We start from the raw sequence: 57,671 nt of genomic DNA, 5'->3' as shown, positions 1-57,671 counted from the left end.
CCAACAAAAGCCCAGGTTCGGGCAAAATACTTTGGTCGCATTCTCGCAGCGTACCGTGTTCACCCGCTTAGGGGCTGCGGTGCGGCGAGTTTTATCATGATCGATTTATCGCGCGGGCGTTTCGGCGGGCTCTGCAAATTCGTGTTTCTCGACCGATCGGTCATCCTTGGCCGGAAATCATCGAGCGGGACGGTGCGGTTCGTCGACAAGTTTGCGAGTGTAATCGAGGAAGCCCTTCAACCGGACACTTTTGAAAATGACGGATCGCGTTCAGCTAGGGAAACTGGTGCTTACTTCATGTGAAATGTTTGTGCCTCGCAAACCGGAGGCCGGTAGCGGGCTGCGGAATTTCTTGACCAAGCGGGCGTTGATCGCGGCGCTGGCGGTCAATGGGTGGGCGGGTGCAGCTTCGGCCGCCGGGCCATCGGTCGCCAAAGCTTTGTCGCTCAAACCGATCCAGAAAGACGCGGTCTATGAGACCGTCGACGAGGCCAGTTTCGATCGGTGTCAGGTCGTGACGATCGACGAACCCGGTCAATCCGGCTGGGAGGTCGTCGGGCCCGAAGGGACACTTCTCCGCCGTTTTGTCGATACTAATGGTGACCAAAGTATCGATCTGTGGTCATACTTTAATTTCGGTATCGAGTCTTATCGTGACATCGATAGCGATGGGAATCGGAAAGCTGACCAGTACCGCTGGCTGGGCAATGCGGGGACGCGTTGGGGGCTCGATGAAGACGAAGACGGTAAGATTGACCGTTGGAAACGGATCTCCGCCGAGGAGGTAACTGCCGAGGTTGTCGCGGCGCTTCGTGACCAAGACTCGCCCCGCTTCAATGCGTTGCTGGTGACGTCCGAAGAGCTCGATTCTTTGGGGTTAGGCACCGAAAAGAAGGAGCAAATTGAGGCGAAGGTTCGCATGGCAACGCGCGAATTTACCTCGATCGCGAAGGATCAGAAGGTGCTTTCAGGCTCGGCGACTTGGTTGCAATTTGCCGCCCCCGCGCCGGGTTTGGTCCCGGCCGGAACGGGTGGTTCGACCGAGGATGTGTTGGTCTACGAGAACGTTGTTGCCATGTTTGAAAGTGACGGCAGCAGCGGTCAGCTGATGGTCGGGACGCTCGTGAAGGTGGGCGATCTTTGGCGCATGGTGGCGTTGCCTGCCGTCGGATCGGGCGACGGGGCACTCGCTCAGAGTAGCCCTCTTTTCTTCTCGCCCTCGGCCGATAGTAGTGCGATGGCCGGTGGTTTGGGAAGCGAGGAAATGCAGGCGCTCGTCGGAAGTTTGGAGTCCATTGACCAGAAACTTGCATCCGCCGAAGGTGGCGAAGCCGCCAAATTGCATGCCGCACGGGCTCAACTGGTCGAACGCCTAATCGCTCAATCGGTCACGCCGGAAGACAAAGAATCATGGGCGCGTCAATTGGTCGATACGCTGCGTGTGGCTGTTCAAAGCGGCCAGTACCCCGCCGGAATGAAGCAGCTCGGCGCGATCGGTAATCAATTCGCGCGGCAGAGTCCTGCGCTGGCTGCTTACGCCGATTATGAAGCCTTGCAGACCGAATGGATCGTCCGGCAGCGAGATGCCAAAGACGAGGACCAGCCCAAAGTTCAAGAATGGTACCACGAGTCGCTTGCGACATTTGTCGATGATCATCCACGCAGCGTCGAAGCGGCGAAAGCACTGTTGCAGCTTGCACTCGGTAAGGAGTTTGACAGCGACAAAGACGCTGCCGTGGCTTATTACAAAAAAGTGCGCGATAACTATGAAGGTACCGATGAAGCCGAGAAAGCCGCCGGTGCGGTCAATCGCTTGGAATCGGTCGGTCGAAAGATTGAATTGACCGGCAGTACAATCGAAGGCAAGCCCTTCAAGCTCTCTTCCCTTCGCGGTCGCCCGGTCGTGATCCACTACTGGGCCACCTGGTGTGGTCCCTGCAAGCAGGACATGAAGTTGCTTAGCCGCTTGCAAGCGAGATATCGCCAAGCCGGATTGACATTGGTGGGGATCAACGTCGACGCACAACGTAGCGAAGCGATCGCGTTCCTGAACGAAAACCGATTGCCTTGGGTGCAATTGTTCGAAGAGGGGGGCCTGGAGTACAGCCGGTTGTCGAAAGCGTTCGGCGTTCAGACTTTGCCGACGATGATGCTGATCGACAAAACCGGTGCGGTGGTCAGTAACAACATCGGCGCCAACGAGCTTGATGAAGCGATCGACAAGTTGGTCAAGTGAATTGCGTCCCGCAATTAAGCAGGTAAACACGAGTCGTTGGGTGTAAACATCTGGATAACACCCGCCCGCTCGCGGGGGTGTTGGGAAAGCAAACGGCCGGGGAGGGTGGCCTCTCCGGGCTTGAAGGCCCGACTCTCCCCGCGGGAAGAGTGTAATGACCTAAGCCGAATCATTCGTGTTCAACTGCTTAGCCGCCGGGGGCAATGCCTCTGCGGCTTCTTCGGTCCCGAGCTTCAAGTCTGAATCGAGGCAAACGCAGCGGGCGTTTTACTCGCGATCTTCGTAGGGGCGGGGGCGGAGCTGATGGAACAGCGCGCGCTTCTGGTCGGGAAGTGAGTAATCAAATCCGCAGCTTTGCAAAAAGCGTTCGGACGAGCTAATCGCCATGACTTCCATGATCCCCAAATCACGCGCTCGCTGGACGCACATCTGCACCAGCTTTTTCCCCACGCCGGCATTCTGGTAGTCCGGGTGGACGGCTAGGCATTGCAGTTCGGCAAGCTTGGGGCTGTAGACTTCGACCGCGCAAAAGCCATAGCAGCGTTCCGGTGGTGAGTTTTCGTTGAAGTCCGCCGGTGGCATCATCGCAACAAAACCGTGTCGTGAAAGCTCGACAATCTCTGCCTTGGTGCGTGAGAGAAGCAGATGCTGCATCACAAAAGGCCGCAGTAAGGCGTGGATCGCGGGAACATCATCGGGCAATGCCTGGCGAAATTCCAATTCGTCAATGCGGTCGGTCAATCGTAGATCCCTGGCAGAAAACGGGAGTTCGGGGCGTTCGTTGTTGCGATTTTTGGCGATGCAACTTGGGCAACGTTAGTGAATTTGAACTGGGTTGGTCGCTTGTTTGATCGTTTTTCGCATCAGGCGTGCTGGGGCGTCTTTGCCGGTAAAAAGCTTGTATTGGTAGGCCGCTTGACGGACGAACATGTCAACACCTGTGATCACGCGGCACTGGGCTGTCTTGGCGTACTTGATTAGCAGCGTGTTCTCGGGATTGTAGACGGTGTCGAAGACCACCATGTACTGGTTAAGCGCCGACGCATTAAACGGCGATGTGTCAACGTTGGGGTGCATCCCGACGGGCGTCCCGTTGACTAGCAATTGGACTTTTTGGTTGTGGCGATCTTCCCAGGGCACGACACGGCAGCCGATTTCTGAAGCCAAGTGCTGGGCGCGTTCTTCGGTGCGCGAGGTGACGACGACGTCGGCTTGGCGTTGCTTCAGTCCCCAGCAAATCGCTCGCGAAACTCCGCCGGCACCTAGGACCATCGCGGTCACTCCTTGCAGCGCATTTTCCTTGGGCGCGTCTTTGCGTTCGAGCATTTCGATGATGCAGTCCATCGCGGCGCGGTAGTCCGTGTTGTATCCCAGGCGTTCCCCGTCGTGGAACACCATCGTGTTGATCGCGCCGATCCCGTTCGCACTCGCTTCGGCCTGTGTGCAGTAATCGAGGGAGCGTTCTTTGTGGGGGATTGTGATGCTAATGCCTTTCAGGCCGATCGCATCGATCGAATCCATGAAGTTGTGCAAGTCATCGTGCGGGACCCGCAACGGAAGGTAACGCGCATTGAGTTTTTGATCGAAGAAGGCGCTGTTGTGAATCAGCGGGCTGTAGCTATGTCCGACCGGGTCGGCGATCACGCCAAAGAGTTCTGTTTCCTGGTCGATGGTTTTGACGTCGTACAAACGTGTCATGTCCTTCCAATTGAGCTGCCCTGGGGCCATCTTCTTGTCCACGCTGTAGGTGGCGTAGGTGAAGGGCGATCCAAAACGGCTGGCGAGAATCCGGGTCAGCATGCCGATTTCGCCCATGCAAATCCCGATCGTCGGGACCTTGGCGTTCTTAACGAGGTTCAGCATCCGGACGTTGTCACGAAACGTGTTGGCCATGGTCGCGATTTTGACAATGTCCGCGTCCTCCTCAGCCATCGCCGCGTGCAGGTCTTCGAGATTTTCCGGGGTGCCTTCGAAATCGTGGTAGCTGATGATTCGTTTGGTCGTCCCGTAACGCGGGATCTGAGACGCGATATCGGTCTCGATATCGACGTATTCGGCGCCGGCAACGATTGCAGATCGCAACAGCATCAAGCGTTCTTGTTCGCTTTTCGTCCAGCGACCACCGTCGACCCTGCGGCGGGCGGTGATGACAATTGGACCGGGCCGATTGTCCATCAGTCGACCCAGATTGACGGCACGGCCGATGTAGTCGACACGCAATTCGACCAACTCGGCCCCTTGCTCGACCAACTGTTGGTGTTCGCCAATCATCCGAGCATGGCGGCTACGGCCGAGGCTTACGCAAATCATATGTATTCAATTCGAAAGTTGTCGCGATAATAAAAAGGCCGGATCGTTGGCGGGCATTTATCCGAATGCTGCGTCAAACTCCGGTCAATGTCGTAGTCTAGGTCGATAACCACCCGGGCGGGCGAACATGGCATCGTGGCCGCTACCACGAAGGAGCCGCTTCCACGAAGGAGACTCTGTGCAGACGGATTTATGCGGCGAGGGCGATGCCAAGTCTCTCTGGGTGACCTGTCGACGTATAATAAATCGCTGATTCTGCGACGAGCAGGGGGGGGCGATATTTCCACCAAAACAGATCGGAGTTCACGATGACCGACTATGGTTTGACCGCAAGGGTTCACCAGATTTGCCGCTTTGCCATTTCCCTGGTAACTCTGGTTTGGGTCGGCATCGGGCTGGCCGGTCCTGAATCGTTAGTCGCTCAGGACTGGCCGTTTCCACGCGGTGATGTCCAGTCATCCGGATCGGTCGCGACAGAGCTACCGGATTCGCTCACTGTCGTGTGGGAGTTCAAGGCAGATGAGGCCATCGAGGTGACTCCCGTTGTCAGCGGCGATCGCGTCGTCGTCGGGGACGTGATGGGCACCCTGTATGCCTTGTCACGCTCGGATGGCAAGCAAGTTTGGCGGCACGATTTCGATACCGGCTTTCTCGCCTCTCCGATCATCGCCGGTGACAAAGTGATCGCCGGTGATATCGATGGCAGTGTTTACGCACTCGCCCTCGATGACGGCAAGCAGCTATGGAAACAATCGACCGATGGCGAGATCAGTGGCTCGGCGACGGTGTTTGGCAACCAGGTCCTGGTCGCCAGCCAAGATGGGAAATTGTACTGCTATGACTTGGAAACCGGTAAGCCTGTGTGGACTTATCAAGCCGACGACCAGATTCGCTGTTCACCCACCATTGCCGGTGAAATGACGCTGTTGGGCGGGTGTGATGCGAAGCTACACGGCGTTGACTTGAAAACGGGGCAAGCCGCCGGGGACCAATGGCCAATCGATGGTCCGACCGGCAGCACTCCGGCCGTTCGCGACGCATTTGCGATTGTTCCGATCATGGATGGCGTTGTCTTTGGATTCGACTGGAAGCAGAAAAAAATGCTTTGGCGATACGAAGATTTCGATCAAGGTCAGGAGTACCGCAGTAGCGCCGCGATTAATGACAAAGTGGCCATCGTGTCCAGCCAACGCAAGAACATCGATGCACTGGATCTGAAAACCGGCAAGCGATTGTGGCGTTACACCTTGCGTCGTCGCGCCGATGCGTCGCCGGTGATCGCCGGCGATGACGTTTGGGTCCCGGCTTCGGATGGACGCTTGGTTCGCCTGTCGGTTGACGATGGTTCCGAAAAGTGGGTTTACGAAATTCGTGGCAGTTTCGTTTCCGGTGTCGCAATCGCGGGCAAGCAGCTGTTCGTCGCCGATGACGAAGGCGTCGTCCGGTGCTTCCAATAAGTAACGATTTTTGAACGCTTTGCCGATTCGTGGGGGCGATGAAGCGGAACTCGCCGGCGCATTCGCGGTGCGGCGTATCCGACCTTCGTCTTTACTTCATAATCAGCCGCATGGCGTTAGCCACGGTTGTGTGTATGTCTGCGATCAGCCGCATGGCGTTAGCCACGGTTTTGTCGCAATAAACATAACCAACACCCACTCGCCGATGCGATCCGTGTGGTTCGTAGCTGACCGAATACAGCAACACCGAATACAGCAACGTTGTGCACTACTTTCCGTAGACGTCGTTCGGATCGACGAGGCGTTCTTCAACGATCGTCAGTGTTTGCTTGTCGTCATCGACTTTGCGGAAAAAACAGGTTCGGTAGCCCTCGTGGCAGGCAGCGCCGATCTGGTTGACCTTTAGGAGAATGCAATCCTGATCGCAGTCGACGCGAACTTGCGAGACTTTTTGTCGGTGGCCGCTCGTATCGCCTTTTCGCCACAGTGATTTTCGGCTGCGGCTGTAGTAGACGGCGTAGCCTTCGTCCAGAGTCGCTTGCAACGCTTCTTCGTTCATCCATGCCATCATCAAGACTTCGCCATTTGCCTCGTCTTGCGCGATCGCTGGCAGCAGTCCGTCGACGCCTCTTGAAAAGTCGGCCACGATGTTGGAATTCAAAGCGTCTGGCTCCGTCAAGTCATTGATGTGTCAAGGTGTAACGATCATGGGAGATGCCCCATTCGTTTTCGCTCGAGCAGCTTCGTGGTGCTTCCTGAAGTTCGTCGCGACTTCCGGGGGCTCGGCCTCCGGATTATAGGAAGATTCGTTTTCGGCGGAACGACCCGCGAGAATGAAGAAGTTCTTTCAGACGCGAGCGACGCGGTTACTGAATTTGCTTCGTCGGCGACGTCGATAAGTAGTTTAGTCGCGGCAAGAAGTCTCGTTCCACGGATATCCAACGGAATGCCAGTCAGGATCTCGATCGTACTGCCGATTCGCAATTGCGAGGCCGAGATCGCGGCGCGGATCGACGCGTTGGTCGCCAGCCTTCCGCGTTTAGTTGACTCGTTTGTCGAGATCAGCCCGTCGGAAATCATCATCGTTGACGACGGAAGTCGCGACGGAAGCGCCGAGATTTGTCAGCAGTTGGCCGATCAGTCCGACGTGATTCGATTTTTGCGTCACGATCGACCGCGAGGTCTGGAAGCTGCCGGGCAAACCGGTTTGGAGCGGGCATCGGGCGACGTGGTGCTGATTCAAGAGCGGGATGCCCAGGTCAATTTCGCCGATGTGATTCATCTATTGCGGCTATGCGAAGACACCTCGATCGTCGCCGCGCGGGCGGAAAGCGTTCAAGAACCGGTCACGGCGTCGTTGGTTCGTCGGGTGCGGTTGTGGGGCATTGCCTACGACAAGCAGTTGGGCTCTGCGAAAGAAACAACACCTTCGTGTGGCCTGCAAATGGTGCGGCGTTCTAATTTGCAGCGACTCTCTGGCCCGGACGGAAAGCGTTACCGTCTGGAGGGAAGGTCACACCGTGTTACCTCGCTGCAGCGGGAACACGCCGCCGGCACCCCACGATCGGTCACACCAGCAAAATAGTCTTTCGCGTCATACGCCTGCTCTCAACATCGAAAAGAGACCTGACACGGTTGGCCCTGCCGCTGTTTTCGGCTACCCATGGCTAACTTTGGCGCAGCGTTCAGGATCGCACTGATGTGCGGATTGAATTTTTGCTGTTTTTGTCTCGCAGTTTGAAGTTGGCGTTTCGACGTGGCGTCCTGCCTTCGTAAAATCCTGCTCGACGTGGCCGTCCCTGGGTTGGGTGTGATGACTTTGGTCAGGGATGGTCCATGTCGTTTTACTCAAAACGCCCGCGTGGTGCTGCGTCAGTACAGGTGTTTCGTGACTCCATGATGCAATGTGATACATTGCCGCTCAGTGATGTCATTCAAGGCGAATTGTTCGAAGAGGCCTTCGATAGATTCGATGTCGACTTTGGAGCCGATGACGACGCCGTCTACACACCCGCCCTTGTTCTCTGGGCTTTGGTTTCACAGGCACTCTTTACCAAGACACAACGCAGCCTCACCGCTGCGGTAACACGTATCGCTTCTTGGTGGGCGTGCCAAGGGCGAGTCGTTGGCGACACCAGCACCGGAGCCTACTCACGTGCTCGACACAAGCTGCCGGTCGGATCGATCGCTTGGCTGACTCAAACGATTGCTCAGCGATGCGAGTGCTCCGAGGATCTAGTTGATGCGATTGATGAAGACATGGCCGAAGAGACGTTGACCCCTGATGTTGTCGGGCGGGTGCGGAAGAAGTCAATTGCTGGTCGCGTGATCTTGGTTGATGGGTTTACTGTCGACGCTGCGGATACACCTGCCAACCAACAAGAGTACCCACAAAATCCCTCGCAGAAAGAGGGACTTGGATTTCCGATGCTTCGCTGCGTTTCGCTCATTAGTATGGCGACCGGACTCTTGATCGACTTGGCGATAGGCCCCTATGCCGGCAAGCAGTCGGGCGAAACTGCGTTGCTAAGACAGCTTTTCCCCAATCTCCACCGTGGCGACATCATCGTCGCAGACAGTTTCTATTGCTCCTATTGGCTGCTCGCCTATTGCCAGATCAACGGAATCGAAGTGGCCATGAAGAATCACCACAAGCGAGAAGACTGCCCGGTCGCAGCAAAGAAGATAAGTAAGCATCAACGAACAACGACTTGGCTTCGTCCGACTCGCCCGTCATGGATGAGCGAGGAAGACTATGATTCAATACCGGATCAACTGGAAGTGCGATTGGTGGACGTTAAAGTGAATCGTCCTGGCTTCCGCACCGAAGGCTTCACCGTGGCGACAACAATGCTCGATCACAAAAGTTGTCCGGCCGAGTGGATCGCTTCACTCTACCGGAGCCGATGGATTGTGGAGCTGGACATTGAGTCCATCAAATGTTCGCTTGAGATGGAACACCTTCGCGCCAAGACGCCCGAGATGGTTCGCCGTGAGCTCTGGTCATGCTTACTAGCCTACAATTTAATTCGCATGAAGATGCTGCAGTCTGGTGCGGCTTCCAACCGAGACGTGCGTTCAATGAGCTTTACCCGCTGCATGACACTGTTGGCAACGAACTGGCTGCTGTGTGGTGCACGTGGAACAAATGAAGCCTTGGTCGAGCTCGGTCAAAGTCAGCCATTGGATGAAGTCATTGGGCACCGTCCCGATCTCGTTGAACCACGTGTCAATAAAAGGCGACCGAAGGTATTGAAACTGATGTCAAAACCCAGATCAGAATACGACCGGCAACTTGCCAATGCTGCGTAGGAAACCCGATTGGGCGGTCATCACCAAAACCGTCGCAACCCTACGCTGTAAAGCGGCAGTGCCATTCAGTCCTGACACCTTTTTTCAGAAGGTGCGGTCGATCGAGAAGTAGGCGATTTCGGTGAGGCAGCGACGTGAGTCGCATTCCGGGAGATTGCCAAGGCCCGCGAGCGCGCGATCGCGGAATTGGGCCGCGGTGTCGGCGGTGTAGCGGCGCGCGTCTGATCGGTCGAGGTACGGCCGGATGCGATCGAGTCGCTCGTCCGGGTTGCCGCTGAGGATCTCGATGATCGTTGCCTTGTCCTTCGCCGTCTCGAGCAACCGAATGATCGGTAGGGTCAACTTGCCTTGTTGCAAATCGGTGCCGAGCGTCTTGCCGACCGAATCGTCATCGCCCCAGAGATCAAGGTAATCGTCGGCGATTTGAAACGCGATTCCAAGGTTGTCGCCGTAAGCGGCGATGGCGTCAATCGTCGCCTCGTCGCAGCCCGCTTCGGCGGCAGCCAGCGAGCAGGCGACGCGACAAAGTTCGGCGGTCTTGCCACGGATCATCGCGAAGTACGTCGGCTCGTCGAGTTCTAGCCAGTCGCGGTGTAAGACCTGACGCAACTCACCTTCGCACACCAGCCGCGCCGCTTCGCCGACCCACTGGCAGGTACGAGTGTTGTCCAGCGTCGCCGACAGGCGGAAACTTTGGGCAAACAAATAGTCGCCCAGCAAGATGCTGGTGTGGTTGTTCCATTTCGCATTGACCGTTTCGACGTGCCGCCGGGTCGACGCATCGTCGAGCACGTCGTCGTGGACCAGCGTTGCGGTGTGCACCATCTCAAGAACGGTGGCGATGACGACGTTATTGTGGGCGGCGCCACCGAGGGCGTCGGCGATTAACAAGTGAATCGCGGGGCGGAGTCGTTTGCCGCCAAGATTCACACCATGACGGAGCAAAGCGGCGACGTCTTCGTACGGGCTTTGCAGTTCTTTGCGCAGCAAACGTTCCACCGATTCGAGCGGTTCGACGATGGGGCCGTACAAACGCCCCAGCAGACTCGCGACAGGTTGATTGGATGTCCGCCCGTTGTGCGATGGCCCGACGCCTTGGGACCTGCTAGCTGACGAGGTTTCCCGTTCGCTACCCCCTCTTTCGACCCTGGGGGAGGGCGACCGTTTGTCAAACGTGTTGGAAGCGTCCATAGCTCTCGGCGTAAATGCAAGGATTGTTCTGCAACGTCATACCTTCTATGCGGTAGCAACCGCAATCCGGGGGAACGCACAACGGGCAGCGTTCACGTTGTGGCGAGTCGCTCAGTGTGTCGGACTAGGTGCCATTGCGGGTCGATAAGGACGCTGGCGTATTATCGGACGCCCAACTAAACAACGAATTCAAAAATTCGCAGCTAATGCTTCGCCGACCTTTGAAATTAGGATTAGCCGCATGGCGTTAGCCACGGTTTCGGTGCAATAAACTGTTTCGGTGCAATAACTGGGGCGAACGCCCATCGTCTGATGAGCCGAACCCGAACATTTGGTCAAGACGAGCACTCGCATGATGAATTTCAAACCGCTGGCATTGCGGACGTAAGGTTACCGGGAAAACGCTCCGCTGGCTCCACCGGATTTTTCGACCAGATGAACCTGCCCGATTTCGATCTCGCGCTCGACGCTTTTCAGCATGTCGTAAACGGTGAGCGCCGCGACACTCGCACCGGTCAGGGCTTCCATTTCGATTCCGGTTTTCCCGGTGGTGGTACACGTCACCCGACAACGCAGCGTCTGGTTCGTCGACGCAGTTTCTTGCCAACTGAAATCGACGTCAACCGATTCGATCGGGATCGTGTGGCAAAGCGGGATCAAATGCGAGGTGTACTTGGTGGCGTTGATCGCGGCCAAGCGTGCGACGGTCAAGACATCGCCTTTCTTTCCGTTGCCGCTGCGAACGACATCGGCGGCGTGGGCGGACAGTTTGACGCAGGCCTGTGCGGTTGCTTTGCGGGCGGTGACGGGTTTGGCAGACACGTCGACCATCCGTGCGTTGCCTTGTGGGTCAAAGTGGTTTGATGCCACGATCGCGTTGGGGTTTGGGGGCGATCGTGATCGCTCAGATCCGACCGACGGCGCAATAAAAAAACGTCACACATTTGCGGGAAATGCGTGACGTTTTTTTTACGGTCGGTGGCAGGCGAATCAAGAGGCGTTTAGGCGCGATCTCAATTCTTAGACCAAGTCTTTCTTTGCGCCGACAAGTGTTCGTAGTCGTTCGGCCAACAGGTGGGCGTCGAACGGTTTCTTGAACGTTTCGTTGATGCTGCTTCGGTCGAAGCTCATCGGTTGTCCGTCGTCGGGCAACAGGGCAATCAAGATTACATCGGTGAAATCTGCGTTCTTCCGTAGGTTTTGGCAGATTTGGACGGCTTCGATTTTGCCGATCGAAAAGTCCACGATGATGCAATCGGGGGTGAAACTTTCGGCTTGAATGCCGGCTTCGAAACCGCTGGCTGCGACAGCAACCTTGAACGCTTTCTCTGGCGGCAATTCTCGCTTGAGGTTTTCAATTAGAACTTGATCCTGGGCGACGATCAGGCACTTGGCCATCGCTTCGTCTTCCAGATCACCCAAAGGCATACCGTGTTCCTTGAGGAACTTGATCAGGTATTCGCGAGGAATACGTCGATCTTGTGATCCTGGGATTCGGTAGCCTTTCAAGCGCCCCGAATCGAACCATTTGGAAACGGTTCGGGGTGCGACTTTGCAAATCTTGGCGACCTGTCCAGTCGTAAAGACCTTCATATCAGGCTCTCCATAACGCCTCGTTGATTATTCCCTCGAACAATGGTGCGTCGGTACCCAATGTTCTCATGGCCTCGTTCAATCGGTTGCCCGAACCGCCCGCGAAGGTTCCGTTTCTCGACGCGGTCCTGAACGCGACGAGACTCATTTGACTTCGTTGACATGTGGTTCAAGTTTTCAACCGAAAGCTGGGTCTGGCCACCCGGCTCACATCCTGTGACGCTTGCCGAACGGGATCACTTGCTAGGTTTCAAACGGTCACGGTCGAACGACGATTCGACCGGTGGGTAGGGAAGAAACGTGGCGTCAGGCGACCAACGCCCAACGTTCCGGCGGTTGAAGTGAACGAGTGTGACAATGGGTGAGTCGTCACATCGCTCCTTCGGCAGGAACGTTCGGCTATAGTCGCCACGCGCCCTCGAAATATCACGAGCGATTGCCCGCGTCAGTTCGATTGCTGGCCCAGAATCCCCCCTGGGTTTGGATCGCGATTCGACTGCCACCGGTCCTCGTTACTCCCCGCACCCGAAAGTGATGAAGAGTGAGAGAACCCAGTCAAAATTTCTTGATCCGAGACTTAGTGTCGAGCAAAACCACCCCAATTCTTTAGGGCGTTTGGAAGGGAACAAGCATGACGACCACTGTGACAGTCCTTGACCGGACCAACCCGGACGGAACGAATCAACCGGACATCGCTAAACTCCCGTGTTTCCGACAGTTTTGACGCGGTTGCGAAATCACATCACACGACGAAAACCAGGAAACCACAGAAAAAAAAACTTTTCATAAAGTCGGTTTTGTCGGTCGATCGGCCTAGACAGAGGCGTCAACGGCGACGTTTTCAAGCACCTCTGTCGGTTCTTGAGGGATCTTTCCGACTTGAATCGAACTCGCAAGCCGCTACGGGGAATCCGTCGTCGTCCGATTCCGACGCGTTCTCGTTTGCGAGCCGGCACCCCCTGCCTCTGGCCTTCCTCTGACGCTCTGCCAGAACTGTGGCTAACGCCATTCGGCTGATCCTTTCGCGTCCGGCTGACAAACTTGTCAGCACGGCCTGTAGAACGAACCCCCGCAGTGATCCGCAGTGGTTCGGGAACCGGTGGTTCGGTATTCTGCACCAACCACCGATCCGGTCCCGGCGACCGTCTTGTCCGTTTCCACTGTTTGAATTGCCGCGGAATGAACCACGAAGCACGCCAGTTTTTCGAGAAGGCTATCCAGACCCCCAGTCCATCCGGCTATGAAGAGCGTCTTCAACAGTTGGTCAACGAATACATCTCGCCACACGCCGATCAGGTCTCGATCGATGTCCACGGCAATCTGATCGCCAAGGCCGGAAACGCCGAAGGGCCGCGGTTGATGTATGCCGGTCACTGCGACCAAATCGGGATGTTGGTTTCACACATCGATGAAAATGGGTTTGTGTATGCCCAAACGATCGGCGGTTGGGATCCACAGCAACTGATCGGCCAAGCGATGACGATTTGGACCGACGACGGTCCGGTGGCGGCACTGATTAGTCGCAAGCCGATTCATTTGCTAAATGACCAGGAACGTAAAAAGGTCGTCGGGTTGGATGAGATGTGGCTGGACATCGGTGCCGACGGCGAAGCCCAGGCTCGTGACGCGGTCCGAATTGGCGATCCCGTGACGCTGCAGTTGCAGATGCGGCCGCTGATGAATTCGATCGTCTGTGGCCCCGGGATGGATAACAAGACCGGCATGTGGACGGTGATCGAAGCGTTGCGCCGCGCAAATGAGTTCGCCGGTGGTGATTTGGGCTGTCATCTGCACAGCGTTTCGACGGTCCAGGAAGAGATCGGACTGCGCGGTGCCAAGACGGCGGCCGGCGGCATCAATCCCGATGTCGCGATCGCCGTCGATGTGACGCACGCTTCGGATTGTCCGACGATCGATAAGAACAAGCAGGGCAATATCCGGCTCGGCGGCGGCCCGGTCATCTTTCGCGGACCCAACATCAATCCGGCGGTCGCACGACGCTTGGTTGACTTAGCCGAACAACATGACATCCCCTATCAGATGGCAGCGATCGGGCGGGCGACTCCGAATGACGCCAACGTGTTGCAACTTCATGGTGCCGGCGTGGCGACGGGATTGGTCGCGATCCCGAACCGCTACATGCATTCGGCCGTCGAAGCGATCTCGTTGACCGACATCGACCACGTCGCGAATTTGCTCGCTCGCTTTGCCGAAGCCCTCTCGCCCGAAGACGACTTCACCCCGTCGGTGCTGCAGAAGGACTGAGATGGCTCGAAAACGTCGCGCCGGAGAAACTCCGCGCCCAACATCTAAGGTCACTGGCTCGCAAGCCGCTCGGACCGACGTCACCACGGCCCCAAGAAAGGCTGCGGCCAGCCGTCCCCCGGCGACCGTGGACAATCCGACACGTCCTCGCGACCCGCAATACTTGGGCAGCTTGGCCGGCGAAGTGGCTTTGCGAAAGTTCGCGACCGCGGAGCGTGATCGGATGCGGCGGCAGATTTACGATCAGGTCTTGATGACCAGCCGTTCGTTGGACGGACCAAACTTCACCAAGGTCTCCGTCGGGGATCTCTCGCGGATGATCCGCTTGTACGATGACTTGTTTTTTGGTGGCAAAGTCCTCAAGGCTGCCGAAGCGGAAGGGTTGTCGTTTCAACTTTCGTCGCGAATGACCAGCGTGGGCGGAAAACTTGTCACGCAGTATCCGAGCGGTAGCGTCGACGGACCACGAAAGTTTGAACTGGTGCTTTCGAGCACCTTGTTGTTTCAAACGTTTGAAGATGTTTCACGGCCGATCGAAGTCGCCGGGTGCTTGTGCCGCAATCGCTTGGAAGCGATGCAGCGGGTCGCCGAGCACGAATTCGTACATTTGACCGAGATGTTGATTTGGAATGACGGCAACTGTAATGAAGCCCGTTTCCAGTCGATCGCCGGTCGCTACTTCGGGCACACCGATTACCAACACAACTTGATTACGCAGCGAGAACGGGCGGCGGTCAAGTTCAACATTCGCGTTGGAGACAACGTCGCGTTCGCCCACGATGGGCACAACCTTCGCGGACGCGTCAATCGAATCACGCGGCGGGCAACCGTACTGGTGCCCAACCCCAAAGGCCAGCGGTTTAGCGATGGGCACCGGTACGTGAAGTATTACGTCCCGCTGGAAGCGCTTAAGAAATGCTGAGCCGGTCGGAACCCGCAAAGAACGCGTCGAGTGCATCGCGATCAGGCTGACCGCTTTCGCCGAGACCGCTCTCGTCCATCATCAGGCAATCGATCGCGTCGACGCTCGATTCTGCGACCAGTGTCGTTGGCAACATGGTCGGCGTGAATTCTGTCGAAACCGTCGTCGAACTCGAAAGCGGCTGGCCGGGTTCGCCGCCGAAGTGACGCCCGCCTGTCGCATCGCGATTGACACTTGGCGATAACAAACGGTTTGACGAAGCGAGCCTCGCGTCGCTGCTTGATCGCGGCATCCAAGTCGCGCGCACCGTGGTCGAACTCGTCGACGCACGGACCTGCGAATCGGTCGACGCGTTGACGCTCGTTCCGGCCGCAGCCATCGCAACTGCGCTGAGCGTGCTGAGCTTGCCGAGTGAATCACTGCCGTTCACTTGGCCGATCGTTCTGCTGGCCAGTAGCTCACGCAATTCACTCGATGTCAAATCAGGATCGGCAGATAGAATTAGCGCCGCGACGCCGGCAACATGGGGCGTCGCCATGCTCGTACCACTCAGCGTTGCGTAGCGGCCGTCAAGGTAGGTGCTGTAGATACCGACACCGGGAGCATCAATTTGGACGGCGCCGCTGGAGTCAACTCCGTTGCTAAACGAAGCGATCTGACCGGAGGAATCAAATGCCCCGACGGAGAGAACGCTTGTCGATTCGCGACTGTATTGGGCAGGGTAGCTCGGGACGGCAGATGACTCGTTACCTGCCGCCGCAACAACCAAGCTACCGAGCGAGGTTGCGTATTCAATCGCCGCGGCAATGCGGGAACTGGTCCCACCGCCGAGACTAAGATTGATGATTTGCGCGCCGATGTCGGCGGCATAGCGGATGCCCGCGGCGACGCCGGAGTCTGACCCGCGTCCCGAATCGTCCAGCACGCGAATCGGAAGGACGTTTGCCTCGGGGGCAACGCCGGTGGCGCCAACAGAGTTATTGGCGGCGGCGATCGTTCCGGCAACATGTGTTCCGTGTCCGTTGCCATCGTTTGCGTCCGCATCGCCGTCGACAAAGTCATAGCCGGAGACATCGTCGACGTAGCCGTTCTGGTCGTCGTCGATCCCATTGCCGGGAATCTCGCCGGCGTTGACGTAAATGCTGCGTTGCAAGTCGGGGTGATCAAGGTCAACCCCGGTGTCGATGACCGCCACGGTGACGCCCTGGCCGGTGTAGCCGGCGGCCCAGGCTTCGGGCGCACCAATGGCATTTAAGTTCCAATCCAGACTGGAACCGAAATCGTCGACTTCCGGCAGAAGCGATGGTGTCGTTTCCGCAGGCGTCTCGGTTGCGGGGGAATCGCTCGACGGTGATTCGTTGATCGGGACAAGTGATTCGACATCGAGCGAGAGTCGGTACGAAATCGGAGAAAACGTTCGAGCGGAAACGGCAAGGTAGTACTCGCCACTGCGTAGCTTTCCGCGGATCAGTTCTTCGCCGAAACCGCGATTGGTCGATGAAGCAAGGATGTTGCCCTGGCGATTGATCAGATACAGATCGGCGTTGCCACCGAGTTGATCGACAGCGAAGCTGACCTGCGAGTCTTCGGTGATTTCAAAGTGAACGATGTCCAGTCGGTCGAGCCAGCTTAGACTCCCCTGGCGCTGAACAGATCCCTCGATCACGCCCAAATTTGCTGCGCTAGCAAGCGTTCCCCCGGCAGCATCGGAAGCTGCATATTCGGTTGCACCCAACAAGACACTTTGGAGTGTCGGTGCTGGGGTGGTTTGCGAAGACGTTGGGACGACTTCGACATCGCAAAGGTCACCGGCTAACATCTGACGGCGTTCAAGAGACTGGAACCTAACTCGACGACGAGGTCGTGTTGAGTTGATATCAGGACGCCGTGAGATACGAGTCGTGAGACACTGTCGAAAAATCATGGTCAGTCACCAACCTTAACGAGGGCACCACCGAAGAGCAGAGACGAGACAGTCCGGCGATCGTGTCAGATCACGGTCACCGAGTCACGACCAATCTGGTGCACCCCGAGCCCTTGGCAAGCCCTGCAATACGTGAAACCCTCGACAAAAACCGATCGGTAATGCCGAAAAACTTTTCTCCAAAGTCACCGAATCAAATGGGGTGAAGCATTGGGGACGACAGAACTCTAGCGAGCGGCGCGGAGAATGACCGAGTAGCCGTCGTTGTTGTTGCCTAAGTCACCGAGCTGGTCGTTGATCCGGAATAGCAGCCAACAGTGCTGATCGATTTTCAAATCAGTTTCTGGATCAACGGCAACGATTTTTAGTGGATCGAGAAACGGTTCATCGCCCGTCAAGTTGGGAAGCACGCACACAAGTAACTGGCCCAGCGGGCGTCCGTTGGCATAATGAATCGTCACGCCTGCCGGTTCGCTGATCCATGGTTTGGGAATCTGGTTCACGCTGCATCGGCCGCTCGCTTGAATCGATAGCTTGGTTCCCGGAGCGAAGCGGACGCCGGTCGATTGCCAGCCTTTGTCGGCGGCAACGTTCAAACGCAATTCGGAATCACGAAACAAAGGATCTTTGATGGAGAGGTCTACTCGTTCACGCGACCAGTCAAAACCGTAGTCCGCCGTTTCGGTAAGGATCCGCCAGCGTGCTTGTAAGATCGGCCACTGCGACGCCACGGATTTGCGAAACGATTCGGTGAAACTTTCCGAGACATCTAGACCGTCACGCGCCGCCTTTAACCAGATCGGACGATACTCGGGGTAATGTGTCAGCAATGATCCGGCCAGCCAGCACCAGCCGTATGATTCCACATCACCGTCCAAACGATTCGGTAGACGTAGCAAAGACGACAAGTTGGGGATCTTGGCTTCATCGCGAGCTTGGGACAAAAGTTTGAAGCGACCCCAGTAGGGGACTTCATTCTTGTCCGCCGGAATCGTCCCGATTTGAATTTCGTCGCCTTGACCGCGGTGGACGCTCAGTAGTTCTGCGACACCTTCGGAGAACCAGCTCGGTCCCGTCCCGCCGAATTGATCGATCGCGAGCGCATGGACGCCTTCGTGCAGCAGCAGGTGACGGGTATAGTATTGACTCGGTTGCAGTCGCACCCAGATCACACCCGGCATCGCATAGCCGTATTGAAAGTCCAACGACTGTGGCAAGTCACCGGAGGCTCGAAACCGATCGGGCTGCTCCATCACAAACGCTCGGACGTGCCAGGAATCTAGCTTGCCATCGGGAAGGTCGAGCATGCGTTCCCATTGACTGACCGACGCATCAAACGATTCGACCAGATCGGTCAACGATTCGGTCGTTCCCGTGTCGCTTTGCAGTGTGATGTGCCGGCCGCGAAACGTTTTGAAGTCTGCCGCGGCACGGTCACGCATCAAGCAACCGAAAACGGCGACCGTTACAATCAGCCGGATCATCACCGAATCAATACCAAGTTTTCGATAGACGCATGCACCATTCATCCCACCATTGTAGGCCACAGGTTGACCGACGGCGATTCATTCGCACCGCGGCCCTGCTTTCTTCTGCCGGTTGTCTCTCGGGGTGCGTGTCACGGTCCGAATCAGACGTGGTTCTGTATTGTGCGCTCGACGAAGTTTTTGCTCGGCCGATTATCGCGGCCTTTGAACGGAGCACGGACAACGAAATCGGCGTCGTCGGCAAGTTCGATGTCGAATCGACGAAGACGGTCGGACTGGTCAACCAAATCATCGCCGAACAACAAACGCCGGTGTGCGATGTGTTCTGGAACAACGAGATCATGCACACCGTTCGGCTCCAGAAACTCGGGTTGCTGAAACCTCGGACATGGAAGGTTGCCAGCGGCTGGCCGAGCGACATGATTTCCAGCGATGGAACTTGGTGCGGTTTCGCTGCCAGGGCGCGTGTCCTGTTGGTGAACGCTGAAAAATTGACGGACAAGTCGCAGTACCCCACCAGCGTTCGAGAATTAGCTGATCCGAAGTGGAGACAGAACTGTGCGATGGCAAGACCGCTGTTCGGAACGACGGCAACTCACTTCGCCGTTCTTCGCGAGAAAGACGGTCACGATGAAACCATCGAATTTCTAAGTCAGATTCGCGACAACGCCGTCGTGCTGTCGGGCAACAAACAAGTGGCCGAGGCCGTCGCATCGGGCCAGGTCGCTTGGGGCCTGACCGATACCGATGACGCGATTGTCGAAAAAGATCGCTTACGCAAGGTCGAGATTGTATTTCCGGATCAGCAAGCCGATGAACCGGGGACATTGCGGATTCCCAACACGCTGGCGATTTTAAAGGACGCCCCCCACCCCGTCGCCTCGGAAATGTTCGCCGATTACATCGTCAGTGCTTCGATCGAAGACCGTTTGGCGATGGGCGATAGCAGCCAACTGCCGATCAGCCGCGACAGCGAGTTCACTCCACGCGTGATGCCGAAAAACCCGGTGCGATGGATGGAAGTTGACTTCGAAGCCGCCGCCGAAGATTGGGACGAATGGGCGAAAGAGTTGCTGGCGATCTTTAGCGAATAGCGACGCTATTGATGGAGCGTCATTTGGACGACGTTGGTGACGATCTTGGCCGCGTCTTCGGTTTTGTAGCCGGGGCACTGGACGCTGTTCTGGCTTTCGAGGGCACATGATAAATCGAGTGGTGAAAACACCACCGAGACAAACCCGTCGACTTCCGCGAACTCCAACAGCGGCGGTCCGGATTGCTTTCGCAATTGCGACGTGTTGCCGGTTTGACCGGGCCGACGGATCGTGACCGAACGGATGTCGTAGCCCAGGTACTGCCGTGTCAGCATCGGATGATCGGCCGGCATCGATCGAAGTGGTCGATCGCCAAGTACGCGGTTGAATTCGGTCCGAAACGATTGGGAGAAGGCGTCGTCACCACAGATTGCGGTTCCCAGGACAACACCACCACGCTCGATGAATTGCCGCAGCGCGTTCTGCTGGTCCGCCGTCAACGTAAATTCACGACGGCCATGCACCCACAACAAGTCGACGTTGGCAAGGTCCAACGGTTCGAAACTGACTTCGGAATCGGGTACCGACAGATCGACTTGCGCTTGGTTGCGAATGATCGTCGCGACATTGGGCAACGCGCGCCGGGCATCCGCGCCGCCGGCTCCAATCGCAAGGCTGGCGATCCGCGTCGAGCCGCGCGCGGCTTCCGATAGCGGTTCGGGCTGTAGGACGATTTGGGCGTCAAGTTTGTCTTTTAGCTCTCGGCCGGTCGCATACGCGATCACGTTTTGCCCGATGCGGACGGAGTGATCGATCTGGCGGCGGAGCGAGTTTTGTGGATCACCGCGGGTGAATAGCTTGTCGGACAATTCCCAGCGACACGTCAAACTTTGGGGGACAAAGAAGACGGCGGTTCGGCAGCACGCTTGAACTCCATAGATCCAAAAATTCGTCGGCATGGCACCGATGTCGACTTGTCGTTCGGCGCTGAACACCGGATGCGATGTCGGCAGGCGTTCCAGCGGCGCATCGGGATACCAACTTGCGCACAGATTCGCGACGCTGTTTTGAAAGTTGGCCGAATTACCACATCCAAAGTCGCCGCTGGCATCGAACAAGATCGTACCGCCTTGATCGACATAGTCTTTCAGTAACGCCCGCTGTGAATCCGTTAGGTTCAGCGACTCGTTGCCGCTGATCACCAGCACCGGTGTTTGTAGCAGGTCGACGACGTTGGCGTCTTTCAGTCGGACCGTCTGCCAGGTCAGGTCGCGCCCCCACGATCGTTCGACGTGGCGAATCAATTGCCGCAGTGAATCGGGATGAGGTTGCCACTGTGGGCGATCATCCGCGAGGTGCTCCAACTGGCCGACGACCACTTGCCGTTTTCCTTTAGAAAGAAACAGCAAGGCAAACGAGGTCGCGACCGAGGCTGGTTCCCAGTCACCGCCGGACCAAAAACCTTGAAAGCCATCTTGGATCGACAGCAATTTCTCGGCGCCTTCGCGATACCAGTCGTGACCGCCAAAGAAACGTCGTCCCGACAAGCGTCCGGTACGTTCGATCGCATACAGGTAATAGAAATAGGTTGACGCATGACCGTTCGGATTGTCTTCGACAATAAACCGGCGGGCCAACCAATCGAGTCCGGCTTGGATTGGATCTGCTTCGTCGCTTTCGCCACCGCAGCACTGAATGCGTCCGTCTTCGATCGACGAACTGTTGTCACCCAGTCTTCCTTGGGCGATGATCAACGACGCGACGCCGGCGCACGTCATACTGCCCGTCGATCCGCCACCGCTGTAGCTCCAACCGCCATCGGGATTCTGTAATCCTTTCCAGTAATCGATCGCCCGGCGAAAGACCTCCGGGTCGACCTGGACGCCATGGTCTTGTGCGGCGCCGAGGGCGAGCAACGCAAATTGCGAATTGGACGGGTCGCCTCGCGAGACACGTTTTCCGCCGTAGCCCCAAGCACCGTTGGGCATTTGTTCGCCGCTTAACTTGGAAACGTTGTCGCGGATCCGTGGCATATCGGCGGCCGATCCGTATTGGCAATATGCGAGGGTTTGCAACGCGACCGAATAGGTTTGCGTGGCTTCGGTAGCCCGCAAATACTTCATCGCATTGCGGATCGCCGCGTCTTCGCGTGAGACACCGGCGTTAAGTAAAGCGAGCGTGCACAGTGCGCTCAAGCCGCATGAATTGCCGGGGTATTCGACCCATCCACCGCCGTCGGTCTGCGTCCCTCGTAAGTACGCGATCCCGCGGTCGATCGAGCGGCTGACGGTCGCCGCATCAATCGCCGCCTTTGAAGGTTTAGGTAAGATGCACCAGACAATGAGGATTGCGAAGGTGGCGAGCTTAGCAATTCGAAGCATCTTGATCCTAAAATGATTCGTCCTGAAGTGGTCGAGCGATGGACTGTTCTAATCTTATCTTGACGTCCGGTGGAGTGTCACCAAGCCGGGCGTTAAATTGCCTGTGCCGAATCGCGGCACCGTTGAGTTGAAGCCCAAGCGTCAACGATCATCACTTTAACTTTCCAAGGGTTCGCCGCAAATCGTGAACGCGTCAACGCCACCTCCTCCGCCGCCAGGGAAATCAGGAAAACCTTCGTCTGGGGGTTCGGGTCGAAACCTTGGTGACGTCTTGCGTGAATTTGCCGATCACCAGACGACGATTCGTTCCGAGTTGGCCAAGGTCATCGTCGGCCAGCATGAAACGATCGAGCAACTGCTGGCGTCGATTTACACCAAAGGGCATTGCTTGCTCGAAGGCGTCCCCGGTTTGGCAAAGACGTTGATTGTGAGCACGTTGGCGAGCATCCTGGATGTTTCGTTCAAGCGGATTCAGTTCACACCCGACTTGATGCCGTCGGACATCACCGGCACCCAGGTGCTTGAAGAAGACGAAAGCGGAAAACGGCAATTTCGTTTTGTCGAAGGCCCGATCTTCACCAACATTTTGTTGGCCGACGAAATCAACCGGACCCCTCCGAAGACACAGGCCGCGCTGCTTGAAGCGATGCAGGAGAAACAGGTCACCGTCGGACGGGAAACGTACCAGTTGCCCAAGCCGTTCTTTACCATCGCGACACAAAACCCGATCGAACAAGAAGGCACCTACCCGTTGCCCGAGGCGCAGCTTGACCGGTTCATGTTCAACATCAAGCTGGACTATCCTTCGGCTGCCGAAGAAGAACAAATCCTGACAGCAACCACGCGTGGTGAAACACCGTCGGTGAACAAGGTGCTTTCGGCACGGGCGATTCTCAATGTGCAGCAATTGGTCACGAGCGTGGCCGTCAATCCGTTTGTAATCAAGTATGTGACATCGCTGGTGCGGGCGACACGTCCTTCGGACACTTCGGCGCCCAAGTATGTTCGCGAATTGGTCGACTTTGGTGCCGGACCTCGCGCCGGCCAAAACTTGATCGCCGGTGCAAAAGCGATCGCGGCGATGGATGGACGATTTAGCGTTGATATCGGTGACGTGCGGCGGATCGCGCTGCCCGTGCTACGGCATCGGCTTGGCACTAACTTCCAAGCGACGGCCGAGGGGATGGATAGCGATTCGGTGGTTCGCCGATTGATCGATGACATTCAGCCACCGCAACCGGAAAAGCTGACGAAATGAGTTTGCCCCAATGAGTTCGCCACTATCGCCGGAAGCGTTGCAGCAAATCAAACGTTTGGATTTGCGTGCCCGGATGGTGGTCCGAGGATTTTTGCAAGGGTTGCACAGCAGTCCCTTTCAAGGGTTTTCGGTTCAGTTTAGCGAGCACCGACGTTACAACCGTGGCGATGATCCAAAACTGATCGATTGGTTGGTCTATGCCAAGACCGACAAGTACTTTATCAAACGGTTCGAGTCGGAAACCAACCTGGTTGGATACCTGGTCATCGATCTGTCCTCGTCGATGGGGTTCACCGAAAGTCAATCGATGACAAAGTTCGAGTATGTGACCTGTTTGGCGGCAGCCCTGACGTACCTGATGCTGATGCAACAAGACCCGGTCGGACTGATCACGTTTGACGAAAAGCTACACGCGTCGCTCCCCGCACGATCAAGACGCGGTCACCTTGGCGACGTCATCGCACAGCTTTCGAATTTACAGCCTCAGGGGACGACCGACGTTCCGGCATCGCTTTCGCAGGTCGCCGCGATGTTGAAGCAACACTCATTGGTGATGCTGTTCAGCGATCTTTGGCCGGCCGACGACGATTCGGTGGATTGGAAGGTGCAAATCGACCAAACGATTTCTGCACTCGCAAGATTGCGACACGCGGGGCACGATGTGATCGTTTTTCACGTCTTGGACGCCGCCGAGGTCGAGTTTCCGTACGACGGTCCGGTTCAGTTTACCGATTCGGAATCTGGGCAGACGGTCAGCGTGGACGCCACCGGATTTCGCGCCGACTACTTGGCTGCCCTGCAAGAGTTCAGGGATGCTTACCGCGAAGGGTGTAATAAGCTGCAGATCGATTATGTCCCACTGGACACCAGCATGCCTTTCGACACCGCGTTGACTGAATACTTAACACAGCGGCAGGGGCGATTTTAGATGCCGGCGTTGGATGGGTTTGATGGACGACGTGAGTGGTGAAGCGTCGACGGTTGGCGAGACCCTCACCGGGCCGGAGGCCCGACTCTCCCTGCAGGGAGAGTGAAGGTGTTGCGATGCGGTGTTTGTGAGCCGATCTCGCTTGCGTTGGGCTGGTGACTGGAAAGCTGGGGCCTGCGGATCGCGTTGTCGGCTTACTCGTTGGTATCGATTGCTGATGACCAGTACTCGAGGAACTGTGCCGCGATTGGCCCGACGGGTTCGGCGCCGGCGCGATGCTGCTCGATCGTGCGACCGAAATAATGCGCAATCCAACCTTCGGTGATTTTTTCGCTTCGTTTGATGAACGTATCGAATTCATCCAGTGAACACTTCAGCGGAAACGTTTCTTCGATTACAAGTGGTTTCCCGATGTCGTAGACCGCCAATGCCTCGATCGCTTTGTCGACTTCCCCGGTTTGCGGATAGAAATGAACGCTGACGAAATCAAATTGATCGGCGATCGGGGCGGAATAAAACAGCGGCTTGGCGTTGGGCCAAACATGAGCCCAGGGGATCACACCGATCGTGATCATGGATTCGGAGTCGTGCTTCTTAATCGCAGTGACCATTCGGTTGACCCACTCGGCCGCGATATCTTGGCGTGACGAGGCGTCTCCTCGATGGCTGATCCGCTGGACAAAGTATTGGCCGCCCAACTCACCCAACAGCCACGGATGTTCGCCGTCTTTGGGCGGGCCCAAGACAGGCTCGTTGATCAGGTCATAACAGAACACTGCCGGATGCCCCGAACAAGTTTTGGCGATCGCCTCCCAGAAGTTGGCCTGCGTCTCCCACCGCTGTCGTTCGTTTGACTCGGCAAACCAATCCGGCACTTGATCGAGGTGATAGCAGCCTAACCCAGTCAAATCCAGGTAAAGACCGGTTCGGTCGGCCAAGTCCAAAACCGATGCGAGACGCCGGAGTTGGTGGTGGTCAACTTCGTTGGGAGATTGCATGTAGGTGCCGACTTGCAAGTGCAGGCGGACAACATTGGCACCGAGTCGCTTCATCTCACGAAAGTCTTCTTCCAGTGACGCCCAATTCTCGTCCCAGTATTCCTCGACGATCTGCCCGAATTCGCCAACGAAGTTGTAGCCCCAAGGTCGAAATTTGGCTCCGGAATCTTTACCGACGAAGTGGGTGCCATCGTCTGAAACTTGGATCCGTTCGAGTTGATGATGCGAGTTGTGGTTTGACTCTGGGGCATGCTCTGATCGTGGAATGAAAAAACGGCGTTTGGCGTCGGGAACTTGATCGGTCAAGCCGAGCAGGGTGGAGACTTCGACGGGCAAGTCGGTTTCGATCAAATCAACGCCGAAATCGAGGCGTTCCTGATACTTCGATTGCAGTTCGGTTTTCTTTTTGGCGGAAGGATCGTCTTGATTGGATAGGTCTTTGAGGGGCTTGTCCAAGTTGCGTGATGTTCCCGCGATGCAGCACACACGTTCGCCGTGCAAACGCTCAATCAAGGCTTGGTCGGTCGGAGGTTGGTGTCCGACAAATGCGACCACTCGATCAAACGGCACCCCGCTTTGTTGAAACTGATCGAATCGTTTGTCGTTTCCGATCATGACTTCCATCATGATGTCTGAATCAAGTCGGTGACACTGCTTGATTTCGTCGATGCTGTAAGCCATCACCATCGCATAGCTTTGTGCTTGGTGCCGCTGGATTTCTTGCACACACCGTTCGACAGAGACTTTCTTTTTGTCGAAGATCAAGATCGTTTTGCCCCGTGCCCACTGCAAGGTTTCTTCCAGCGTTGGCATGCGATAGGACGTGACGTTGCCGTCGACGTCTTTGAGGAATAGCTGTTTCAGTTCGGCGAGTGTTTGGTCGGATACGGGGCCGTTTCCAGTGGTGGTTCGATCGAGTGTTGCGTCATGGTGCAGTACTAAAGCCCCATCGGCGGTTTCCTGGAGGTCGATCTCCAGCATCGCGTAGGCGTGACGCAGCGTGTGCTCGAACGTTTCGAGGCAGTTTTCCGGATAACCAGGCATTTCGCCGCCGCCACGATGGGCGCTGACGATCGGTAACGGACCGCCGCCACGTTGAAAGAGTTGGCGAAGACCTTCGGGAGACTTTGCGTCGATTCGGTACAGCGTGGACGGCGGCTCGGCAAAGACGTTGAAAGACGACGCAACGAAACAGCAGAAGTGGGCTGCCACGAAAACAGTCACGAACTGTATTGAAGAGCAACGAGTTCGCAAGAATCGTTGGACCATGATGCACTCGATCGTTGGGGAGGGGGCTTGGGATATCTCGATGATACCCCGAACGTCGTGAGCCGACGGCTCGAGACGCGGTGGATCGCACGAGAACCATCGCGATCGTCATTTGGTTAAGCCTAGTGATTCATAAACCTATGAAATTAGGATTAGCCGCATGGCGTTAGCCACGGTTTCGGAGCAATAACCGGGGCGAACGCCCGTCGGCTGATGAGCCGAACCCGAAGATTTAAGATGGTCGAAGCACTCGATTTCAGGGGTTGGCGATGAACAAGACCCCAAAAAAATACCAAACCGTTCCGACCGGCGCATAAAAAAACGCCCGGCCACTTCGCAGCGACCAGGCGTTTTGGAAAGATTAATGTGATCGAACTTCAGTTATTGTTCGACCGTGATTGCCATCACGACCGGGGCGATTTCCGGGGTGCCGTCACGCAGTTCGATTTCTGCGAGTGGTTCGGAACGCTTCGGCGATACGGTTAAGTAACGGATTTGTCCGCCGCCGGTATCGAAGGCGTACTTCGATTTCGGTACATCGACCCGACGGATGTAGTCGGCGAAGTGTTCACCGTTATTAAGCGTGTGGTCTTCTGTTTCGCCGTCGGCGTAATGTAGGCGAACGATCAGGGCCGGTTGATCACGCGGCCCGTACGGGAAACCCCAGCCGGCGACGCCGCTCAACATGTGAATGTTCCGGACCGGTCCGCTGACGGGTAACGAAACGCTCTTCGGATACTTGTTGGCGATCGGACCGTTCGATCCATAAAGCACCACGATATTGGGAACCTGTTGGTTCTCCGGATCGATCAATTTGAAGGGCACGCCTTCGAAGGTTTTTGGGGACCAATCACGGAACGTCAATCGTTCGGCGGGACTGTTGGGGTTCACAAACATGGACTTGTCACTTGCCACCGTTGCGACCTTGTGCAGGTCTAGCGGGGTGAACTTGCCACGCTGGGTCAGGAACTCCAACAAGTCTGTCATCTGTTCGACCGACAGTGTTTTCTCGAAGCCTTCGGGCATAATCGAGTTTCGCGAGGCGACCAGTTTTTCGATGTCGCTACGCAGCACCGTTTGAGGTTTACCTTGGGTGTCGAACAGCCCGATCGCAGTCTTTGATTCCGAAGCCAGCATCCCGCTGATGATCACACCATCGACCGTCAGAACGCTGTAGGCACGAAAGTTACCTTCGACGCTTCGGCTGGGATCCAAGATGTGAACGAGCAATTCTTCCTTGGGGTGAACTGCCATTCCGGTCAAGTCGGGACCGACCGCATTGCCCTCGCCACTATGGACGTGACATTGGGCACAGTTCTTGACGAACAGTTGCTTCCCGATTGCGGCATCACCCTTGTGTTCGGCCGCGGCGGCGTATTCGTCGAGCACTTTTTTCCGGTCGGCACTCGGAAGTGCACCACCTTGCGAGAGGACTTTGCCGGCCCGTTGTCGGATACGGCGATCGGGGTGCGAGGCGAGGGCTTGTTGTTGATCAAGCGCCAAGTCGGCCAGCGGCAAGTCACCCGCTTCGACGGCATCGAGGAGTGCCATCGTCGAGCTTGGCCGCGAAAGCAGGCCACGGATCGCGACGGTCTTTAACGAAGGTGTCATCGCGGCGAGTTCTTCGACGATAATTTCCGAAGCTGCTTCGGATCGACTTTGCGAGACGGCATTCAAAAGTCCGGTGGCGACATCGGGTGCCGTCTGCGGGTTGATCAGCTCGAACAAGTCTTCGACGACGTCGTCGCTTTCCGGACGAAAGTCAACCAACTCCTTTGCAGCCGCGACGCGCTGTTCGGTCGACAGCGATTCGTCTTCAACTTTGTCGAGGAATTGATCGGCGATTTCGTCACCGAATTTAGCCAGACGCTCGCTTCCCCAGCGTTCGACCAGGCGAACGAGTTGGCCACGGCTGGAGTTGTCGGCTTGCTTGAAAACGTTTTCAAGTTTCGCTTCGACGTCGGCGGTCAAGTTGACTTGATTGTCATTTCGCCAGCCGCGATTCATACCCGTGATGACCGCTTGCAAGACTTCTGGTGAGGCATCGGTCAGGCTTGCCAGAACGGCGGGGGCTTGACCGGCATCGTCACCGCGGACGAAGTGGTCTGCGACGATCGAGATGATCTCCAGTTGCTTCGCACGGTAGCTTCCGTCGGCACTGAGATTCAGCGAAGCGAGTCCCGACAAGAAACTGTCCGCTTGGGCGGCCGCGGCACTGGTCATCGCGTCAGGAATCCAGCGATCGATCAGGTTCCGTGGATCGGACAACGCCCCAAGAACTGCGGCGCCGGCCGCATCGTTGCTCTCCCAATCCGCTGTTGCCAGCAGTGCAGACAAGCGAACGATCGGGTGCGAATCTTCGAGGATGCCAGACCGGACAATGGCACTGTATGTGTCGGCCGCCTTGGGCAGCACGGCGATCGCGTTTTGGCGAACACCCGGCGAAGGGTGCCCCAGTGCCGCAATCGCAGCTTCGGTCGCTTGCTGGTTTGAACCATCGAGAACACCAAGGCCGTGCAGTGTCCACAACGCATGGATTGCCGATACATTCAGTCCGATTTCGTCGGTGCTTTGATCTTTCGCCAAGGCGATCAACGCTTCGACGATTTCGGCATCCTGCTTGCCTTGTTCGACCAGCAAACGTTGGGCGTGCTTTCGCACCAACATGGTCGGGTTCTTCAGCGCGTCGACCAAGTCGGCGGCACTGGCATCGCTCAATGCGACGGCTGGTTTGGCCGGTTTTTCGTTGGGAACGACGCGATAGACACGGCCGTGTTTTTTATCACGCAGGTCGGTTTCGTAGGCGTTGCCCTTTCCGGTTTCAAATCCCTGTGGCGTTGGGTTGTGCTGGACGATGTAGTTGTACCAATCGACGACCCAAACATTCCCGTCGGGACCGACTTCGGCCATGATCGGTGCGGACCATTCGTCGTCGCTGGCGATCAGGTTGAAGGGGCTGGTCGAATGGAAGTCCGATCCGTCGGGCTTGAGAACAAACGAACCGACCAGGTGGCCCGTCGGACCGGCGACGAATCCGATGCGATTCCAGTACTCCTGCGGGTACTCCCGCGCGGTGTAAAGGGCGTGGCCGGCACCGGCGGTGTATCCACCGTGGTGGTCGACTTGACGAACCTTGTCGGTGATCGGTTCGAAGTCATTCGTGTCGGCGATCGAGGAAAGCGTCAGCGAGGGAGCCCAACCGCGAACGCTTTCGTAGTAGCGGTTCGGGATCGGCATGTAGATGCTAGGGTTTCCGTTGGCGGTCGAGCCAAAAATCAGGCCTTCCTCGCTGATCCCCAGTCCCCACGTGTTGTTATTGGTCGAACGAATGAATTCGACTTCCGTGGCATCGGGACGCATGCGGAAAAAGCCCATTCGGAATCGGCCTTGCTCCTCACCGCGGGCGACGGGGCGCGAGTTATTGTAACCTTGCATCGCCCAGATCCAGTTGTCCAAACCGTACTGAAAGTTACTAACGCCGCCGTGGGTGTCGCCTAGTTCCCAGCCCGTGATCACGACCTCGCGTTGGTCAGACACGTCGTCACCATCGGTGTCGGTCAACAGCAGAGTTTCGTTTCCATTTTGAACAAGCACGCCATCGGCGGTGAACGCCAATGCGGTTGGGATGCTCAGGCCTTCGGCAAAAACGGTGAACTTGTCCGCCTTGTAATCGCCGTCGGTATCTTCGCAGATACGGATCTTGTCGCGGCCTTTATTGCCGGGGGCGAGTTCGTTGGGATAGTCATAGGTTTCGCAAACCCACAGGCGACCGTCTTCGTCCCAGGTGACAAAGATCGGCTTGCCGCCCAGTTGTGGCTCGCTGACGAATAGTTCGACGTGAAAGCCTTCGGGGACGACGAAGTGGTTCTGAGATTTCTCGGGTGACAAAGGCAACTGCATTTTGCTGAGCGGTTTGCCTTGGGTGCCCCACTGCTTCGACGGCGTGTAGTTCGGGATTTTGTTGCCGACATCGACGAACTCGAAATCGTCATCCGAACCGGCGAGCTCGGTCATCTCGGGAGCTTCGAAGGCTCGGTCGGCCATGTAAGCGCCCGCTTTGGCTGGGTCATCGCCGGAGGCCCAGCGAATTCCGCGTTCGACAAGATTTTGAAAACCCGGGTCGGTCCAAGTGCGTCCGTCGTGACCCCATGCGGTGTAGAAGACGCGGCCATCACCTTCGGTACGAACCCAGGTCCAGGGTTCGCGGCCGGTATCGGTCGCGCGGTATTCCAGGACTGTCCGATTGGTTTCGTTGTGCAGGTGATGGACGTAGGTTTCGTCCCAGCTTTCAAAGCCTCCGTAGCCTTCGAGGATTGGATGCGTCAGATCAGCTTGGATGGTTCGAAAGACACCGGTTTCGTGCGATCGAAATTGGCCGCCCATCAGTGCCACGATGTCCGGCTGGTTTCGAAAACAAAACGAGGCGCAGTGCAACGGTACGAATCCGCCGCCGTTTTCGACGTATGCCATCAAGCCGTCGGCGTACTGACGATCCAGGTTGTCGATGTTGGCGTATAGCACCAACGCGTCATATTGCTTGAGGTTTTCTTCGGTCAACTGCGAGACGTCTTCGGTGTACTGCAGTTGAACCCCGCGGGCTTCCATCGCGGGGGCAAGTTCATAAAAGCGACGGGCCGGTTGATGATGGCCTTGATCGCCCAGAAAAAGGGCTTTGAGGTTCTCCGCATGACCGGTGACGGGCAGGCAGGCAAATGCCGCGAGCAGGAGAACTCTTGTGAGCAGAATAGGTTTCATGTCGCAAAAGTGCCGGTGAGAATAAAGAGGTGGGCTGGTAACGTCATCTTACTTTGTGGACCGCCGGCGAATCTGGCGAGGCAACGATGGGCCTCGCGTTGTCGGCGGTTTTCGTTGATCAAACGGTTTGTGCCGGTTGCCGGGTGAACTCCGGCAATGGGACGATCGCTCCGCCTTTCATGGCTGATTCGTGGGCGCAGATGCCGACGCAGGTCCAGTTCGCACTTGTCACGGCGCCCGGTCGAGGCTCGCGGTTCTCTTGGATCGCGCTGATAAACTCATGAACCAAGTGCGGGTGCGAACCGCCGTGTCCGCCACCTTGGATGAACGAAAGATGATCGGCGTCGTGGATTTCTTGCGGCTGGGTGAAGCGTCGAATTTCTTCGGGCAACAAGTGCGCGAAGTCGGGGATTTCGATCTTTTCGGCGATTTCAGCTTCCGGACGTTTGGCGACGTGCATCACGTGCGGTTCGTTTTCGATCAATGTCCACTCGAAACTCTTCTTTGTCCCGTAGACGTCGAAACTCTCGCGGTACTGACGGGCAACATCGTAAAGAGCTCGCCAAACATGCGCCGTAAGGTCTGTCTCGGCGATCTTGATGTGGCACGATTCGACGGCGAACTTGTTGCCGCTGCGCTCGGCGATTTCGTCGCGAACTTGACCCGATCCGAAACAGCTGACGTACTCGGCCAAGCCATCGACCAATCCCAGGCAAGGGCTGACGACGTGCGTCGCGTAGTGCATCGGAATCATGTCTTTCCAGTAATCCGGCCAGCCGTCCATGTCTTGCGGGTGCGACGCGGCCAGGTGTTGAATGTCACCGAGTTCGCCCGACTGGAACATCTGCTTGATGAACAAGAACTCGCGGCTGTAGACGACCGTTTCGGCCATCATGTATTTCAGTCCTGTCTCTTCAACCTTTTCAACAATCTGGCGACATTCGTCGATCGTGGTGGCCATTGGGACGGTGCACATCACGTGCTTGCCGGCGTCAAGGGCTTTCAACGACATCCAGGCATGATCGCCGATCGGGCTGTTGATATGAACGCAATCAATGTCTGGATCGCTGAGCACATCTTCGAAATCGGTGTAACGCTTGGGGATTTCAAATTGGTCGGCAACCTTGTTCATCTCGGCTTCGTTGCGACGGCAAGCGGCAACCACTTCGGCGCCGGGGTGGGCTTTGTAAATCGGAATAAACTCGGCACCAAATCCGAGACCGACCATGGCCATTTTGACTTTCTTTGCGTCTGACATGATTTTCGAAGGCAATCCAGCGAGAGGGTGGGGAGGGGGTGAAGGCGGTGAGATCGAGGCGGCGATCCTGCGACAACGAAGAAGCAGTCCGGGAAGCAGCCGTTCAAACGGTCTTGAGGTGGCGGGTTGGGACGGCAACGCGTTCGGTCAACACGGTTCTATTTCAGTCGGCGACGTCAACGTTCGACTTGCGCGCATCACGACCGATCAGGCCACTGGAGAAGTATATCTGGGATCCATTATCCCTAAATGTGAATGTGCGCATGGTTTATGTGCTATTTTTCAAGAGGCCGTTTCCGTGTGATGAAGTCACCGCAGGAACGCCGGCGATCAACTACAGTAGGCATGAAGGCGGGATTAGAACCCGCGGGTGAGCCGAAGGCGAATCGATCACTGAACAGCGGTGACTTGTCTGAATCGTCAGGGCTTCAATGGTCACCCCGCAGAATCGAAGCCGGCGAGGAACTCATGGCAAAGAAACGAAAGTCGGTGGCGCTGCTGATCGAGACGTCCAATGCCTACGCCCGCGGCGTCCTTCGCGGCATCGCCTCGTACGTTCATGAACATGAGCAATGGTCGATTTATTTGACTGAGCAAGATCGTGGCAGTGTCCCGCCGTCCTGGCTGCAAAGCTGGGAAGGTCACGGTGTGATCGCCCGGATTGAGAATCAAGAGACCGCGCGGGTGATCCAAAAGTTGACAATCCCAGTGGTCGACGTCAGCGCCGCTCGTCACGTACCCGAAGTGCCTTGCGTCGAAACGGACGACGCCGCGATCGCAGCGATGGCGTACAGCCATCTTCGTGAACGGGGGTTTGAACAGTTTGCGTTTTGTGGCGATGCACGTTTTGTCTGGTCAACGAATCGCGAAACCGAGTTTCTTAAGTGTGTCGAGAAGGATGGGTTCCCCTGCAGTACGTTCGTCGATCAGCGCCACACCAAGCGATCGCCTGGCGCCGAACGGAAGCGATTGACGAAATGGCTCCGTCGGCTACCGCGGCCGATCGGTATTTTCGCTACCTATGACATCAAGGCTCAGGAAGTATTAGATGCTTGCCGGGAATGCGATTTGAAAGTGCCATTAGAAGTCGCCGTCCTGGGGGTCGATAATGACGAGTTGTTGTGCGACCTCTCAACGCCACCGCTGACCAGCATCGTTCCCGATGCCGAGCAAGCGGGACGGGTGGCCGCCGCAACGCTGGACACGATGATGAATAAGTCGCGTCGCAGTCGCAGTCAACTGCCCTCGTTGCGTCTGCTGCCTCCCAAAGGCATCGTCGCTCGGCAATCGACCGATATTGTTGCGATCAGCGATCCCGATGTCGCCGAAGCGGTTCGCTTTATTCGCGACCACTATTGCGAACCGATCAATGTTCAGGATCTACTCGATCGGATTCCGATCTCACGGAGGATGCTTGAAAGTCGATTTCGCGATATCCTAGGTCGAACGCCTCACCAAGAGATCCTCCGTCGGCGAATCGATCAAATTCGTTATTTGCTTGCCAATAGCGATTTGACTCTGATCCAAATCGCTCGGCAAACCGGCTTTCAAAATCAAGAGTACATGAGCGTGGCATTTCGTCGGGCGGTCGGGCAGCCTCCGGGTGCGTATCGAAAGGAACGCCGCAGTGTCCCTCAGTGAACGCGTCCCTCAGTGAACGCGTCGCCAACGACGTTTGCGTTTTCTAACTTCAATGACTCGTGATTTATTGACGACGGCATGCGATCGAACACGCCAGGATATCAGGGGAGATACGGTCGTCGATGGCTCATGATCGTGCCGTCGTTGTGCCTTGCGATCAGTGTCGGTTGCGGGGCCTCTCGGCAAGAATCTGACTCACCGGCCACGCAGCTCGAATCAGATCCAGCATTGGGAACTCCCGCTGGCAAGTCACACACGTCTTCGGCGTCACGCGAGTCACTGATCGGTGAAGTCACACGACTTGCTCGATCGGGCCAGTTTGCTCTGGCCGAACAGGCACTTCGTCCACGTTTGGTTGAATTTGCAGATGATACCGAAGTCCTTCAACTTGCCGGCGATCTCGCCGTCGCGATGAAACAACCGAGCATCGCGATCGATCGTTACCAAGCGGCGATCGATGCCCAGACGACTCCCTCGGTTTTGATCCTGGACAAGATCGGACGTCAGTGGATGCAGTTGGCGAAACCTTTTCGGTCGATCGAGGTATTGCAGCAGATGGTTCTGCTCGACCCTTCGAGTGCGGCGACCCGCCGCGATCTGGCCGGCCTGCAAGCGTCCCTCGGGCTCGAGCGGCGTGCCCGCGAACATCTGCAATCTCTCGTGCAGCACAATCAGGCCGGTGTCGATGAATTGTTGATCTTGTCCGATTTGTCGCGACCACAGACCGATGAGGAAATGTGCAACTATGTGTTGTCGCAAAACCCCGGTGACCAGCGACCACGGTACGCGCTCGTCCGTCCCGTTTGTTATGACAACCGTTGGGCTGACGCGATCGATTCATTGCGACAAGTCTGGTCGACGCACCCAGAGTTTGCCGAGGCATCGGCGTATTATGGTCGAGCGATCGTCGAAACCGATTCCCCTGAAAACGATCAATCGCAACTTCTGAAGGAGTGGTTGGCGACCGTTGGTAGTGAAGTCCGGCGGCAACCACAGTATTGGTTGGCCGCGGGGCGATGGGCTGAGCGTCAAGCACAGAACGAACAGGCGGTGCGTGCTTACTGGAACGCCGTTCAATTGGACGAGAATAGCGGTGAAGCGCTCAGTCGGTTGGCAAACTTGCTCGCCCAGATTGGACATGCCGAAGAATCGGCGATCGTTTCGAAGCGTGCCCAAGCGATCACTGCGATGCGTGATCAAATCGATTCACTGTTGTATTGGCGCCGACATTCTCAGCGAGCCGCCGTCGAAATCGCCCGGTCGATGCAAACGTTGGGAAGGATCTGGGAAGCTGCCAATTGGGCGCGGGCGGCGGTACGGATGTCGCAGGACCCCGTTGCAAATGCCAACGAAGTCTTTCTGGAACTAAAGGGGCAACTGACGGCGAAGACTCCTTGGCAAGATCCAACATTGCTGGTGGCCTCACGAGTGGATGTCGACAGCTTGCCGACGCCGCGATGGGAGTCTTCGAAATCGAAAATAGCCATTGCGGCTACGACCGAACAGGCTGCGATTCGTTTTAGTGATGAAGCGAAGTCCCGAAATCTAAATCATCGTTGCAAGATCGCCCCGCCTGCTGATGGTGAGGCGGGACTTTGGATTTATCAATCGGGTGCCGGTGGTGCGAGTGCGATCGATTACGACCATGATGGCTGGCCTGATCTCTACATGACCGTGTGTGATGGCCAGCCGCGAAAAGGCAATTCTTCGACGAATCGTTTCTATCGAAACCGAAACGGGGTGTTTAGTGACGTCACCGATCTCGCCGATTGCCGGGATCAGTCATACTCGCAAGGTGTCGCATCGGGGGACATCAATAGTGATGGTTTTCCAGATCTTTACGTCGGCGTCTTTGGTCAAAATCGATTATTGATCAATCAAGGGGATGGCACCTTTATCGACGCGACTGAAACATCGCAGTTTCAATCCAATCAGGAGTGGACAACTTCGGTTGCGATCGCTGACCTCGATATCGATGGCCTCGCGGAACTATTCGACGTTCAGTATGTCAGTGGCGACGACGTGGTGACCCGACGGTGTTTTCCGGATGAACTCACCGTTCATCGATCCTGCGGACCGCTCGTTTTTCCGGCTCAGCACGATCGTGTCCATTCGGTTACGGACCACGGCCGGATTGTCGACCAGACGCAGCAATGGTTGGCGAAAATACAAGCGGGGAGAGGACTTGGGTTGGTGGTCGGGCAACTCGATCAGGCACCCGGCATCGATGTCTATGTCGCCAACGACATGACCGCCAATCACTTTTGGTCGGGCAGAATCGAGAGGGATTCAGCCCGGCCGGAAGCAACGGCGTATGGGATCGGGGGGCAAAAGTTCCAAGAACAGGGGGCCGCACGCGGCGTCGCGTTTAACGCTCGAAGCCTGTCACAAGCCTCGATGGGAATCGCCGCCGATGATGCCGATAACGACGGCGATCTTGATTTTTATGTCACCCACTTCAGTGATGACTACAACACCGTTTATCAGCAAGTTCATGACGGTGTTTGGTCTGACCGAACGGACGCATGGGCGTTGGTCGATCCGACGATTCGAACGTTGGGGTACGGGACTCAGTGGTTGGACGCCGATAGTGACGGAACGCCGGAATTGGTGGTCGCCAACGGTCACGTCGATGACTTCACCCATTCCGGACAAAACTATCGAATGCCGATGCAGCTGTTTCGTCGCGCCGCTGACGATCGATATCAACCGGTTGATGCGGCATCGATCGGTGAATCATTCGCGTCACCACAGTTAGCCAGGGCGCTCTTAACCGCGGATTTTAATCGTGATCGAAAGTTGGACTTTGTTGTCACCCGATTGTTCGAACCAGCGGGACTGTTTATCAATCACACCGATCAACGTTTTTCGACGATCGAGATCAGGTTGGTGGGGACGCAATGTCACCGCGACGCCGTCGGCGCAATCGTGACCCTGAGATATGCCGAGCGAGCGATCACAAAATATCGGTTGGCGGGAAACGGTTATCAGTGTGGTAACGAGCAGGTCTTGCGTTTTGCCTGCGACGAAGTCGGTGAACTTGATCAAGATTCCGTCATCTCGGCGACCATTGTCTGGCCCGACGGTAGTAACGAAAGTCACCGTGGTTTGACACTCGGGCAGCGGTATCTTTGGGTGCAAGGGCAGGGCCTCGCTGCGGATGAAAATCAGCGGTAGCTTCGCCAGATAGTCCTGCACGAACGCGATCCGTTTGGAGCCGTAGTCAAATTCTCCTTGCACGATTGACCGGGCTTGATTTTCCCCCCTGTCGCTCTAGATTGTTTCGCTTCCCATTTCTTGTTCCTGATGGAAAGTCAAATGAAACGATTCTTCTGCCTGAGTGTCCTGTTTGTGTCTGCCGCCTTGGTCGCCGGCTGTGGTAACCAACCCGAAGCGACTTCGACTGGCGTCGATGACAGCGTCGTCCACACCGAAGAGCAGATGGAATCGATGGCGGAGCAAAACGCCTCCGACATGCAAAGCCAGTAGTGGTACTTGTTCGGCGACTTCATGTCGCTGAGGCTTTGTCTGATTCACATGATGCCCACGCGACGTTGCTTCAAGCCGTCGCGGGCATCACTTCTCGGGGAGATGAGTTCCCTTTTTTTAGGGGCTCTGTGTCTTTGCAAAGGCAATGAGCGATTGCGAATGAAACTTCGTAAGTGCGCTGCGTTCTAGCCCCTGGGTGGAGCTTCTCGTTCGCCCTATCGGTCTGAGTCGGTATCCCGAAGTCCGGGTAGGTATCGCACTTTCTTGAAAATTCACAGTGATTTTGCGCGATATTCCATTGTTCAAAATGGGTGGTCCAGCAAGACTCTTTCGCAAGGGGCGACTGCTAGCTGAATTGCGTAATTCGCAAGTTCTTCATTCTTGTGGCCGTATCGGTTGCCCCACGCTTCTTCAACGTCGCGTTGTCATCCCCTGTACTTTTGAGAAAAAATTATGTTGAACAAACGTGTTCGACGAGGTTTCACCCTTGTCGAATTGTTGGTGGTCATCGCCATCATTGGAATCTTGGTGGGGTTGTTGCTGCCCGCCGTTCAGGCTGCCCGTGAAGCGGCGCGGCGGATGAGCTGCAGTAACAATTTCAAGCAGATTGGTCTTGGCTTGCACAACTACCATTCGGCGTTCAAACAGCTGCCAGTTCAGAGCGGTGGAACGTATGTTTCGCCGACGAATGCGAACAACAGCAACCGGCACTTGTTGTCGTTCCTCGTGCCGCTGACTCCGTTTATCGAGCAGCAGGGATTGTGGGACATGATCTCGAACCCGCGATCGGTTAATCACAACGGTTCCGACCGCACGCCCCCGTTCGCCCCGATGGGACCGGTGCCATGGGATCGCGCCTATACCCCATGGGTCACGCAAATCACGACTTATCGTTGCCCCAGTGATCCCGCGGTCCCGCCGGCGAACTTTGAGGGCTTCACTAACTATGCCGCTAGCTTGGGTGATGGCGTCGCCAGCAACAATCACTCATGCCGCGGCGAACGCGGCGAAGAGTTGACTTGGTGTGCCCCGGCGCGTCGCAGTTGTCACAATCGAGGTTTCTTCGAATCTCGTCGTACGACAAAGTTCCGTGACATGCTGGATGGATTGAGCAACACGATCGCTTGCGGCGAAATCGTCGTTGACAACAACACGTTGGAAGTACGCGGTACGGTCGTCAACCGAGGTTCGAACGCTTCGTTCTTCATTACGCCGATCGATTGTGAAGACACGATCGACCCAGAAGATCCTCAATTTCACCTTGCGGGCACGAACACCAACAACTGGTCGGTCTCGCAAAACAAGGGGATGCGTTGGACTGACGGGCGTCCTGTGATGACCAGCGTTACCACGATCATGCCTCCGAACCGAGTCAGTTGTGCTTACTCGGGTGACGGATCTGACGGGATGTTTACCGTCGGTAGTCGTCACCAAGGTGGTGCACACATTTTGATGGGCGATGGGGCGGTGACCTTTATCACTGAATCCGTGGACTCCGGTGACCTTTCGGCAAACTCTCCTAACTGGCCGACCGGCGGGACGATGACTCGGAAGAGCCCTTACGGTGTTTGGGGAGCATTGGGAACCCGGGCCTCGAAAGAGACAGTTTCTCTTGAGCTCTAATGCTGCAATAGCAAGATCGTAGTGAATCATTGAAGCCCTCTTGTTTCGGCAAGAGGGCTTTTTTGTTCTGCGGGCCGGTGGGCAAGCGGTGCAGTTCGGTCTGACGAATCGCTAGCGTTGAAATACCATCAGGTCGGCGTGAAGGGTCACATTCATCTGTTCGACGCTTTGGATTCGGGAATGTTGTGAATGGCGGACGGCCCGGTAGGTCATCGCCAGGGCATCGGTAATCGCTGGCTGATCAAGTTCGACCGAATGACGCCAGGTGGCTTGCCGTTGAAGTTTGAAACCCACGTCGGCAAACTCGTCAACGATCGCTTTCCAACGGCTGCGGCGTTTGCCAACCGTCTGTACGAGTTCGCGTAGCTCGATCAAGTCTTCTTCGCCGGGGACCGCGATCATGCATTGGCCATCGTCGCATAGCACGCGAGCAATTTCAGTGACCGGTCGACGCCCAAACAGCGACATCAATCGTCCCGCGGTGCCATCGGCGAACGGCAGAACACGATCAGCATTAGCGAGCACCCAAGTCGCGTCGGGCCATTGCCGGGCAGCCAAGCGGATCGCGCGTTTCGAGAGGTCGATACCGCAAAATGTTTCGGGACAGTCGTCGAAGAGTGCCTTACCAAAACTGCCTTCGCCACAACCGAGGTCGATCGTTCGGCGAGTGCAGCTCAAGTCCAATGGGTGTTCGGACAATAATTCAGAGAGCGTTTCGATCAGCCCGACCATGTGCCCTCGGTTGATCCAGCTCTGTCGAGCCAAGACAGCGTCGTCGCTATCACCTGGCGATTTACTGCGGCGATCCTGTGGTTGAGTCAGATTGAAGTAGCCTTCGCGTGCGGCGTCAAAACGGTGCCCTTCGGCACATCGCAGGCCACCATTGGTTCGTTCGAGCGGACGGTCACAGCGGCGGACAGAACAGCGGAGAGGAAAAATCGTTGAGCTAATTATTGCTAAACCCCAGTCCCACCGTGGCCTCGCGTCCGAGCGGGTTGTTCAGAAAAGCGTCGTGGCATTGTTCGCAGAGGTCGTATTGCTGGCAATGATCGGTTGATTCGGCGTCGTCGAGGTCACCGAAGTCGTCGTCGGCAAAGCATTGCGGTTCGATGTCAGGATTGACTTCGCGTTGCAACTGATCGTGCAGCTCTGCCAAATGGTCGACTTCGTCTTCTCCGCCTTCGTTTCGAATGTGGCCGTGTGAGTCATCACACGAGGCCGCATGAATTTCGATCTCGACAACGTACCTAAGTTCCGTTTCCGGATCGATCGCGCGTTTGCAGCGATCACAGGTGTAGTGGATCATAGGCGATTCCGGCTCGCGTCCGTTTGATTTAGGTTGGGCAAAGGAAAGGAACATCCTTGCAGATTGGACGATCGGTCTCGTCCGCAAGCACTCATCTTGAAATGAGTCTCCTTTGCCATCGCTATTCATGTTAATAGGGAAAAAGTCGGCGCCGCAAGCATTTTTATTGCTTCGTCAAATCGGGATCGATTTGCGGGCTACTCCTCTTGACTTGCGCGAATCTTGGGGATTTGATCCCGCCCCAATCGCAATTCGATCAACATTCCCGGTAGAAAATCTTGGGGTAGTGATTCGAGTTTGCGATCGTCGAGGACCTTTGTTTGGAATCCTCGGGCTTCGGCTTCGGATAGCAAACGCGTAATTGCTGGGACGTGCCCGTATGCCAACAGGCAGCGGCCGCCGGGAGCCAAACGTTGCGGCAAGCCATCGAGGATCGAATCCATCAGTGCGAAGCTCGGATCATAGAACGCGTGATCAAGTGGTTGATCGATCGTGCCGTCTTCCCACGGCGGATTGGAAATGATCAGATCAAAGGTTTCGTTGGGCTTGAGAACGGCGAAGGCGCCAGGGCTATCGGCATCAACCTGGCGGACTTCCAGGGCTGACTCGAGTTCCAGCATCGCTGCGTTGTACTGGGCGTTGGCGACCGCTGCCGGATTGATGTCAGTGGCGACGACGTTCTTCGCACCATGATTCGCGCACGTCAGCGCGATCAGCCCCGTGCCCGTACCGATCTCGAGCACGTTGCGCCCCTGGGCGATCCCATCGTCGGCAATCATTTTACGTAGTGAGATTGAATCATCTGGTTCCCAAAACACGTTTTCAAATTGAACCATGTCACCCGGCAACGCGCCGTCCATTGGGATGACATGTTCAACGTGGAAGGTGTAATCAAGGTCGGTGCGTTCTCGTTGGCATCCGCCGACGCACGTCATCACCAGGCAAGTGATCGCGATCGAGCCCAAGATCGAAGTAAGCTGATCGAAAAACATTTGGAGAGACGCTGTTTTCATCAGACATGTTCCCACTGCAAGGCTTCTCCGATCGCTTTGTGATACTCTTCGTCGCTTAAGCCAAGCAGGTCCTTCATGTCGGCCAATAATTTGATCTGTGAATCGCTAAGTTCACCTTCGGCGGTAGCGGCAAGAAACATCGCTTGCAGTGCCTCGACTTTTTGATCGCGATTCCAGCGGTGCGAAACCGAGGTGACATAGTTTCGAGCGCGAACCTTGTTTTGTTCCGCGATCGAACAGAGTTCACCGAGTTCCTCGCGATCGATCGGACGCCCAAATAGATGGCTTCCCAGACCGAGCAGTGATTCGATTTCTGCTTCGGACATAAAGCCATCGTCGAGCACGACCAAGATAGCGCTACGTAACGCTTGGTCGTGAAACTGATCGGCCGAAAGTTGCCCGCTTGTCTCGCCGTCGGGCCGAACCTGCGAGGGGTGTTGATAGTCAATGGTAAGGACCGACGGATCCCACTTTTCGCGGCAGCCCCCGCAGACAACAAATTGTTCGGCGCCGCCGATGGGGACGACAGGGATAAAGTAAAGCGTCAGAAACGGTCGTCTGGAACGCAGGCGGTAATCCTGAGTGGACACACAGGTCGGGCAATAGAACTGGCCTGACTCACGCGTCCGCGTCAGATTCATCGTTCCGATCAGAATCATAAGGCTCTCTGGTTTTGGTTGTTCTTTGCCGATTTTGTCGATTCGAACAGTGCGTCCGCCGATATCGATATTGTAAACCTATCCAAAGTCATCTGAAGCGTCCCGAGCCTACGCGATGCGAATCGAAACACAACGATTTGGAACGATCTCTCTCGATCAAGATCAGTTGTTCCTGTTTCCTGCCGGCCTGATCGGAATGGAATCTCTGCGGGACTGGGCCTTGTTGCCAGATCTTGAAAATGAATCCGTTGCCTGGCTGCAAAGTGCATCACGTGGCGATCGAGCGTTACCGCTGATCAGTCCGCGGGCGTTCTTTCCGGATTACCGGGTGCAAGTTTCACGGCGCGAGCTGACCAGCTTGCATCTGAAGCCAGGGACGGAGACTTACGTTCTGACGACGATCTCGGGGCACTCGGGAAAGCTGACTACTAACTTGCGATCGCCGATCGTATTGAACCTCAGCCGTCGACTGGGATGCCAAATCATCACTGACAACGACTATGCGTTGCAGCAACCGGTGCATTCTCTTGCCGGGGCAAGTGACGTCGTTCGCGAGCTGACGTCGACAACGACGGCCAAGCTTTCTGCGAAGAAGTCGGCGGCTTAACAAACGTTCGATCCAGAGGTGGCGGCTCGGGCGATGGTCGTCGGCGTGACTCGGTCGATGCTTATCGCAGATCATTTCCTCCGGCTCGTTCGGTAGGGGGTGTTTCGCCCCAGACAGCGATGGACGACCACGGTCGGGCCTGAGATCGTCGTTCACTCGTCGGCGTATCCAAAAGGATTGTTCATCCGGTTTGCGCCGGTTGGTCCGGTGTCGATCGTGCTTTGATGGTCTGAAACGCCGTTTGAAGCACGACCTTCGAATCAATCCGGTTGGAGGGAGCGACCGTCACGACCGGCATCTGCCGACTTCTAACAAACGATATCAAATTCATCGCCCTGCTCGACGATGTACACCCCAGGCGACGAGGCCGAACGGCATCCTTCGCCACTTTCCACTGCGGATGATTTGATTCGTCATGATGACGAGTCTCCCACTAGCACCACCGCATGGACGTTACCTGCTAAATCCGTTACCTCTTGAATCCAATGATGTCGAGGCCAACATGCTGGTCCTATCCCGACACCGCGATGAAAGCATCATGATTGGCGACGACGTTGTTGTCACGATCGTCGATATCCGTGGCGACAAAGTTCGCCTCGGTATCGAGGCGCCGCAATCCATTCCGGTTCACCGCCAAGAAGTTTATGACGCGATCCAGCGAGAGAATCGCCGCGCGTCACAAACAAGTTCCGCCGCGACGAAAGACGTCAAGCCGCCGCGCGACTGAAGAGCCGGCGGTGAACTGTCACCAGTCCAACTGCACTATTGATCCATCGTGGGGTTATCGTCGAGATCTCCCTCGGTGATGATCGTGAAACCTTTTTCATTTAAGGTTTCCATCGCCATCTCGATGTTCTCCACCATGATCGCCACCGCTGGCTTGCCATGAGGGCGAATGATCAGCGGGTACGTTTGGATGATATTAAGTTCCGCTTGTAACAGAGCGGTGCAGACGCGCAGTAGCGGTTGCGGACCCTCGGGAAGCTGGACTCCGATCAAATCGGTTTCAATCAGCGCGAGCCCACTTCGCTCCAGAATCTCTCGGCCCCGGTCGGCATCGCTGACCAGGAAGCGAACGAATGCGCACTCGGCGGCATCGTTGATCGACAGGGCACAAATGCGGATCCCGGTGCCTTCGAATCGACGCACCACTTCCAGCAATTGCCCCACGCGGTTTTCGAGGAAGATCGTAAACTGTCGAAGCGCCGGAAAGTTGCGTCCCCGCATCGTTTCGAATTTCGTTCCTGCCCCGCTTCCCTGATCTGAATCCATGTCGGCCTCGTCTTGTCGGCACTCCAAAGGCGTTTTCGACGGTTGCGCGGCAGACAGCGATCAACCCCATCCTCGTGGCGGGCTGTCGCCGTGTAAGCTCGGTCGTCGTGTTTGCCCAAACGCTTAAAGCTGGAAGTTTACGTGTTTCGCTTCGGTGCGGTCAATTCGGCTGCAAATTCACCCGTACCAGCTTCATCAAACGCCCCGAAACGTTCCAGTCCTGAACGTAAAGATTGCCATCTCGGTCCCAGTACGAACCATGCGTGCCGCTGAAGACCCCTTCCACCCAGTCCGACTGGGGGACGTTGAAGTTGCGGCCTTTTTTGCGGTCAGGGTTGTTTCCGAGGACTGCGATGATTGTGTTCGATCGATCAAGAATCACCAAACGTCCGTGCAGGTCAGGCACTGAGACGTAATCTCCGGAGACGGCTACCGACGTTGGCATTCCCAAGCCGGTGATGACTTCTTCGATGAAGTTGCCCTCCAGGTCGTAATGCAGCAGTCGGCCCTTGGGTTGATGGTTGCGATCGCAAATCAGTAATCGATGCGGTTCATAGCGAGTGTCCAGCGTCATTCCGTGCGCGGTGTTGAACTCCTTCATCGCATTTCCCTTGGTCCCGAAATGGCGAAGGTACTTGCCGGATTTGTCGAACACAAAAATATGGTTACTCGCATAACCATCGGAGAGGTAGATGTCGCCGTTGTCGGCCACCGTGATCGCGGTCGGGCTAAATCGCTTCAGTGCGAGCCCAGACTCCGTCGGAAACGGTAGGCGCAGCACGACGTCTCCGCCTCGTACGCGAAACTTGATGCCTTCGGCGTTCTTGTTACGCGCGCCGTAGATGTACTCTTCACCATCTTCCTGGCGGATTTCCATGTCGTGCAGGTTGCTGTAGTCCTCGCCCAAGTAGGTATGGACGATCTTGCCCTCGGGGGAGAACACAAACACTCCGGCTTGGGCACTGGTGTAGATGTTGCCTTCGGTATCGATCACGACGCCCCCATGAGTGGGCCCCAGCGGTGAATTGCCGTCCGGTCGCAGTCCCCAGCCGGGAACTGTTTCAAAGGTCATGTCGCCACATCCCATTCGGACCGGCTCGGTTGCCCGGACGACGGTCGTTGAAATCGTCACCAAGATTATCGCGACGAAACCCCACACCACTACCAATCCCGCGTTTGTTCGCGTCATGCTTAACCTGCCTAGCAACGAAAGAAACCTGAGTCAGCACCCAAGTCGGGTGTCATTAAAAACTGCCCATTGTAACCAGTGTAGGGATTTGCTGCGGCGGACAGATCGACGAAACGCAGTGGTCAGGGCAATCAAGGTTCAGGGCAATGACGATTTCATCGCTCAGGCTTATGCTGTGTCGATTGGTTATCCATTTTCCCAGGCGGAACGATCACGATGAACAGCGCCTTAATTCAATACACCCACGAGATCCGAGTTGGCTATCACCAAACCGATGGGCAGCGTAGGGTGCATCATTCAAACTACCTGAATTACTTCGAAGACGCTCGGGTCGAAATGCTTCGTGCCGGTGGCATGCCATACAAGGCAATCGAGGATTCCGGTCGGCTTTTGGTCGTCACCGAGATGAACGTGCGCTACTTCGCACCCGCCGATTTTGACGACCTACTCCAGGTGGAAGTCGTGACGACGGAGATTCGAAAAGTTCGATTAACGCACCACTACCGAGTCCTGCGCGAGCAGACGTTGCTTGCCGAAGCCGACTCGGTCATCGCCAGTGTCGATCCGACGGGGCGTCCTAAAAAACTCCCGCCAGAAATTCTGTCGCTCGCTAGCAAGCTCGGTAACAAAGCAGGAACGCTTTAATTACCAATTCCCGCTGCCGCCCTACGATCGCTCTTCCCCGGGAGGCTCTTCCGCCGGATGCGATTCTGCGGAATGCGATTCGGTCAAAGGAAACGGAATCGACTCGTTGCTCATTTCGGCTAACGCATTTGCCGCTGCCTTTTGTTCGGCTTCTTTTTTGTTGCTGCCCCACGCGGCGGTGAATTCGTTTCCGTCGATGACGGCGCTGATCAGAAACGACTTGCGGTGATCCGGCCCCGTCTCGCGTTTCAGGCGGTATTGGGGTGTGCAGGCAATGTCGCGCTGGGCACGTTGTTGGAGGGTCGACTTGTAGTTGGTCGAACCCTGGCTCTGGACGGCAGTTTCGACTTCGCGACGAAGCCAACGGATCAGTCGTTGCCGAACGATCTCGTGTCCGCCATCAAGGTAAATCGCCGCGACGATGGATTCGAAGACGTCGCTGACGAGTGAGCGTGGATAGCTGCGATTGCGGGTGACTCCACGGCCGACGATTAGGCATTCATCGAGTCCGATTTGGCAAGCCACTTTCCCACATGTCCTGCGGCTAACGACAGCCGACTTGATCTTTGTCAGATCGCCTTCGTTGTACTCGGGGTACTCTTCGTACAACCACGAACAGACGACAAAGCCAAGGACTGAATCGCCGAGGAATTCGAGCCGTTCGTTGCTGGCCAGGCGATGTGCCGCGCCGGAGGCATGTGTGAGCGCATTCTGTAGCAGCTCCAGATCGTTGAATTGATAATCGATCAGTTCTTGGCAGCGGACAAGTTTTGCGGCGTGATCGAGTTCGCCATCCGCGGTACGAGCTGTCGGCACCAACCGAATTTCTCGATCGGTTGACGGGCCGGCACTTTTGACGTCGGGTGGGTTCCGCTCGGGCGATTCGTCGGACGATGTCGCGTCCTGTTCAATCGCTTGTTCAGGTGTCGGCGACGAGGGGACTGTAGGCCGGAGGCCTTCGGGTTCAGAATCAGACAACGTTCTCAAGGCGCACGTGTGATCGAGGCGGACATGGGAACAAATTCCATGTCAGTTCGCACGCGTCGAACGTAATCGCCGAGACTGTTTGCGGATCGTTCGATGGCGACCGACGCTCATTTGACGAGGCTGTTGTGGACCATCGTCATCGCAAACAAGCAACGAGAAGATTGACACAAACCGAACCAACCAAGATTCCCATTTCGCTTGCGTTCGTCTCGATCGTAAGCCGAGTAAAGACGCTGCAATGGTGGCAACCGAACGTTGGTTCAGGTCATGTCACACGCCGGCGATCGGGGCATTTATCTTGGTGATTCCCGACCCGCCCGCCGGTATGCGACGCGTTCATCATACGTTAGCAGGTCGTTCATTTCGTCGGTAGATCTATCTCGGTAAAATACACGTCGCGAACGCGCCGTATTCACTCGCCATGGACTCATAGTGGCGGCCGTTTTGCAGGCGCCGGAAAGCGAGGTCAGATGCGATTAATGCCGAGCAAGATAGATCGCTTCACCGGTGAACACTCGACGAAACTCGTCGTCTTGAAAGTATCGCCAGCCCACCGCTGGGTCCGCTACTTTCCAAAGCCCGTCGGGCGTGCGACCGTGGACCATCACCGCGTGTGCATCGCCGTCGGTACCGAGAAGACGTCGGACCGTGTCGCCGTGACCGCTACCGCGAAAACAGATGACAGCGAGGTTGGGAAGTTGATTGCGCGTTTGCCAATGTCGCGGATCATCGTCGGCCACGGCGACGCTGAATTGGCTGCCTTCGGTGGCCAGTCGTAACCCTCGGACCAAGCCTAAAGACGAGGTGCCATGTCCACTGGTCAAGCATGCATCCGCCATCATGGCTTCCGATGAGGCTTCGGACCAACCGAGCCGATTCTTGGCCCAAGGCAAGAGGGAGTGATGGCGTAGCAGTGTTGCCGCGGCAGCCGGTCCGCAGCTCGACTCGCTGCTTTGCAAACAAACGTTGTTTTGCCAGGTGGTTTGGGACGCAAGTGTGATGGGATACAAGTTGGGGCGGACCACCGGTTGCACCAGAAACCCAATCGCAAGGAACAGCATCGCCAGTGATGTTCCCGCACGCCAGCTACGCCGCAAGCTGCACGCGTTTGTCGCCAGCCCGGCCGTGAACGAAAGGAAGATCGGTAGCCAATTTGACCAACCCATCGCCGCTGGCGTTGAAAACGCACTTGCCCAAAACAGGCGGTTGGCGAGCCCGAATGCAAAAATCAACAAGAGGAGCAGACACTCAACGAGCAGCAGAGGCCTGCCATGGTAGACCGATAGCGAAAGCTTCCAGCCGGCGACAAACGCCAGCGAAGAAACCGCCGAGACAAACGCGATTGCAATCCATAAATCCATTACATCCCCGTTTCCAATTCACCAAGCGAACTAACAAAAATCGGCCGCTAGGTCGAGATGCACCAATGATGCCAGAATCGACTCCATATAAAGAAACGGTTAAGAAAAGGTGTTTGGCAAGTTCAGGTTGGCGTAAATGCGGCCATTTTGTCAAAAAAAGAAGCACAACTTGACGCTCATTGCCACCGGCAAGCCCGTGGGGTGGTCGGCAATCGGTTCCATGAGAACGCAGGTGGTGGCGTATTTTCGCTGAGATGTGTCAGTTCAAGCGTCTCACTATAACGGGGTTGAAAGTCTTCCAGGTACACGCGAGCGGATGATTCGGTCGGGAACCAAGTCGCCGCCGAAGTGGGCCCCCACTGACCATTGGCGATTTGCAAATAGATCCGGTCGTCAGGGGGGGCTGTTGGTGCCGGAGTCTTCCCCGCTTGCCCATCGGTGCCGGTCGGGCAACGACGTCGGGTGATCAGCCAGCCGGTTTTAACGGCGCCGGCTTGCGCGGCCGCGGTGTGGGTGACTGCGATGTCAACGTACGAATGCGATGAATTGATCATGGCCAAGGGCTCCCGGTGAACGTGAAGATCGGGCAGGCGGTTAGAAGAACCCGCGTAGGTTGATCGATTGCAATGACACGTTTGGTCAGTCGCCAGGCTTTCTCCCGGTGGCCGCCGGTGTCGCGGTGGGCGGGATGTCGCTTGCATCGGTTGCCCCCAGTGAAGTAGAGAAAGGTGGCCCCCAACCTGTCAGAAAGATCGGCTTGTCCGGGAATAAACGAGTTTTCAGTGGGTGCAGGTTTTGCCGACCTCGGGGCAGATCGCGCGATAAGATTGAAGGACAATCCCTGTATTCGGACAGGTACCATTGCCCTCTGCCTTCGTTTCAGAGGTAGGGAAATCGGGCGCCATCAGATTGGCGTCGGCTTACCGCCGCTTTTCACCACATCAGACTCTCTGGCAAATCGGAAACGACTCGATGACAACCTACAGCGTCGCGAATCATCGTTGGCCTGCATTGGATCGCAAGTCAGCACTGCGCAGTTCGGCACCGCGCCGTTCGGCACCGCGCCGTTCAGCACCGCGCAGTTCAGCACGGGGTTGGATGACGCTGTGCCGGTCGGTGCTGGGGATGGTTGTCGCTTTAACGATCGGAAGTGGATTCGCCCATGCGGAGCCTGGGCCGGAGGCCACGCTCGAAACCGCACCGGCGACTACCGGGCGTTCCCCGATCGAGACGATCAATTACTACATCGAGCAGGGATGGACGGATTATGAAATCACCCCATCGAAAGAAGCGGATGATCTGATTTGGTGTCGTCGCGTTCATTTGGACATCATCGGCCGGGTTCCGACGATGGAGGAAATGAAGGCTTTCATGGCGGACAGAAAATCTGATCGCCGGAAAAACTTGGTCGAGCGATTGTTGCATGATGATCGGTATACCGAGGAGTATTCCAATCATTGGGCCACCGTGTGGGCGAATCTGTTGATCGGTCGCAGCGGTGGGATGGACCGTCGTGATCTGACCAATCGCGATGGGATGATGAAATATTTGCGGGACAGTTTCGCCGCGAATAAGCCGTACAATCAGATGGTGTTTGAGCTCGTTACCGCCGAAGGGGCAACCAAGCCAGGCGCGCCAGGGTTTAACGGCGCGGTCAATTTTCTGGTCGACAAGGTCAATGACGAGAAAGCGGTGTTGGCCGCCAGTAGCGTTTCAAGAATCTTTTTGGGCCAGCAAGTTCAATGCACCCAATGTCACAATCACCCCTTCAACGATTGGAAGCAGCAGAAGTTTTGGGAGTTCAATTCTTTCTTTCGTCAATCACGGGCCTTACGGCGATATGTCGATGGGACGCGTGACATTGAATTCGCCGAATTGGTCAGCGAGGACTTCGCGGGTGAAGCGGGAGACCCAAGCGACGCCTTGGTTTTCTACGAAATGCGTAACGGGCTGACTCGTGTTGCTTATCCGGTATTTACCGATGGCACAGAAATTGAAAAAAGCGGTTTCGTCGACGAGGTCAATCGCCGCAAGGAGCTAGGGCGATTGATGCTCGAAAGTGAAGCATTAGATTTGATGGCCATCAATCGGCACTGGTCGATATTTCTGGGGCATGGGTTCACCCGTCCGATCGATGACATGGGACCGCATACCAATCCGTCGCATCCGGAACTCCTCGAAGAATTGGCAGCTGAGTTCCGTAAGTACAGCTACAACATCAAAGATCTGATCACTTGGATCACGCTCAGCAAGCCGTATGGATTGAGTGCCGCACTCGGCAGTAACAATGCGATCGATGACCCGTCGGTCGGTGAGACGCCAAAGTTTTCGCGGTTTTATCTCCGGCAGATCAGTGCCGAGCAGCTCTACCAGTCGCTGGTCTCACTCTCCGGTGGAAACTCGCAAGGAACCTACGAGCAGCAAGAACGAAAACGTCGCGAGTGGATGCAGCAATTCGTCGTTACGTTCGGAACCGACGAAGGAGACGAGGCGACCACGTTTGATGGATCGATTCCGCAAGCGTTGATGCTCTTCAACGGCGAGTTGACTAAGAACGCGACGAGCACGAAGCCGGGGAGTTTCCTGGCAGAAATTGCCGTGAGCGGAAAAACCATTAGCGATCGACTCAATCGGCTTTACCTGGCCGGGTTGGCTCGACGTCCCTCCAAGCGAGAGACCCGATTGGCCGGCGAGCTTTATCGGGCCAATGGTGGCGACGAAGCGGAGATGATGCAGGACCTCTGGTGGGCGATTTTGAATAGCAACGAATTCATCATGCAGCACTGACCTGTGGATGCGTGGGTTCGATCGCTCGGTTCACGCGTTTAATCTATTAGCAACCCAAACTCTTCTTTCGATAGGCAATCTGCGATGATCTCGAACTGGAAAACTCCCAACGGCATGAGCCGTCGCCATTTCATGAATCACATGGCGGGAAGTTCGGCTGCGTTTTCTGCGGCGATGACGTTGGGCGGGGCGATCCAGGCCAATGCCGAGGAAATGCGCAAGAGTCACAAGTCGGCGATCATGCTTTGGATGGGCGGCGGGCCTCCGACAATTGATATTTGGGATCTTAAGCCGGGAGCTCCGACCGGGGGGCCATTCCGGCCGATTTCAACCACCGGCGACATGCAGATTTGCGAACACATGCCGATGGTCGCCAAGCAAATGCATAACCTTTCGGTCGTGCGTAGCATGTCGACCCGGGAGGCAGATCACAATCGTGGTCGTTATTACATGCACACCGGCTTCGTGCCGAATCCCAACATCGAACACCCAGGGTACGGGTCAGTCGTTGCACACGAATTGATCAGTCAGCGGCCGCAACTGGAGATCCCACCGTTTGTCACCATTGGTGGGGCGAGTAGCGGACCAGGATTCTTGGGGATGGCGTGGTCGCCCTTCGCCGTGACCAGCAACGGCAGAATTCGAAATTTGAGTATGAATCTGGAGGACGGCCGCTTGCGGCGCCGAATGGCCGCCCTGCAGGAAATTGAGTCCGGGTTCGCGACTCGAACCAACGACAATCCCGCGACCGAGCATGGCAAGGTCCTGAAGAAAACGTTCGATTTGCTCACCAGCAGCCAAATGGAAGCGTTTCGAGTCGAGAAAGAAGACGAGAAAACGAAGGAACGCTATGGCAATGACGGCTTCGGCCAAGGCTGCTTGCTGGCGCGTCGTCTGGTCGAAGCAGGCGTGCCTTTCGTCGAAGTTGACCTCGGCGGCTGGGACCTTCACAACAACACCCACCAAACGCTTTCGACGACGAAGCTACCGCAGCTCGATCGTGCGATGAGTGCCCTGGTGGAAGACCTGGAACAGCGTGGGTTGTTGCAAGACACCGCGATCATTTGGATGGGTGAATTTGGTCGTACCCCTCGAATTAACCAAAATGCGGGGCGTGATCACTGGGCCCGAGCTTGGTCTTGCGTTGTCGGAGGGGCAGGAATTAAAGGCGGATTAGCTGTTGGGCAAACCAACGGCGACGGAACTGAGGTAGAATCAGAGCCGTTCCGTAGCGAGGATCTGATGGCGACGGTTTGCGAAGGGTTGGGGATTTCTCTGGAAACCACCTTCATGAGCAAGAATCGTCGCCCGATGAAAATCGCTAATGGAGGAAAAGTAATCAGCGAACTCGTGGCTTAATTGCTCGGTGGATGAAGTCAGCTTAGGCGATCCTTCGCCGAACTCGACTGAGCCGAACCCCATTTCGATGACTCAGTCAGACAACCCATCCATACCGTCCAGCGATCAGGCACCATCGAAGCCGGCGTCACCTAGTGGCGAGTCGCACAGGCAACAATCGCATCAAGATGCTTCCATGGGTGATGAGGCCGGAAGTGGCTTGACGGCAGAGAATGGCAACCAATTGCAAGCCGGTGAACTCGTTCGCCGGCATCAACGTGGCGTTTGGCGTTATCTGCGAATGCTCGGTTGTGACGAGGCCACGGCGGATGATTTGACGCAGGAGACATTTTTAAGGGTCCTTCGGCGCGACGAGTTTGTTCAACACAATGACGGCGCGACGGCCGGTTATCTGCGACGCACCGCCTACAACCTGCTTGTTTCGCGGCACCGAAAACTCGGGCGAATGCAAACGATAGCCGAACCCGAATTGCTCGATGAAACCTGGGACCGTTGGGCGGGCAAAGATTTGTCCGGTGATTCCGCCGTCGAAGCTCTCGAAGACTGTTTTAAACGATTAACCGAACGGGCGCAAATCGCTTTACGAATGCGGTTTGACTCCAGTGCAAGCCGCGTTGAAATTGGCGAAGCATTGGGGATTACCGATCATGGTGCCCGCAATTTGATGCAGCGAGCCAAGCAACAACTGCGAAACTGCGTCGAAGAAAAACTAGACCTGTTGGACGAATGATGTCGCCTTCTGACCGATCCAAACCGAATTCATACGACGATGCCGATCCGATGATCGACGCATTGTTGATGGAGTTCGTATCCGGAGATCAGAGCCGGCGCCGTCAGCCGCCGGATTTGACCGCGACTATCCTCGCGCGGCTCTCTAGTACGACGGATGTCGATGCAGATCCCCAGGCGGCCTTCGATCGTCCCGCACAGCAGCCTCCGTTGCCCAACCCAGCCAGCGGTCGGCGCCGACTGGATGTCGATGGGCAACCACTCGCTCCTCCGGTCCACCTCGGAAATAAATTGACCTCGGCTGTGACAGCCAACGCACAGTCGCCCGACGACGGTGATCCCGTTGTTGATTCGTTATTGAAAGAGTTTATTTCGGTCGATCCGGGTAAGCGAACGGTTCCGCCTGATCTTTCCGCCGCCATTTTGTCTCGCTTAAACGACTCTGTCGTGATTTCCGCCGTTCAGCCGATGCCCCGCAGACATTTGACGGTCGTGAAAACGCTTTCCGCGATCGTCGCGATGGCAGCTTGTGTCGCGGGTGTGATGTATTTGGGCCCCCGGTCGCAAGTTTCGCCAAGCCCGATCAATGGTTCGTCAGAGCAGCTGGCCGGCGATCAGTCTATGCAGCCCGACGGCACCGAACATTCGCCGGCTTTGCTCGCTGAAAGTGCTCCGGGCGATTCAGAGCCGAATCGAGAACCTCTGAGAGGAATACGACTCGATCAGCCGCTGGTCGCTTCGAGCGATCGCGACGCCGAAGGGCACAGTGCCGATTCACCGTCGGGGACTGTCGATCGCCAGCTAGATTCATCGGCGCCCGGCGTTAGAGTGGCTTCCGAAAGTGTCGTCGTTGGCCACATCGAACATGTCGCAACGACAACCGCGTCGATAGCCAAAGAGTACTGGAAGTCGGTCGGTGTCAATCCAACTCCACGGGCTTCGGATGCCGAGTTGGTCGTACGGCTTCAACGTCGACTGGGGGTCGAGGTTCCCATCGAAGCGTTTGCACAGCCTGAACGGTTGCGTGATGAATTGGCTAAGCCAAGTCGAGCACGCGAGATCGCGAAACGATGGTTGGCTCTCTCTGCAGACTGGAACGTTGGGGCGATCGACCGCGATGACAATCAATCTTTGATCGAAGAATTGTCCCGAAGTGTGGCCGGCGCGACTTCGATGGATACTACGTTGGTTAGTCTGATCTCCGGAGAGAACAAGCACTCCGAAGATTGGTATCGCATCATTGGACGCGACGGAAGCGAGGGGATCGCTCGTCGATTGGCTGGGTTGTCGATGAATGCGGACTTACGTTGCGTTCGCTGTCACGATTCGACGATCGGACGTAATGGGACGCAGGACGACTATTGGTCTTTCGTCGCATTGGTGCGCAGTCACGTCCATAAAGACGAGGATCACTGGACGGTCGAGCAGAAACGAAAGCAGGTCCCCACGTTTTACGAATTGATCGACGGTCGCCAACGTTTAGCTGTTCCGCAAGTAAGCGGGAATTTGACCGGCGGCGACCCACTGGTTGACTTCCAAGCCTGGGCACAGACGCTTAACCGTAGCCAACGCTTGGCTTCAAGTCTTGTCGATTCACTTTGGAAGCTGGTTCACGGTCGTCCATTGCAACCTTCGCCGGTCGATGCGTTTGCCCCGCCGACCGACAGCAATCTGCATCGGTTGCATGATCAGCTCGCCACCGACCTGCGTCACAGTGGCTTCGATATCGCACGAACATTGGCGCTAATCGTGTCCTCGCCGATGGCGACCCGCAGCGTACCACAAGAGCTCCGTCCGGAATCGATGCTAACGACCAGCGATCACGATCGTGATCATGCGCTCGATTTGGTCACCGCGTTCGCCGCAGCGGTTGAGCCACCGCCTTCATCACGACGTGATCGAATTGAAGTGGCGATGCAAAAAGCCGGCGGGCGTTTGCTCGACGACGGCACTCTTTTGGCCCAACCGGCGCAGGCCAAGCTGACACCGCGTGACCTTTCAAGCACTCCGAAGCTGACGCTCAGCCGAACCGATCAGATCAGCGTGGATTTCCCCGGGGACGACGCTGGCCTACCCGTTTCTTGGATTCGCTCGATCGACTCCTTTGATCAACGTGTCCAGCATTTGGTTTATTTGTCTGGCGGTCGAGATGTCCCACCGGTGATTTCTGAAACTGCCGAACGGCTTCGCCAAACCGGTTCCGAAGACGCCGCACTTAGTCGTATCTGGTGGATCTTGCGTTAGTGTTTATCTCGGAATGTTGAACACTCACCATCTTTTGTGAGTTATCCGATTGTTGCTCGGCTTCAGTTTTCGGCTAGCGCTGACCAGCTGATTGAGCATGCTATCTCATTTGGCATTTCACCGGGGTGACGTCTGCCGTCGGCTCATTCTTCTTTTAAGAACTGATACAGCTTTGCACGTGCCAATCTCCAGTCACGCTCAACGGTGCCTTCGCTGACACCCAGGACCTCGGCGGTTTCTGGAATCGATAAGCCGGAGAAGAAACGCAGTTCGACGACTTCGCGTTGACGCGGTGATTCCTTTTCGAGCACGTCCAGCGATGCGTTAAGATCTTCGAAATTGCATCCGTTGCTGGTTTCAAAGTTATCCAGCACGACGTCTAGTGATCCCCGTTCGTAATCGCCGCCGCGTTTGGCAGCGTTCCGTTTGCGGGCATGATCGATCAAGATTTGTCGCATCGCGCGGTTGGCCGCCGCAAAAAAGTAGCGTCGGTCGGTTGCGTTGCCGATCGCATCGGAGTCAAGTAATCGCACACAGGCCTCGTTGACCAGTGCAGTCGCTTGAAGCGTATGATCGGCCCGTTCTCGTCGCATTAACGCCGATGCCATCTGACGCAGCTCGGATTGCAGTTGTTCAAAAAGTTGTTCTCTGACGGATTCGTTGCCGCTGCCTAATTCACGCAGCAGCATCGACACATCCTGTGGGGACTGATTCATTACGGTCGCTCAGATTGGGGCACATCTTTTTGCATCCAGGTGATCGCTTGAATGCGCGAGGTTAATCATCAATCAAAGCATAGCCGATTGGAGGCCGCGAGAGAGTTTAACTTCGACATCACGATCGGATTGTGCTAATCGACAAGAAAGGCAAGCGTTTGGTCGGCGAGTTGGTTTTCGCAGGCGTCATCAAATGCGACGAACATTGGAAATGAATTGATCTCCAAAAATACTGGCTCATCGAATCCGTCACGGCAGCGAAAGTCGAGTGCGCAATAATCAAAGCCAATTTTGGAAACCAATTGTTCGATCGAATCGCGAAGGTTGCTCGGAACAACGATTCGACGAACGACGACCGAGTCATCGGTGCGATAATCGACCGCATTGGTTTGCAGATGAAACGCGGTTAGTTCACCACCGATGCTGAAGATGCGAAGGTTTTCACCATCAAGTTTTTCCTGGACAAATTGAGGCGTCAGGTTAAGCAAACGCTCCGGATGTTGGATCTCACGAACGACGTGGGCATGGTCGCCGCCTGAAAGTGGTTTGGCGATCGTATTTTCGGGGGCCGGATGATTGATCAGCGGTGTCGCATCGCCGATCACGATCGTATCGGGGATCGAAAAACCAAATTGACGTGCGAGTTTTAGGTTCCGCGATTTGTTGTTCGTATCACCTGCCGTCGAACGATTCAGCCATTTGATGTGCGTCCAGGTATGGGCGAACGATTCGCACAATTCAAACGCGGCATGGTTGTTCGTTGCGTCGTCGCCAAAGACGTTGTATCGCAAGTAGATCGATTTTGGACGTACCGATCGGTCGCCCAAATCGATGGTGGGATGCTGAAAGTCCCAGGCGATTTGCCGAGCCTGTTCGAGGTCGGTGTCCCAAAATACATAATCGACATCCCTCAAGTGAGCTTGGTCGACGATTCGGCATGTGTTGGGATCACTTTGTCCTCCAACGATCAAAAGTTGGCAGGGATCGACATCCATGGTGGAACGCCTTGTTGTAAATGGGCGAGTTTGCGAAGTTGATGATCACCAGCGGCGAAAGCCTTGCCAAGGACTGCGCTGCTGACGCCAGCGACTTGCATCAGGAAGGATCCATCGCGTGGATTCCTCACCGGTCGCGTGCGTCGTTACCTGAATCGGTGGCGACACCTGTGATTCTTCGCCCAACGCCATCGTTGTCTTTTTGCCCGGACGCTGGACATCGGGTCTCGTCGGACAGCTCTGCTCTTCGCCCATTGCTTTGGTGGTGACTTGCGGAGGCCGCTTGCCCGAAGACTCTTCGCCGATCGCCATCGTCGTCGGACGTGGGCGTGTCACCCGCGACTCTTCACCGACGGCAAGCGTCGTTGGCGTTGACTCTTCGCCGCTGCGTTCGGTTGTCGGTAAACGTTTCGGAGTGCCCGGGTCGTACTGCGGACCAGACGCTTTCGGTTTCGAATCGACGGGGGGGGG

The 57,671-nt window shown here is 56.2% G+C and carries 45 protein-coding genes and 1 pseudogene; 21 read left to right on the top strand and 25 right to left on the bottom strand.

The window, feature by feature from the left end:
* Positions 1-256 precede the first annotated feature (256 nt).
* On the top strand, positions 257-2,236 hold the full coding sequence (locus tag FYC48_RS08500; protein ID WP_149496282.1) for a TlpA family protein disulfide reductase: 1,980 nt from the start codon (positions 257-259) through the stop codon (positions 2,234-2,236).
* A gap of 267 nt (positions 2,237-2,503) precedes the next feature.
* On the opposite strand, the gene FYC48_RS08495 is transcribed toward FYC48_RS08500, so the two are convergent.
* Complete coding sequence (locus tag FYC48_RS08495) at positions 2,504-2,977, bottom strand: GNAT family N-acetyltransferase (RefSeq protein WP_230773390.1); 474 nt, start codon at positions 2,975-2,977, stop codon at positions 2,504-2,506.
* Positions 2,978-3,052: 75 nt separating this feature from the next.
* Positions 3,053-4,546, bottom strand: a complete 1,494-nt coding sequence (aroE, locus tag FYC48_RS08490; protein ID WP_149496281.1) for a shikimate dehydrogenase — start codon at positions 4,544-4,546, stop codon at positions 3,053-3,055.
* A gap of 308 nt (positions 4,547-4,854) precedes the next feature.
* On the opposite strand from aroE, the gene FYC48_RS08485 reads away from it, so the two are divergent.
* The gene (locus FYC48_RS08485) at positions 4,855-6,003 is read left to right on the top strand and encodes an outer membrane protein assembly factor BamB family protein (protein ID WP_149496280.1); all 1,149 of its coding nucleotides are present in this window, start codon (positions 4,855-4,857) and stop codon (positions 6,001-6,003) included.
* Between the two features lie 268 nt (positions 6,004-6,271).
* Here the strand turns inward: FYC48_RS08485 and hisI are convergent, their stop codons facing one another.
* The gene (gene hisI, locus FYC48_RS08480) at positions 6,272-6,664 is read right to left on the bottom strand and encodes a phosphoribosyl-AMP cyclohydrolase (RefSeq protein WP_200836568.1); all 393 of its coding nucleotides are present in this window, start codon (positions 6,662-6,664) and stop codon (positions 6,272-6,274) included.
* Between the two features lie 285 nt (positions 6,665-6,949).
* On the opposite strand from hisI, the gene FYC48_RS08475 reads away from it, so the two are divergent.
* On the top strand, positions 6,950-7,588 hold the full coding sequence (locus FYC48_RS08475; protein ID WP_149496278.1) for a glycosyltransferase family 2 protein: 639 nt from the start codon (positions 6,950-6,952) through the stop codon (positions 7,586-7,588).
* Positions 7,589-7,839: 251 nt separating this feature from the next.
* Complete coding sequence (locus FYC48_RS08470; RefSeq protein ID WP_149496277.1) at positions 7,840-9,315, top strand: IS4 family transposase; 1,476 nt, start codon at positions 7,840-7,842, stop codon at positions 9,313-9,315.
* 84 nt (positions 9,316-9,399) lie between these two features.
* Here FYC48_RS08470 and FYC48_RS08465 read toward each other — a convergent pair whose 3' ends face one another.
* The 3 genes from FYC48_RS08465 to FYC48_RS08455 form a co-directional block, all read right to left on the bottom strand.
* Complete coding sequence (locus tag FYC48_RS08465) at positions 9,400-10,506, bottom strand: polyprenyl synthetase family protein (protein WP_149496276.1); 1,107 nt, start codon at positions 10,504-10,506, stop codon at positions 9,400-9,402.
* A 390-nt stretch (positions 10,507-10,896) separates the two neighbouring features.
* Positions 10,897-11,376: a cyclic pyranopterin monophosphate synthase MoaC gene (gene moaC / locus FYC48_RS08460; RefSeq protein ID WP_261345062.1), complete on the bottom strand. Its 480-nt coding sequence runs from the start codon at positions 11,374-11,376 to the stop codon at positions 10,897-10,899.
* A gap of 150 nt (positions 11,377-11,526) precedes the next feature.
* Positions 11,527-12,099: a response regulator gene (locus FYC48_RS08455; RefSeq protein ID WP_149496275.1), complete on the bottom strand. Its 573-nt coding sequence runs from the start codon at positions 12,097-12,099 to the stop codon at positions 11,527-11,529.
* A 1,179-nt stretch (positions 12,100-13,278) separates the two neighbouring features.
* On the opposite strand from FYC48_RS08455, the gene FYC48_RS08450 reads away from it, so the two are divergent.
* Together FYC48_RS08450 and FYC48_RS08445 are read left to right on the top strand one after the other, a co-directional pair.
* Positions 13,279-14,364 (top strand): M42 family metallopeptidase, encoded by a 1,086-nt coding sequence (locus FYC48_RS08450; protein WP_149496274.1) that lies wholly within the window; start codon positions 13,279-13,281, stop codon positions 14,362-14,364.
* 1 nt (position 14,365) lies between these two features.
* A complete protein-coding gene (locus FYC48_RS08445; RefSeq protein ID WP_200836567.1) occupies positions 14,366-15,286 on the top strand; it encodes a hypothetical protein in 921 nt (306 codons plus the stop codon).
* On the opposite strand, the gene FYC48_RS08440 is transcribed toward FYC48_RS08445, so the two are convergent.
* Together FYC48_RS08440 and FYC48_RS08435 are read right to left on the bottom strand one after the other, a co-directional pair.
* Positions 15,273-17,105, bottom strand: a complete 1,833-nt coding sequence (locus FYC48_RS08440; protein WP_160149399.1) for a S8 family peptidase — start codon at positions 17,103-17,105, stop codon at positions 15,273-15,275. The two genes, FYC48_RS08445 and FYC48_RS08440, sit on opposite strands and share 14 nt — an antisense overlap.
* A gap of 332 nt (positions 17,106-17,437) precedes the next feature.
* A complete protein-coding gene (locus FYC48_RS08435) occupies positions 17,438-18,739 on the bottom strand; it encodes a hypothetical protein (protein ID WP_149496272.1) in 1,302 nt (433 codons plus the stop codon).
* A gap of 107 nt (positions 18,740-18,846) precedes the next feature.
* On the opposite strand from FYC48_RS08435, the gene FYC48_RS08430 reads away from it, so the two are divergent.
* On the top strand, positions 18,847-19,791 hold the full coding sequence (locus FYC48_RS08430) for an extracellular solute-binding protein (protein WP_235034147.1): 945 nt from the start codon (positions 18,847-18,849) through the stop codon (positions 19,789-19,791).
* Positions 19,792-19,796: 5 nt separating this feature from the next.
* Here the strand turns inward: FYC48_RS08430 and FYC48_RS08425 are convergent, their stop codons facing one another.
* Positions 19,797-22,112 carry a DUF4159 domain-containing protein gene (locus FYC48_RS08425; protein ID WP_149496270.1) on the bottom strand — a complete coding sequence of 772 codons (2,316 nt, stop codon included), beginning with the start codon at positions 22,110-22,112 and terminating at the stop codon, positions 19,797-19,799.
* Between the two features lie 271 nt (positions 22,113-22,383).
* On the opposite strand from FYC48_RS08425, the gene FYC48_RS08420 reads away from it, so the two are divergent.
* Complete coding sequence (locus tag FYC48_RS08420; protein ID WP_235034146.1) at positions 22,384-23,370, top strand: AAA family ATPase; 987 nt, start codon at positions 22,384-22,386, stop codon at positions 23,368-23,370.
* A 10-nt stretch (positions 23,371-23,380) separates the two neighbouring features.
* Positions 23,381-24,298, top strand: coding sequence for a DUF58 domain-containing protein (locus tag FYC48_RS08415; RefSeq protein ID WP_149496268.1), 918 nt, complete (start codon positions 23,381-23,383; stop codon positions 24,296-24,298).
* A gap of 194 nt (positions 24,299-24,492) precedes the next feature.
* Here the strand turns inward: FYC48_RS08415 and FYC48_RS08410 are convergent, their stop codons facing one another.
* The 3 genes from FYC48_RS08410 to FYC48_RS08400 all read right to left on the bottom strand — a co-directional run bounded on the left by FYC48_RS08410 (position 24,493) and on the right by FYC48_RS08400 (position 32,578).
* Positions 24,493-26,508 carry a glycerophosphodiester phosphodiesterase family protein gene (locus tag FYC48_RS08410; protein WP_160149398.1) on the bottom strand — a complete coding sequence of 672 codons (2,016 nt, stop codon included), beginning with the start codon at positions 26,506-26,508 and terminating at the stop codon, positions 24,493-24,495.
* 438 nt (positions 26,509-26,946) lie between these two features.
* On the bottom strand, positions 26,947-31,320 hold the full coding sequence (locus FYC48_RS08405) for a PVC-type heme-binding CxxCH protein (protein ID WP_149496266.1): 4,374 nt from the start codon (positions 31,318-31,320) through the stop codon (positions 26,947-26,949).
* Positions 31,321-31,438: 118 nt separating this feature from the next.
* Positions 31,439-32,578 carry a Gfo/Idh/MocA family protein gene (locus FYC48_RS08400; RefSeq protein WP_149496265.1) on the bottom strand — a complete coding sequence of 380 codons (1,140 nt, stop codon included), beginning with the start codon at positions 32,576-32,578 and terminating at the stop codon, positions 31,439-31,441.
* On the opposite strand from FYC48_RS08400, the gene FYC48_RS08395 reads away from it, so the two are divergent.
* From FYC48_RS08395 to FYC48_RS08380, 5 genes are all read left to right on the top strand, one after another.
* Positions 32,547-32,882, top strand: a complete 336-nt coding sequence (locus tag FYC48_RS08395) for a hypothetical protein (protein ID WP_149496264.1) — start codon at positions 32,547-32,549, stop codon at positions 32,880-32,882. The two genes, FYC48_RS08400 and FYC48_RS08395, sit on opposite strands and share 32 nt — an antisense overlap.
* A gap of 164 nt (positions 32,883-33,046) precedes the next feature.
* A complete protein-coding gene (locus FYC48_RS08390; RefSeq protein ID WP_149496263.1) occupies positions 33,047-34,219 on the top strand; it encodes an AraC family transcriptional regulator in 1,173 nt (390 codons plus the stop codon).
* 129 nt (positions 34,220-34,348) lie between these two features.
* Positions 34,349-37,396: an FG-GAP-like repeat-containing protein gene (locus FYC48_RS08385; RefSeq protein WP_160149397.1), complete on the top strand. Its 3,048-nt coding sequence runs from the start codon at positions 34,349-34,351 to the stop codon at positions 37,394-37,396.
* Positions 37,397-37,537: 141 nt separating this feature from the next.
* Complete coding sequence (locus FYC48_RS28115) at positions 37,538-37,708, top strand: hypothetical protein (protein WP_200836566.1); 171 nt, start codon at positions 37,538-37,540, stop codon at positions 37,706-37,708.
* A 453-nt stretch (positions 37,709-38,161) separates the two neighbouring features.
* Entirely contained in the window at positions 38,162-39,331 is a 1,170-nt protein-coding gene (locus FYC48_RS08380) for a DUF1559 domain-containing protein (protein ID WP_200836565.1), read from the top strand.
* Between the two features lie 111 nt (positions 39,332-39,442).
* On the opposite strand, the gene FYC48_RS08375 is transcribed toward FYC48_RS08380, so the two are convergent.
* The 5 genes and pseudogenes from FYC48_RS08375 to FYC48_RS08360 all read right to left on the bottom strand — a co-directional run bounded on the left by FYC48_RS08375 (position 39,443) and on the right by FYC48_RS08360 (position 42,309).
* Positions 39,443-40,063 (bottom strand): methyltransferase domain-containing protein, encoded by a 621-nt coding sequence (locus tag FYC48_RS08375; protein ID WP_235034145.1) that lies wholly within the window; start codon positions 40,061-40,063, stop codon positions 39,443-39,445.
* A gap of 72 nt (positions 40,064-40,135) precedes the next feature.
* Positions 40,136-40,270 (bottom strand): annotated as a pseudogene (locus FYC48_RS28795) (putative RNA methyltransferase); the annotation flags it as partial.
* 7 nt (positions 40,271-40,277) lie between these two features.
* Positions 40,278-40,637: a hypothetical protein gene (locus FYC48_RS08370; RefSeq protein WP_149496260.1), complete on the bottom strand. Its 360-nt coding sequence runs from the start codon at positions 40,635-40,637 to the stop codon at positions 40,278-40,280.
* Between the two features lie 197 nt (positions 40,638-40,834).
* Positions 40,835-41,650 carry a methyltransferase gene (locus FYC48_RS08365; protein ID WP_149496259.1) on the bottom strand — a complete coding sequence of 272 codons (816 nt, stop codon included), beginning with the start codon at positions 41,648-41,650 and terminating at the stop codon, positions 40,835-40,837.
* Complete coding sequence (locus tag FYC48_RS08360) at positions 41,650-42,309, bottom strand: TerB family tellurite resistance protein (protein ID WP_149496258.1); 660 nt, start codon at positions 42,307-42,309, stop codon at positions 41,650-41,652. Before FYC48_RS08360 ends, FYC48_RS08365 begins: the two co-directional genes overlap by 1 nt.
* Positions 42,310-42,424: 115 nt before the next feature.
* On the opposite strand from FYC48_RS08360, the gene fliW reads away from it, so the two are divergent.
* Positions 42,425-42,916, top strand: coding sequence for a flagellar assembly protein FliW (gene fliW, locus FYC48_RS08355; RefSeq protein WP_149496257.1), 492 nt, complete (start codon positions 42,425-42,427; stop codon positions 42,914-42,916).
* Between the two features lie 502 nt (positions 42,917-43,418).
* Complete coding sequence (gene csrA, locus FYC48_RS08350) at positions 43,419-43,643, top strand: carbon storage regulator CsrA (protein ID WP_149496284.1); 225 nt, start codon at positions 43,419-43,421, stop codon at positions 43,641-43,643.
* A 35-nt stretch (positions 43,644-43,678) separates the two neighbouring features.
* Here csrA and FYC48_RS08345 read toward each other — a convergent pair whose 3' ends face one another.
* Both FYC48_RS08345 and FYC48_RS08340 read right to left on the bottom strand, forming a co-directional pair.
* Complete coding sequence (locus FYC48_RS08345; RefSeq protein WP_149496256.1) at positions 43,679-44,188, bottom strand: acetolactate synthase; 510 nt, start codon at positions 44,186-44,188, stop codon at positions 43,679-43,681.
* Positions 44,189-44,348: 160 nt separating this feature from the next.
* On the bottom strand, positions 44,349-45,377 hold the full coding sequence (locus tag FYC48_RS08340) for a 6-bladed beta-propeller (protein WP_149496255.1): 1,029 nt from the start codon (positions 45,375-45,377) through the stop codon (positions 44,349-44,351).
* A 216-nt stretch (positions 45,378-45,593) separates the two neighbouring features.
* Here FYC48_RS08340 and FYC48_RS08335 point away from each other — a divergent pair, with 216 nt between their 5' ends.
* Positions 45,594-46,022, top strand: a complete 429-nt coding sequence (locus FYC48_RS08335) for an acyl-CoA thioesterase (RefSeq protein ID WP_149496254.1) — start codon at positions 45,594-45,596, stop codon at positions 46,020-46,022.
* Between the two features lie 21 nt (positions 46,023-46,043).
* Here FYC48_RS08335 and rnc read toward each other — a convergent pair whose 3' ends face one another.
* The 3 genes from rnc to FYC48_RS08320 form a co-directional block, all read right to left on the bottom strand.
* Positions 46,044-46,934, bottom strand: a complete 891-nt coding sequence (gene rnc / locus FYC48_RS08330; protein ID WP_149496283.1) for a ribonuclease III — start codon at positions 46,932-46,934, stop codon at positions 46,044-46,046.
* Between the two features lie 551 nt (positions 46,935-47,485).
* Positions 47,486-48,370: a cysteine peptidase family C39 domain-containing protein gene (locus FYC48_RS08325; RefSeq protein ID WP_149496253.1), complete on the bottom strand. Its 885-nt coding sequence runs from the start codon at positions 48,368-48,370 to the stop codon at positions 47,486-47,488.
* A 176-nt stretch (positions 48,371-48,546) separates the two neighbouring features.
* The gene (locus FYC48_RS08320; protein ID WP_149496252.1) at positions 48,547-48,924 is read right to left on the bottom strand and encodes a hypothetical protein; all 378 of its coding nucleotides are present in this window, start codon (positions 48,922-48,924) and stop codon (positions 48,547-48,549) included.
* A gap of 418 nt (positions 48,925-49,342) precedes the next feature.
* On the opposite strand from FYC48_RS08320, the gene FYC48_RS08315 reads away from it, so the two are divergent.
* The 4 genes from FYC48_RS08315 (at position 49,343) to FYC48_RS08300 (ending at position 55,489) form a co-directional block, all read left to right on the top strand.
* A complete protein-coding gene (locus FYC48_RS08315; RefSeq protein ID WP_235034144.1) occupies positions 49,343-51,157 on the top strand; it encodes a DUF1549 domain-containing protein in 1,815 nt (604 codons plus the stop codon).
* A gap of 84 nt (positions 51,158-51,241) precedes the next feature.
* Positions 51,242-52,516, top strand: coding sequence for a DUF1501 domain-containing protein (locus tag FYC48_RS08310; protein WP_235034143.1), 1,275 nt, complete (start codon positions 51,242-51,244; stop codon positions 52,514-52,516).
* 175 nt (positions 52,517-52,691) lie between these two features.
* On the top strand, positions 52,692-53,246 hold the full coding sequence (locus tag FYC48_RS08305; RefSeq protein WP_149496249.1) for an RNA polymerase sigma factor: 555 nt from the start codon (positions 52,692-52,694) through the stop codon (positions 53,244-53,246).
* Positions 53,243-55,489, top strand: a complete 2,247-nt coding sequence (locus FYC48_RS08300) for a cysteine peptidase family C39 domain-containing protein (RefSeq protein WP_149496248.1) — start codon at positions 53,243-53,245, stop codon at positions 55,487-55,489. Before FYC48_RS08305 ends, FYC48_RS08300 begins: the two co-directional genes overlap by 4 nt.
* Before the next feature lie 143 nt (positions 55,490-55,632).
* Here the strand turns inward: FYC48_RS08300 and FYC48_RS08295 are convergent, their stop codons facing one another.
* The 3 genes from FYC48_RS08295 to FYC48_RS27665 form a co-directional block, all read right to left on the bottom strand.
* Positions 55,633-56,205 carry a sigma-70 family RNA polymerase sigma factor gene (locus tag FYC48_RS08295; RefSeq protein WP_149496247.1) on the bottom strand — a complete coding sequence of 191 codons (573 nt, stop codon included), beginning with the start codon at positions 56,203-56,205 and terminating at the stop codon, positions 55,633-55,635.
* 134 nt (positions 56,206-56,339) lie between these two features.
* On the bottom strand, positions 56,340-57,200 hold the full coding sequence (locus FYC48_RS08290) for an ATP-grasp domain-containing protein (RefSeq protein ID WP_149496246.1): 861 nt from the start codon (positions 57,198-57,200) through the stop codon (positions 56,340-56,342).
* Positions 57,201-57,245: 45 nt separating this feature from the next.
* A partial coding sequence (locus tag FYC48_RS27665; RefSeq protein WP_200836564.1) for a hypothetical protein occupies positions 57,246-57,671 on the bottom strand: 426 nt, incomplete at its 5' end.

It is taken from the genome of Roseiconus lacunae (assembly GCF_008312935.1).
Classification (GTDB): domain Bacteria; phylum Planctomycetota; class Planctomycetia; order Pirellulales; family Pirellulaceae; genus Stieleria; species Stieleria lacunae.
Note: the sequence above shows the minus strand (reverse complement) of the source record. Positions and strands in the feature narration are given on the sequence as shown.

What these genes read in the sequence shown, in the direction of transcription:
- FYC48_RS08500 (WP_149496282.1), top strand. Translation starts at nt 257, where the DNA reads ATGACGGATCGCGTTCAGCTAGGGAAACTGGTGCTTACTTCATGTGAA.
- aroE (WP_149496281.1), bottom strand. Translation starts at nt 4,546, where the DNA reads ATGATTTGCGTAAGCCTCGGCCGTAGCCGCCATGCTCGGATGATTGGC.
- FYC48_RS08485 (WP_149496280.1), top strand. Translation starts at nt 4,855, where the DNA reads ATGACCGACTATGGTTTGACCGCAAGGGTTCACCAGATTTGCCGCTTT.
- FYC48_RS08475 (WP_149496278.1), top strand. Translation starts at nt 6,950, where the DNA reads ATGCCAGTCAGGATCTCGATCGTACTGCCGATTCGCAATTGCGAGGCC.
- FYC48_RS08470 (WP_149496277.1), top strand. Translation starts at nt 7,840, where the DNA reads ATGTCGTTTTACTCAAAACGCCCGCGTGGTGCTGCGTCAGTACAGGTG.
- FYC48_RS08465 (WP_149496276.1), bottom strand. Translation starts at nt 10,506, where the DNA reads ATGGACGCTTCCAACACGTTTGACAAACGGTCGCCCTCCCCCAGGGTC.
- FYC48_RS08455 (WP_149496275.1), bottom strand. Translation starts at nt 12,099, where the DNA reads ATGAAGGTCTTTACGACTGGACAGGTCGCCAAGATTTGCAAAGTCGCA.
- FYC48_RS08450 (WP_149496274.1), top strand. Translation starts at nt 13,279, where the DNA reads ATGAACCACGAAGCACGCCAGTTTTTCGAGAAGGCTATCCAGACCCCC.
- FYC48_RS08445 (WP_200836567.1), top strand. Translation starts at nt 14,366, where the DNA reads ATGGCTCGAAAACGTCGCGCCGGAGAAACTCCGCGCCCAACATCTAAG.
- FYC48_RS08440 (WP_160149399.1), bottom strand. Translation starts at nt 17,105, where the DNA reads ATGTTAGCCGGTGACCTTTGCGATGTCGAAGTCGTCCCAACGTCTTCG.
- FYC48_RS08435 (WP_149496272.1), bottom strand. Translation starts at nt 18,739, where the DNA reads ATGAATGGTGCATGCGTCTATCGAAAACTTGGTATTGATTCGGTGATG.
- FYC48_RS08425 (WP_149496270.1), bottom strand. Translation starts at nt 22,112, where the DNA reads ATGCTTCGAATTGCTAAGCTCGCCACCTTCGCAATCCTCATTGTCTGG.
- FYC48_RS08415 (WP_149496268.1), top strand. Translation starts at nt 23,381, where the DNA reads ATGAGTTCGCCACTATCGCCGGAAGCGTTGCAGCAAATCAAACGTTTG.
- FYC48_RS08405 (WP_149496266.1), bottom strand. Translation starts at nt 31,320, where the DNA reads ATGAAACCTATTCTGCTCACAAGAGTTCTCCTGCTCGCGGCATTTGCC.
- FYC48_RS08395 (WP_149496264.1), top strand. Translation starts at nt 32,547, where the DNA reads ATGGCCATTTTGACTTTCTTTGCGTCTGACATGATTTTCGAAGGCAAT.
- FYC48_RS08400 (WP_149496265.1), bottom strand. Translation starts at nt 32,578, where the DNA reads ATGTCAGACGCAAAGAAAGTCAAAATGGCCATGGTCGGTCTCGGATTT.
- FYC48_RS08390 (WP_149496263.1), top strand. Translation starts at nt 33,047, where the DNA reads ATGGCAAAGAAACGAAAGTCGGTGGCGCTGCTGATCGAGACGTCCAAT.
- FYC48_RS08385 (WP_160149397.1), top strand. Translation starts at nt 34,349, where the DNA reads ATGATCGTGCCGTCGTTGTGCCTTGCGATCAGTGTCGGTTGCGGGGCC.
- FYC48_RS28115 (WP_200836566.1), top strand. Translation starts at nt 37,538, where the DNA reads ATGAAACGATTCTTCTGCCTGAGTGTCCTGTTTGTGTCTGCCGCCTTG.
- FYC48_RS08380 (WP_200836565.1), top strand. Translation starts at nt 38,162, where the DNA reads ATGTTGAACAAACGTGTTCGACGAGGTTTCACCCTTGTCGAATTGTTG.
- FYC48_RS08375 (WP_235034145.1), bottom strand. Translation starts at nt 40,063, where the DNA reads ATGGTCGGGCTGATCGAAACGCTCTCTGAATTATTGTCCGAACACCCA.
- FYC48_RS08370 (WP_149496260.1), bottom strand. Translation starts at nt 40,637, where the DNA reads ATGATCCACTACACCTGTGATCGCTGCAAACGCGCGATCGATCCGGAA.
- FYC48_RS08365 (WP_149496259.1), bottom strand. Translation starts at nt 41,650, where the DNA reads ATGAAAACAGCGTCTCTCCAAATGTTTTTCGATCAGCTTACTTCGATC.
- FYC48_RS08360 (WP_149496258.1), bottom strand. Translation starts at nt 42,309, where the DNA reads ATGATTCTGATCGGAACGATGAATCTGACGCGGACGCGTGAGTCAGGC.
- fliW (WP_149496257.1), top strand. Translation starts at nt 42,425, where the DNA reads ATGCGAATCGAAACACAACGATTTGGAACGATCTCTCTCGATCAAGAT.
- csrA (WP_149496284.1), top strand. Translation starts at nt 43,419, where the DNA reads ATGCTGGTCCTATCCCGACACCGCGATGAAAGCATCATGATTGGCGAC.
- FYC48_RS08345 (WP_149496256.1), bottom strand. Translation starts at nt 44,188, where the DNA reads ATGGATTCAGATCAGGGAAGCGGGGCAGGAACGAAATTCGAAACGATG.
- FYC48_RS08340 (WP_149496255.1), bottom strand. Translation starts at nt 45,377, where the DNA reads ATGACGCGAACAAACGCGGGATTGGTAGTGGTGTGGGGTTTCGTCGCG.
- FYC48_RS08335 (WP_149496254.1), top strand. Translation starts at nt 45,594, where the DNA reads ATGAACAGCGCCTTAATTCAATACACCCACGAGATCCGAGTTGGCTAT.
- FYC48_RS08325 (WP_149496253.1), bottom strand. Translation starts at nt 48,370, where the DNA reads ATGGATTTATGGATTGCAATCGCGTTTGTCTCGGCGGTTTCTTCGCTG.
- FYC48_RS08320 (WP_149496252.1), bottom strand. Translation starts at nt 48,924, where the DNA reads ATGATCAATTCATCGCATTCGTACGTTGACATCGCAGTCACCCACACC.
- FYC48_RS08315 (WP_235034144.1), top strand. Translation starts at nt 49,343, where the DNA reads ATGACAACCTACAGCGTCGCGAATCATCGTTGGCCTGCATTGGATCGC.
- FYC48_RS08310 (WP_235034143.1), top strand. Translation starts at nt 51,242, where the DNA reads ATGATCTCGAACTGGAAAACTCCCAACGGCATGAGCCGTCGCCATTTC.
- FYC48_RS08305 (WP_149496249.1), top strand. Translation starts at nt 52,692, where the DNA reads ATGGGTGATGAGGCCGGAAGTGGCTTGACGGCAGAGAATGGCAACCAA.
- FYC48_RS08300 (WP_149496248.1), top strand. Translation starts at nt 53,243, where the DNA reads ATGATGTCGCCTTCTGACCGATCCAAACCGAATTCATACGACGATGCC.
- FYC48_RS08295 (WP_149496247.1), bottom strand. Translation starts at nt 56,205, where the DNA reads ATGAATCAGTCCCCACAGGATGTGTCGATGCTGCTGCGTGAATTAGGC.
- FYC48_RS08290 (WP_149496246.1), bottom strand. Translation starts at nt 57,200, where the DNA reads ATGGATGTCGATCCCTGCCAACTTTTGATCGTTGGAGGACAAAGTGAT.